The organism is Frankia sp. AiPa1 (assembly GCF_023243075.1).
Lineage (GTDB): Bacteria > Actinomycetota > Actinomycetes > Frankiales > Frankiaceae > Frankia.
The window spans coordinates 1-57,671 of record NZ_JALKFZ020000183.1 but is presented as its reverse complement, the minus strand read 5'-3'; the positions used below and the strand labels follow the sequence as shown (position 1 = coordinate 57,671).

Here is a 57,671-nt window from a genome sequence, read left to right as displayed (position 1 = left end):
GCCGGGTGGCACGCGCCTCGGTCCGGTTCGCGGGCTTCTTCGCCGTCGCGGTGGTCTGCGTCCGGGCCGCCCGGGCGTCGGAGCGCTTCGGTGTCGGCCGGCCTTTGCCGGCGGTGCGGCGCGGGCCGTCGTCCGGCACCAACTCGCCCGTCAGCTCGACGGCGGTTTCGGCGGATCCCGTGGCCGTGCCGGCAGCATCGGACACGTCCGGATCGGCGCCGCCGCGGCGCTTGAGCAGGGCCATCAGGGCAGTGCCAACATCTGATCGAGTGCCTTCCGAGCAGGGGTGGCCACGTCCGGGTCGACCGTGATCTGGTTCGGCGTCTCCCCGCGGACGAGGGACTCCAGCGCCCAGACGAGGTGCGGCATGTCGATCCGGTTCATGGTGGAACAGAAACACACCGTACGGTCCAGGAAGACAATCGTCTTGTCGGGGTGGCGGGTGGCCAGCCGGCGCACGAGGTTCAGCTCGGTGCCGATGGCGAACGCGGAACCGGGCGGAGCCGCGTCGACGGCGGCGATGATGTATTCCGTCGAGCCGACCAGGTCCGCCGCGGTGACCACCTCCCGGCGACACTCCGGGTGGACGAGCACGGTCACGCCGGGGACGCGGGAGCGCACCTCGTCCACGCTGGCCCGGGTGAACCGACCGTGCACCGAGCAGTGGCCGCGCCAGAGGATCATCTTCGCGGTGCGCAGCTGCTGCTCGGTGAGCCCGCCGCGGGGCCGGCGCGGGTCGTAGACGACACAGTCGGACTCGGTCATGCCGAGCTCGTTGATCGCGGTGTTGCGGCCCAGGTGCTGGTCGGGAAGAAACAGCACCCGCTCGCCGCCCCGGGGGCCGAACGCCCATTCCAGCGCTCGGCGGGCGTTCGACGACGTGCAGATCGTGCCGTCGTGGCGCCCGGTGAACGCCTTGATGGCGGCAGAGGAGTTCATGTAGCTGACCGGCACGGTGGCGTCGGCCACCCCCACGTCAGCCAGGTCGTCCCAGGCCTGCTCGACCTGCTCGGCGGTGGCCATGTCGGCCATCGAGCAGCCCGCGGCGAGGTCCGGCAGGATGACGCGCTGGTGCGCTCCGGTGAGGATGTCGGCGCTTTCGGCCATGAAGTGCACGCCGCAGAAGACGATCGCCTCGGCCTCGGGACGGGCCGCGGCAAGCTGGGCGAGCTTGAACGAGTCACCGGTGACGTCCGCGAACGCGATGACCTCGTCGCGCTGGTAGTGGTGCCCGAGGACGAACACTCTGTCGCCGAGCGTGGCCTTCGCGGCGGCGGCCCGGGCGGCGAGCCGCGGGTCGGCGGCGGGCGGCAGATCACCCGGGCAGTCGACGCCACGCTCGCTGGCCGGGTCCGCCTCGCGGCCGAGCAGCAGCAGAGCCAGCGGCGACGGGACGGCCCCCACCAGCGTCAGAGACGGGTCCGGATCGTGCCCGAGGGCCGGGTTGGTGGTCATGGCGCTCCTCCGGTCGACCGGCCTGTGGGCCTGGCCGCCTGTCCTGTGCGCCGGCCGGCCGGTGAGCCCGCCGGGGCCGTCTGCGGATGGTCCACTTACGAACGGTCTACTTTCGAATGGTCGATGAGACGAATGGTCGATGAGACTCTAACTCCCCCTGACAGCATCGTATGCGCGGATGTGCCGGCGTGGGGCCGACTCGTCGTCGGGGTCACCGGGTCATCACCGGTGACGCCTGAACCCCGAAATGTCGGGACTCCCAGGCCTTGGCCTCGTGTGCCCTGGCGGTGTCCGGCCCGGCACCGTTCCAGGTCAGGAGGTCAAGGCGTCACCTGGCCTGCCGTCGTGGGCCGGCGGTCCCGGGCGCTGGGGCCGGACGGGGACATGGCCGGTACGTAACGCGAGGTGACGGGGGTCTCGCGGTCGACGCGGTCGCGCCGTGGTCGGGTACCCGAGGTCTCGCTACGATGGGAAGCGGATCCCGTCCGATGGTGTTGGCATGGATGAAGTGTTGGGCATGGATGAAGTCGTCGGGCATGGATGTTGTTGCCGGGCACGGAGTCCGGCGCAGTGGCCGTCTGATGCCTGGGGCGTCTGCCGGGAAGCCGGTGGCGTCGCGGGCAGTACCGGAAGCGACACCCGACCGCAGTGCGACTGAACCGCAGTGCGACCGATCCGAAGCGCAGTACCCGACCGGAACCAATGAGCCTGGCCCCGCCAGGCACGTCACAGCAAGGGCAGGAGTAGTCCCTATGACCGTTCAGGACACGACGGAGACCGCGACGCAGTCCTCGAGCGTCCTCCTCACCGACACGGCTGCCGGCAAGGTGAAGACCCTGCTGGAGCAGGAAGGTCGGGATGACCTCAAGCTGCGCATCGCGGTGCAGCCCGGTGGCTGCTCGGGCATGCGGTACCAGCTCTTCTTCGACGAGCGGTCCCTCGACGGCGATGTCGTTCTGGACTTCTCGGGCGTCAAGGTCGCCGTCGACCGGATGAGCGCCCCCTACCTGGGCGGCGCGACGATCGACTTCGTCGACACGATCGAGAAGCAGGGCTTCACGATCGACAACCCCAACGCGCAGGGCTCCTGCGCCTGCGGCGACTCGTTCCACTGAGCCGACCGCCGGTCGAGCCGGCCGTCTGCGATTCCGGGGTGATCCCTCTGGCCGGAATCTGACGGGGGTTGGGCCGCCGCATCGAACGTCGGAGCCCGTCATGGCCAGTCCTGGTCGTGACGGGCTCCGTTCGTTCTGGCCGCCTGAGCCGCCGAGACGGCGGCACTGGGCCGACGACGGCGACGCAGGCGGCTCCGAGGCCACACCGAGGCACCCGGTAGGCTGCACCATCGTGGATATCGCCGTCACGGGTTCCGTTGCCACCGATCACCTGATGCGCTTCCCAGGGCGGTTTGCCGAGCAGTTGCTCGCCGACCAGCTCGAGAAGGTCTCCCTGTCGTTCCTCGTCGACGAGCTCGTGGTCCGTCGCGGCGGGGCGGCTGCCAACATCGCGATCGGCCTCGGGCGTCTCGGACTGCGCCCGATCCTCGTCGGCGCGGTCGGCAACGACTTCGGGGACTACCGCACCTGGCTCGACGACCATGGAGTGGACACCAGCGCCCTGCGGGTCAGCCAGACCGCGCACACCGCCCGGTTCAGCTGCACCACCGACCTGGACCTCAACCAGATCGCCTCGTTCTACCCAGGGGCGATGGACGAGGCCGCCGAGATCGAGCTCGCGCCCATCGCCGAGCGGGCCGGCGGGCTCGACCTGGTCATCATCAGCCCGAACAACCCCGCGGCGATGCTGCGCCACGCCCAGGAGAGCCGCGAGCGCGGCTACGCGTTCGCCGCCGACCCGTCTCAGCAGCTCGCCCTGCTCGACGGCTCGCAGATCCGCGAATTCGTCGCCGGTGCGGCCTACCTGTTCTGCAACGAGTACGAGAAGGCCCTGCTTGCCAGCAAGACCGGCTGGTCGGACGCGGACATCCTGGCGACGGTCGGCGTGCGGGTCACCACCCATGGCAAGGACGGCGTGGTGATCGAGGCCCCGGGCAGCGACATCATCCGGGTTCCTGTCGTTCCCGCCCGGGACACCCCGGATCCCACCGGCGTCGGCGACGGCTTCCGCGCCGGGTTTCTCGCCGGATTGTCCTGGGAACTGCCGCTGGAGCGCGCCGCCCAGCTAGGCACGCTCATCGCGACCCTGGTGCTGGAGACGGTCGGTCCGCAGGACTACGAGATCGACCCGACCGACGCGCTCAAGCGGCTTGCCGAGGCCTACGGGGATGCGGCCGCCGCCGAGATCGCCGAGCACCTTCCCGCGTCCTGACCCCCGGCCGGGAGCCGCTGGCTCAGGGATTCGGTCAGCTCCGGCGGCGCACGACGAACTCCTCGCCGTCCGGCGGCAATGCCCCAGTCGACACCAGTTCGTGGTTCCGCAGTCGGCACCATGCGGCAACGTCCGGTCCGGCCGCGGGATCGTTCGCCCACAGGGTGACCGTCTCGCCGGGGGCGACCGTGACGATGGCCCGGGCCAGGTCGATGATCGGTAGCGGGCAGCGCCGGCCGCGCGCGTCCACCACCGTGCTGCCGTCGGTCATGCCGCCGTCGGTCATGCCGCCGTCGGTCATGCCGCCGTCGGTCATGCGGATGGGTCCAGGTCGCCGGCGCCGAACCGGGCACGGATCTCGCGCACGACGCCGGGCAGCACGTCCACCAGAGCGTCGACGTCGGTCTGGGTGGAGTTCCGGCCGAAGGAGATCCGCAGGTTGCCGTGGGTGAGCGCACCCATGGCGACCAGCACATGACTCGGCGTCAGAGCGTCCGAGGTGCAGCTCGACCCGGAACTGACGGCAATGCCCGCCCGGTCCAGCCCGTCGAGCAGGGCTTCTCCCGCCACGTACAGGCAGGAGAAGGCGCAGATGTGGGGCACCGACCCGGTCGGATCCGGATCGCCGAGCAGCTCGACCCCGTCGATCAGCGCCGGCAGGCGGCGACGCAGGGCCGCGACGAGGCCGGTCAGACGCGCGGACTCCGCGGCGATCTCGCCAGCACGAGCGGCGAGTGCGGCCGCGGTCGCGACGATGGACGGCACATCCGGATAGCCGGCGACCCGGCCTGCCTCCCGCTCGTCGGTGGGGCCCGGACTGCGCCAGCGGGTGCCGGTGCGGATCGCGAGGATTCCGACGCCGGCGGGTCCACCGAACTTGTGGCCGCTGGCCGTGAGCAGGTCGACGCCGAGCTCGCGCAGGTTCACCGGGACATGTCCGACGGTCACGGCCGCATCGGTGTGCAGGGGCACACCGGCGGCGCGCAGCCGCGCGGCGACCTCGGCTACCGGCTGCAGCGTGCCGACCTCGTGGTTGGCATGCTGCAGGCTGGCCACGGCGGTGCCGGCCGGAGGAATGAAGGTCTCGGGGTCGACCCGGCCGACGCCGTCGACTGCGACCTCGGTGACCCGTCCGCCCGCCTGTTCGTGGTGCGCCGCCACGTGCAGGACGCTGGAATGCTCGACCGCGCTCACCAGGATCAGATCGCCCGCGCGGCGGCGGGCCGCGGCCGCGCCGAGCAGTGCGGCGGTGGCCGCCGCGGTGCCGCTGGAGGTGAAACTGATCTCGTCCGGGCGGGCGCCAAGGGTGGTGGCGACCGTCTCGCGGGCCGCGTCGAGCAGCATCCGGGCCCGTCGACCCTCGCGGTAGAGCCGCGCCGGGTCGGCCCAGCCGTCGTCCAGCGCGACCAGCAACGCGTCGCGGGCGGCGGGGTGCAGGGGCGTGGTCGACGCATGGTCGAGATAGGCCGGCACGGGGCAAGACGCTACGCCCTGGCGAAGCGATGGGGGGCGCGCATCACAGCCCCTTGATGGGCCTGAGGCGAGAAGCTGTCGGGCCGCTGAGATACGCTGCTGCCGCACCATCTACAGCGTGTCGAAGACAGCATGTCGTCCGGAGGGATCGACCGGGGTGACATGGCGTTTGAAGGGGTTTCGCGGGATGGCGGCGGGCAGCGTTCACGTCGCCCCCGCGTGCCGCTAGTCGTGGGAGGCAGGACCTGGTGAGGAGATCCTTCGGTCGGACCCGGCCGTCGGCCGTGGATGTCCCGGTCGCGGAGGTCCCGGTCGCGGAGGTCGGAGGCACGCCGGCTGGCTCCGGTGGAGCATCCGGCGGGGCGTCCGGCAGGCGGGGCGCCATGCGCTCGCGAAGCCGCCGGACCCTGCGTCTGGTCGGGCCGCTCGCGCTCGTGGGCATCGCGGCGACTGCCTGCGAGCGGCCCAACTTCGGTTATCCCGATGGTGTGACGAATTACTCGCCGCGCCTGCTGAATCTGTGGCAGGGCTCGGCGATCGCGGCGCTCGTCGTCGGCGTCATGGTCTGGGGCATGATCCTTTATGCCGTCGTCGCGTTCCGCAAGCGCAGCGACGTGCTGCCCCGGCAGATCCGTTACAACCTGCCGGTTGAAATTCTGTACACGGTCGTGCCGGTGGTCATCGTGGTCGGCATGTTCTACTACACGGCCCGGGACGAGTCGGAGGTCACCAAGCTCTCCGCGCACCCGGACGTGACGGTCGACGTCATCGGCTTCCGCTGGAACTGGCAGTTCAAGTACCTCGACCCCGGGGTGGGTTCGGCAGGCCCGAGCCAGAACCAGATCGAGGTCACCGGCCGCCCCGGTGAGCCCGCGGTGCTGGTGCTGCCGCAGAACCGCTCGATCCGGTTCGTGGAAACCTCGCCAGACGTGATCCACTCCTTCTGGGTGCCCGAGTTCCTGTTCAAGCGGGACGTGATTCCCGGCCGGGTCAACCAGTTCGAGCTGACGGTCACCAAGACCGGCACGTTCATCGGCCGTTGCGCCGAGCTCTGCGGGACCGACCACGACCGGATGAACTTCTACGTGAAGGTCGTGCCCCAAGCCGAGTACGACAAGTTCATCACGGAGCGGCTGAACGCTCCCGTCTCGTCGACGTCCTCGGCGACGTCGACGCAGGCCGCCGCGGCGCCCACCGCGGTCACCGCCACCACCTCCGGGAGCGGACAGTGACCCTCGTGCACGAAACGGGAGTCGGCCACGCCGAACCCGAACTATCCCACCTACCCAGGCGGACGAATCTGCTCGGGTATCTGCGCACGACGTCGCACAAGGACATCGCCGTGATGTACTTCGTGACGTCGATGGGATTCTTCCTGTTCGCCGGGATTCTGGCGATCATGATGCGGGCCGAGCTCGCCCGGCCGGGGCTGCAGTACTTCTCCAACGAGCAGTACAACCAGCTGTTCACGATGCACGGCACGCTCATGCTGCTGATGTTCGCGACGCCGATCGCGTTCGCCTTCGCGAACCTGCTGGTGCCGCTGCAGATCGGCTCGCCGGACGTCGCCTTCCCGCGGCTGAACGCCCTGTCGTACTGGTTCTTCACGTTCGGCAGCCTGGCGGTGGTGGCGGGCTTCCTGACCCCGAACGGCGCCGCGTCGTTCGGCTGGTTCGCCTACGCGCCGCTGAGTAACGAGATCTACTCCCCGGGTGCCGGCTCCGACCTGTGGATCATGGGCCTGACGGTGTCGGGTCTTGGCACCATCCTCGGTGGCGTCAACATGATCACGACGATCCTGTGTCTGCGCGCTCCCGGCATGACCATGTTCCGGCTGCCGATCTTCTGCTGGAACTTCCTGGTCACCTCGATCCTCGTACTCATCGCCTTCCCGGTGCTGGCCGCGGCGCTGCTCGCGCTCGAGGCCGACCGGCGCTTCGGCGCGCACGTGTTCGATGCCGGCAACGGCGGTGCCCTGCTCTGGCAGCACCTGTTCTGGTTCTTCGGGCATCCCGAGGTGTACATCCTCGCGCTGCCGTTCTTCGGGATCGTCAGTGAGATCCTGCCCGTGTTCTCCCGCAAGCCGCTGTTCGGCTACAAGGGCCTCGTTTTTGCCACCATCGGCATCGGCGCCCTGTCGGTGGCGGTGTGGGCGCACCACATGTTCGTCACCGGCGCGGTCCTGCTGCCGTTCTTCGCGTTCCTGTCGTTCCTCATCGCGGTGCCTACCGGTATGAAGTTCTTCAACTGGATCGGCACGATGTGGCGGGGGCAGCTCACCTTCGAGACGCCGATGCTGTTCAGCATCGGCTTCCTGGTGACGTTCCTGTTCGGTGGCCTCACCGGTGTTCTGCTGGCGAGCCCGCCGATCGACTTCCACGTGTCGGACAGCTACTTCGTCGTGGCGCACTTCCACTACGTCGTGTTCGGCACGGTCGTGTTCGCGGCCTACGCCGGGACCTACTTCTGGTTCCCGAAGGTCACCGGCCGGATGATGAACGACAGGCTCGGCAAGGTCCACTTCTGGACGGTGTTCCTCGGCTTCCATGCCACGTTCCTCGTCCAGCACTGGCTGGGCCTGAAGGGCATGCCGCGGCGGTACGCCGACTACAGCGCCACCGACGGGTTCACCACACTGAACACGTTCTCCAGCGCCGGATCGTTCCTGCTGGCGTTGTCGACGCTGCCGTTCCTGTACAACCTGTGGTACTCGTACCGCAAGGGCCAGCTCGCCGTCGTCGACGACCCATGGGGCTACGGGAACTCGCTGGAATGGGCGACGTCCTGCCCGCCGCCGCGGCACAACTTCACCTCGCTGCCGCGGATCCGGTCCGAGCGGCCCGCGTTCGACCTGCATTTCCCGGCCACGGTCGGTCGGGTCGACTACCACGCCACACCCGAGATCAGTTAGGAGGGTGGCGACCTCATGAAGGTGGAAGGCATCGTCTTCAGCTTCTTCGGCCTGTTCGCCGGAGTGACGGCGCTGGTGTACTGGTTCTGGGCCAAGGACCCGACCGGTACCGCGGCCCTCACCCTCACCACGGGCCTGGGCTTTCTCGTCGGCGGCTATCTCATGTTCACCGGCCGGCGCATCGGCATGCGCCCGCAGGACCTGCCGGACGCCGAGGTCGCGGACGGCGCCGGCGAGCTCGGCCACTTCACCCCGGGCAGCTACTACCCGTTCTTCATCGGCGCCAGCGCCGTGACCGCGGCGATGGGCTTCGTCTTCGGGGTGTGGCTGATCGTCCTCGGCGGCGCCATGGTGGTCGCGTTCGTGACCTGCCTGGTGTTCGAGAACTTCTGGCACCTGCCCGTGCCCGAGGACTGAACCGAAACCCAGCCTTAACCGCACCACAGCCTTAACCGCACTGTGCAACCGTGGGGGCCGGTAACCATCTCGGTGGTTACCGGCCCCCACGTCACGTCGCCAGCGGCAACACTAGTGCGCCGGCAATCTACCTTGGCGGTGGTGAAACGACCGACGTCACCGTCGGTGCTCACCTTCGGCTCCGTTGATCACATCGCGGGTCGCCGATGGGTCCTTTTGGTAGGGCAAATCGGACACGAAACCGGTAACTCCGACCACGTGGTCCTTCTGTCGCGCAGGCATCCGACAAATCAGACATCAAGGACGGTCGCTCTGGGTAATCATGGCGACCATTACGGATCGTGGACCACCCACTCGGGCGCTGACGACCCTCCCGGTAGCTGACGACCCTCCTGGTAGCTGACGGCCCTCTCGGTAGCCGCATCGGCCATCGATCCCGACGCCGCACCGGAAACCCCCACGATCCCCAGCACCCCGCCTGCCAGGTTCCCACGACCCGGGAACGTTCGCCGTCAGCGCGCTAGCTGCCTGATGTGGCCGCGGCGGCCTGGCTGGCGGTGACCCAGCGGTCCAGGACGGTGCGGGCGGCGCCCGAGTCGACGGCGGCAGCGGCGCGGGGGAGGACCGAGCCGATCTGCTCGGCGATCGGTGCCGGGCCTGGTCCGTCGGCGGCGACGAGCGCCGCCGCGGCGGCGAGCAGGACCGCGTCCCGGATGGGACCCGGCTCGCCGGCCAGCACGGCCCGGGTGACGGCGGCGTTGTGCGGCGCGTCGGCCCCGCGCAGAGCCGCACCGTCGGCGACGTGAATGCCCACCTCGCGCGGGTCGAAGCGCTCGCGGCGTAGCGACCCGGGGTCCGCCTCGCCGCCGGGGATCACCCAGACGGTGGACGTGGTCACCGGGCTGAGCTCGTCCAGGCCGTCGTCGCCGCGGAAGACCAGCGCGCGGGTGCCGCGGTCGGCCAGCACCTGGGCGACGACGGGGGCCAGGCGAGGGTCGGCGACCCCGATGGCCTGCGCTCCCGGCCGACCTGGATTCGTCAGCGGGCCGAGGATGTTGAACGCCGTCGGCACCCCGAGCTCGGCCCGGGTGGGGCCGGCGTGGCGCATCGCCGGGTGGAAGATCCGGGCGAAGCAGAAGGCGATGTTCGCGACCGGCAGCGACTGCGCGACGCCCGCTGGCGGCAGGTCGATGACCACCCCGAGCTCGGCAAGCAGGTCGGCGGACCCGCAGGACGACGAGGCGGCCCGGTTGCCGTGCTTGATCACCGGGGTGCCGGCCCCGGCGACGACGAGCGCGGCCATCGTGGAGATGTTGACCGTGTTCGACCGGTCTCCGCCGGTGCCGCAGGTGTCCACGGCCCGCGCCCGCAGCTCGTCGGCCACCCGCAGATGCTCGGCGTGGACGAGCATCCCCTCGACCAGGCCACCGATCTCGTCGGCGGTCTCACCCTTGGCGCGCAACGCCACCATGAAGCCGGCGATCTGTGCCGGTGACGCCGCTCCGGCCATGATCTGGTCCATGGCCCAGGCCGCGCCGCCACGATCCAGCCGCTCACCCGCCAGCAGCGCGCCGAGGAGATCCGGCCAGCTCGGCACCCGACCCGTGCCCACGGCGGCCCGCGCGGTCGCCGGCGTCGTGGTCGATACGTGCGCGGCGTTGGCAGCACCCGGGGGAACGGCAGCACCCGGGGGAACGGCAGCACCTGGGGAATCGGCAGCGCCTGGGGGAACGGCGGGGCCTGGGGAATCGGCAGCAGCTGGGGGAACGGCAGCGCCTGGGGGAACGGGCGCGCTGGGGGGAGCGGCCGCTTCGAGGGCCATCGGTCCGGCTCAGCCCGCGAGTTGGGCGCCGGTGAGTGGCCGCCGGGCCACCGCCCCGCCCGCCCGCGCGCGCAACAGGGTCACGACCGCTTCGGTGAGCCGGGCGGGGTCGAGCGGATGGGCGACGACGGCGTCAGCCTGCGACCAGGTGGCGAGCCAGCGATCGTCCGGACGGGCGACGATCAGGACCGTCGGCGGGCAGTCCGCGACCTCGTTCTTCAGCTGCCGGCACAGGCCCATGCCCCCGCTGGGGGTGGCTTCGGCGTCGAAGACGCACAGGTCGGCCTCGTGGTGGTCGACGACACCGATCGCCTCGGCGGCGTCGGCGGCCTCGACGAACTCCAGCGGGCCAAGGTCCGCCACCGGCCGGCGGCCGACGGCCGCGATGATGCGGGCGCGCACCTCGGCATGGCTTGCGTACACGAGAATGGTCTTCGGGGCGGCCGAGTCTGTGCCAGCCGGGTGCGAGCCGGCCGGGGGCGAGCCAGCGGGGTGCGAGCCAGTCGGGTGTGGGTCAGCCTGGTGTGGGTCAGCCTGGTGTGTCTCGGCGCCGTGGCCGGCAGTCCCATGCCCGGCGCTCCCGTGCCCCGCTCCCACCTGCATGGCGTGCCGCCTTCCCGTGTGGTGACCGCCGCCGGCCGGCGGCCTGGGCGGACCGCCGCCCCCTGGGCCGGCCGCTGGCGACGCCGGCCGGCCACATGGCCGGGGCTGGCATCGTCCGCGGGACCGGGTTGGCGTCGCCCTTCGCCGGACGACGGGGCGACCGGGTGACCGGCGCGATCCGTCCCGAAGATTACCCGGTCGGGCCCGCTCGCGGCCCCGGGTGGCGCGAGCGGCGCGGGTTTGCCCCGAGCGGCATCCACCTGTGATACTGAGAGTCGTTCTCAACCGGTGCGGTACCCCCGGCCGGTGCTGCCCTCGGTGGGCGGGCGTGTCGGTACGGCGCGTCGATGCGGCGGGTCGAGTCGGCCCGTGCGGGTTGACCGTCCGGACCGGCGATCCGACCGACCGGATCGCCGGGACCGTCCGCGCGGGCAGTGGCGGTGCCGGGGGCGGCGCGCCGCGGACCGACGGGCGTGATCCATGACCGACCAGACCGATCTTCGACTGACTCCCCAGCGGATGGCCGTCCTCGATGTGCTGCGCGCCGCACACGACCATCCGACCGCGGCCGAGGTGTACGAGCGGGTGCGCCGCAGCTCGCCGCGGATCGGCAGCGCTACGGTGTACCGCACCCTGGCGCTGTTGGTGTCGACCGGTCAGGCGTTGGAACTCAACCTCGGGGGCGGCGCGGCGGCTCGGTATGACGCCAACGTCGGTCGCCACGACCACGCGGTCTGCGAAGGCTGCGGCCGCGCGGTCGACCTCGATCACCCCGTCCCCGACGGAATGATGGCGGAGATCGCGCGGCGCTCGGGCTTCGCCATCACCGGGTACGACCTGCAGTTCCGGGGAATCTGTCCGGACTGTCAGGCCCACGGCGCAGGTCCGGCCCGTCTCGAGGGACCGGCGCGCCCACAGTGATCATCCCGGCTGGGAGCACCTCAGCGGGAGCCACTCATCGCGAAGGAGCGTGACATGCCGAAGCTTGACGGCACCAAGACCCACGAGAATCTCAAGGAGGCGTTCGCCGGGGAGAGCCAGGCCAACCGGCGCTACCTCTACTTCGCCCGCCGCGCCGACATCGAGGGCCTCACCGACGCGTCGTCGCTTTTCCGCGACACCGCCGAGGGCGAGACCGGGCATGCCTTCGGGCACCTGGACTTCCTCGCCGAGGTCGGCGACCCGGCCACCGGCGAGCCGCTCGGTACCACGGCCAAGAACCTGGCCAGCGCCGTGGCCGGCGAGACCTACGAGTTCACCGCGATGTACCCCGGCTTCGCGAAGACCGCCCGTGAGGAGGGCTTCGAGGAGATCGCGGACTGGTTCGCGACGCTCGCCCGCGCGGAGAAGACCCACGCCGGTCGGTTCAAGCGGGCCCTCGACGCCCTCAACGCCGAGGAGACCGCCGACGCCTGATCGGGCCAAGCCCGCAGGCCACGCAGCACAGCCGGCGACCGGTCCCGCGCACAGCGCATCCAGGACCGGTCGCCGGTGCCGTTCCCCCATGCCCGTCGTCCGGACCCTCTCCGCACCCAGGCAGCTCGTCGCTCAGGTCCTTCCGTCACCCCGGGCATTCTCGTCCCTCGGGCACTCTTGTCCCCCGGGTCCTCCCGTCCCTGGGGCCCTCTCGTGACTCGGGCCCTCTCGTGATCCGGGCCCACCCGTCACTCAGGTCTTCCTGTCATCGGGGCGTTCCGGCGCCCCCAGACACTCCGTTAGCCAAACATCCCGTCACCTGGACACTCGGAGGCTGCGCCATGGCGCTGACCGTCGCCGACATCACCACCGACCATCAGGCGTATGCGCAGCGACGGCCCGAGCTGCGCCAACGGATGATCCCGGTGCGCGCGGAACGCCGCGTCCGGGTCGGGGACCTCGTCGTCGCCGAGTTCGAGAACGAGCAGACCCTGCGCTACCAGGTGCAGGAGATGGTCTACACCGAGCGGCTCACGGCGCCGGCCGACGTCGCCCATGAGATCGAGGCCTACTCCCGCCTCCTGCCGGGCAGCCATGTCCTGGCAGCGACGATCTTCATCGAGCTCGACGTGCTCGCCTCGGTGCGCGACGAGCTGCGCCGGCTCGCGGGCCTGCAGCACAGCGTGTTCCTCGAGATCGGCGGGACCCGGGTGGCGGGGGAGGACATCCCCGGCCTCGACGAGGACCCGGACGTGCCGTCCGAGACCGTCTCCGTGCACATGGTGCGGTTCGTGCTCGGTGAGGCGGCGCGGGACGCCTTCCGGGACCCGCAGGTCCCCGCGGAGCTCGTCATCGACCATCCCGCCTACAACGACGGGACGCCGCTGACCGGCGCGACCCGCCGCGCGCTGATCGCCGACCTCGCCCTGCGTGGCTGATCTCGTCCTGCGTGGCTGACCTCGTCCTGCGCGGCTGGCCGGGGCTGAGCGGGCCGGCGGGGCTGAGCGCAGGCGCCAGAGCCTGCAACACCACACAATTTGTCGGCGCGCAGCTGTTCGGTGGCGTCGTGGCCGGGTACGCGAAGGGCTTACGGCACGACACGTCAGCACGTTCATCCACGTCAAGGGAGAGTCACCCATGACCGATGACCAGCTACGTCACGATGTCCCCGTCGCGGATCGGGTCCCTGGCCCGGCGCAGGACACCGCCCCGGCGCAGGACACCGCCCCGGCGCAGGACACCGCCGCGGAGCGCAACAGCGCCGCCCGGGTCGCGCTGCGCCGGCTGGCCGACGGCGAGGACGAGCGGTCCGCGCTCGGTGATCTCGCCCTCGCCAACGTCCTGCTGCCCGACATCGGTAACGACGTCACGGACCTGTCCGACTCCCAGGGCGACGTCCTGCAGCTACCGGTCGCGCAGCGCCAGGACGGGACGCAGTTCGTCCCAACGTTCACCTCCGAGCAGCGGATGGCGGCGGCCCTGCCCGAGGTGGATCGCTACCGCACTGTCCAGATCGCCACCCTTGGCCGCATCTGGCCGTCGGACGGGCTGCTGCTCGCCGTGGATCCCGGCTCCGAGGCCGGTATCGCGCTGCCGGCGGAAGGGCTGCGAACCCTGGCCGCCATGTCCGGCTAGCGACGGGGTCATCGCGGTGGCCACGCTGTAGCGTCCGACGCCCGTTTCGTCCCTGCCAGGCGGTCACCGGTCATCGATCACTGGCTACCGGTTACCAGTCATCGGTCACCGCCTAACGAAATGTCACCGATCGTGGTGGGGAAATGGGATGGCGGGGAGTGCAAGATCCAAGTAGGTCGTCGTGGGGGTGTTCGCGCCCGATTTGCCCCCTACGGCGACCTGTTTGGCGGGATCTTGCTCGGCAGGCCACCGCAAAGCGTGACGTTCGCCTGGATGGAGTGCCGCTGCCGCTGCCGCTGCCGCTGCCGCTGCCGCTGCCGCTGCCGCTGCCGCTGCCGGAGCCGGAGCCGGAGCCGCTGTCGGTGTCGGTGTCGGTGGCGGTGCGGGTGTCGGTGTCGGTGTCGGTGGCGGTGCGGGTGTCGGTGTCGGTGTCGGAGTCGGTGTCGGTGGCGGTGCGGGAGTCGGTGTCGGAGTGCAGTCTCTCTGTTGCGTGATGACTGCGTGGCGTATTTGGGGCTGGTCGCGGTGGGTGTGGCGCACGGTGCCGTGCCACCTGGCCCGGCGCTGGCATGCCGCCCGACCCGGCTCCTGCGGAGGACCTGCGGCGGGTGAGGCACGCAACATCCGTCAGGATGCTCCCGCTCGGCCCATGGGTGCGGGCGGCTTCGCGGGCAGTCGCCCGAGCTGCGGTTTTCCCTGTGGCACAGGCATTTGCATGCGGCGTGCGGGGTCTTGATCCGAGCTGCGGGCCGGTCATCGACGAGTCGTAGTCCTACCGAACGTCGAACCTACGGTGGCGCCTGGCGCGGCGCGTGCCAGAATGACCGACGTGGCCTCAGCCCCCGTCCTCGAGAAGGCTCCACCACCACACCCGACGGCCAACCGTCCCTCGATGGTCTCGGTCGGCACGGTCGTGTGGCTGTCGTCGGAGCTGATGTTCTTCGCGTCCCTGTTCGCGATGTACTTCACGATCCGTTCGGTCAACAGCGGCAACTGGCCGCCGGTGACGGGTGATCCCGCCGGTTCCGAACACGGCCCCGTGGAGCTGCACGTCGGGTACGCGCTTTTCTTCACCGTGATCCTCGTGCTGTCGAGTGTCACCTGTCAGCTCGGCGTGTTCGCCGCCGAGCGTGGTGACGTGTTCGGACTGCGCCGCTGGTACCTGATCTCGCTGATCATGGGCGCGATCTTCGTCGGCGGCCAGGCGAACGAGTACTTCGGCGAGAACAAGTTCACGATGGCGTCGCATGCCTACGGGTCGGTGTACTACCTGACGACCGGCTTCCACGGCCTGCATGTGATCGGTGGTCTGGTCGCCTTCGTCATGGTGCTGGGCCGGTCGACGTACGGGCGCTTCACGCCGGAGAAGGCGACATCGGCGATCGTCGTGTCGTACTACTGGCACTTCGTCGACGTCGTCTGGATCGCCCTTTTTGCGACCATCTACCTCCTCCAGTGAGCGACATGACTGACACTTCAGGCACATCGTCGGACGCGCCGCCGGATCCCGCACCGGCCGCGGCCACATCGTCGCGCGATACCGGCCGTGACGCCGGCCGTGCTGCCGGCACCGCGCCGCGCGACGCCGTCACCTCGCCGGAGCCGACCAGGAGCACACCTGCGGTCGCGGCCGACGCGGACAGCGCGGTCGATGCCCACAGCGTGACCGACGTCGAGAACGCGGTCGCTTCTGACCGCGTCACGGACGTCGAGAGCGCGACCGACGCGGACAACGAGGCCGGCTCGGACCCTGCGATCGACGCGGACAGCGCGGCCGACGCGGTGACGGCGGGCTCGGGGGCGACGCCGGACGCCGGCCGTCCCGGCCTGCTCGGCCGCCGCCGTGCGCGCCGTCGGGTGTCGACCGCGCGGCGGCGACGACGCTCGTCCGCCCTGGTGATGGCACTCGGGCTGCTCGCCACCGGCGTGCTGTGGTCGGTGCTCGCGCCCGGCGGCAACGCCGCGTCGACGGCCGATTCCAACGAGGCGGTCCGTCAGGGCCGCGCCCTGTACCTGCAGGGCTGCTCGACCTGCCACGGGCTCGGCGCTCAGGGCTCGAACACGGGACCGAGCCTGATCGGCGTGGGTTCCGCCGCGGTCGACTTCCAGGTCTCCACGGGCCGCATGCCGCTGGCCGCTCCGGCCGCGCAGGCCGACCGCAAGGCGCCGATCTACTCGGACACGCAGATCGCGCAGCTCGCCGCGTACATCGACAGCCTGGGCGGCGGTCCGGCGAAGCCCGAGGTCAACGACAAGCAGATCAGCGATGCCGACCTGGCCAAGGGCGGCGAGCTCTACCGGGCGAACTGTGCACAGTGCCACCAGGCGGTCGCCCAGGGCGCTCCGCTGACCTACGGTAAGTATGCTCCCGCGCTGACTGAGTCGACCGCGACGCAGATCATCGAGGCCATGCGCACGGGGCCGGAGTCCATGCCGGTCTTCGGTGACCGCCAGATCGACGAGAAGGACGCGGTCGCGGTCGCGGCCTACGTCAAGCACCTGAACAAGGCCAAGAGCCCCGGCGGCTTCAGCCTCGGCAAGTACGGTCCGGTGCCGGAGGGCCTGCTGGCCATGCTGGTCGGCATCGGTGGGCTGCTCGCCGTGTGCCTGTGGATCGGAGCGAGGCAGAAGGTATGAGCGACCAGACGGGCCCGGGGTCGCCGGGACCGGGCGGATCGGGCGGAGAAGACCGGCCGGCCGACTCCGCCGCCGAGCGCCGGGCCGACGAACAAGGCGCCGGCGAGCGCATGCACTACGCGGGGTATCAGGGCGAGCCGGCGGACAAGGCTGACCAGGATTCGATGAGTAGCATTTTCCGGCGGTCCAAGCACCCGGTCGACACCTCGGGTGCTCCCGCCAAGGGATCAGGCATCTCGGCGGGGGGGCCGGAGATCGTGGCCGGCAGCCACGACGGCCCGGAGACGCTGGGCACCCCGCCGCACCAGACCGACTCCCGGCGCAACCCGCAGCACACGGTGATGCGGGGCGGCGCGGGTGGTGGCGGGGTCACCACCCGCCGGCCGCGGGCCGAGGACCATGACCGCCGCGCGGAGCGGCGGGCCGAGCGGATCATCGCCCTCTGGTTCATGGTCTCGGTGGTCGGCACGGTCGGCTTCGTCATCACGAACTTCGTCGGGGACAAGCACAAGCAGTACTACACGCCCTGTCTCGGCTCGGCTCTCGGCCTGGCCGTCGGTGGGCTCGGCATCGGCATGATCCTCTGGGCCAAGCGGCTCATGCCGCATGAGCACGCCGTCCAGGAGCGCCACGAGTTCACCTCCGCCAAGGAGGAGATCGCGGCCACCGAGGCGGAGGTGGCCGGCGGGTTCGCCGACACCGGCCTCACCCGCTTCCCGCTGCTGCGCCGCACGCTGCTCGGCGCTGGCACGGTGCTCGGCGGCCTGGTCGTGGTGCCGCTGCTGAACCTGACCAACTCGAAGCCGGGCAAGAAGCTTGACCACACCTCCTGGGTGAAGGGCGCCCGCCTGGTCACCGAGGAGGGCCGCTACGTCAAGCTGGGTGATGTGTCCATCGGTGGGATCGAGACCGTCTTTCCGGCCGTTCCGGTCACCGGCGCGGACGGGAAGGTCTCCTACGAGCCGAAGACCGACCTGCACGCCAAGGCGGACAGCACCACGCTGTTGATCCGTCTTCCACCGGGGGTCGACCGGCCGCGCAAGGGCCGGGAGACGTGGTCGGTCGACGGCCACGTCGCCTACTCCAAGATCTGCACCCACGCCGGCTGCCCGGTGAGCCTCTACGAGCAGCAGACCCATCACCTGCTCTGCCCGTGCCATCAGTCGGTGTTCAACGTGCTGGACGGCTGCCGGGCGATCTTCGGTCCGGCGAGCCGATCGCTGCCGCAGCTGGCCATCGCCGCCGATGCGGACGGTTATCTGTACGCCCGTGACGGTGACTATGATGAGCCCGTCGGTGCCGCCTTCTGGGAGCGCTCATGACATCCGCAGCCCCGCCGGACTTCGTCAAGCGGCCCGGGCCGGTCCGCAAGCTGAACCGGGCGGCCGACGAGCGGTTCGGCACGCAGGCCGGGCTGCGGCGCAACCTGAACAAGGTCTTCCCCGACCACTGGTCATTCATGATCGGGGAGATCGCGCTCTACAGCTTCGTCGTCCTGTTGCTGACCGGTATCTACCTCACGCTGTTCTTCGACCCGTCGAACACCGAGGTCATCTACAACGGCCCGTACGTGCCCCTCAAGGGCGTGGAGATGAGCCGGGCCTACGCGTCGACCCTGGACATCAGTTTCGATGTCCGGGCCGGGCTGGTCTTCCGCCAGATTCACCACTGGGCGGCGCTGATCTTCGTCGGGTCGATCATCGTCCACCTGATGCGGGTGTTCTTCACCGGTGCCTACCGCAAGCCGCGTGAGATCAACTGGGTGATCGGCGTCGGTCTGCTCATCCTCGGCATCCTCGAGGGCTTCGCCGGCTACTCACTGCCGGACGACCTGCTCTCCGGCACCGGCCTGCGGATCGCGGCGTCCATCGCCCAGTCCATCCCGATCATCGGGACCTGGGCGTCGTTCCTGCTGTTCAACGGCGAGTTCCCCGGCAACAACTTCCTGCCCCGGCTGTACGTGGTGCACATCCTGCTCGTACCGGGCGTGCTGCTCGCGCTGATCGGCGCGCACATGGCGATCCTGTGGCAGCAGAAGCACACCGACTTCCCCGGGCCGGGCAAGACCGAGGACAACGTCGTCGGCCACCGGGTGTTCCCGATCTTCGCCGTGAAGTCCGGCGGGTTCTTCATGATGGTCTTCGCCATGCTGGCGCTGCTCGGCGGGCTGGCGCAGATCAACCCGATCTGGATGTTCGGCCCGTACGACCCCTCCAAGGTGTCCTCGGCCTCCCAGCCCGACTGGTACATCGGCTTCCTGGACGGGTCGACCCGACTGATGCCGCCATGGGAGTTCCGCGGCCTCGGCCACACCGTTCCCGCGGTGTTCTGGCCGACGGCGGTGCTGCCCGGCATCCTGTTCACGCTCCTGGCGATCTGGCCGTTCCTCGAGGCCAGGTTCACCGGCGACACGAAGTCGCACAACCTGCTGCAGCGGCCGCGGGAAGCGCCGACCAGGACCGCGCTGGGCGCGATGGCGATCAGCTTCTACCTGGTCCTGTGGATCTCCGGTGGTAACGACGTCATCGCCAAGACCTTCAGCATCTCGCTGAACGCGATGACCTGGGCCGGTCGGATCGGGCTCATCATCGTCCCGCCGATCGCCTACGCGATGACCAAGAAGCTGTGCCTGAACCTGCAGGAGAAGGACGCCGAGATCGCGCATCACGGCATCGAGACCGGGATCATCCGGCAGCTGCCCAGTGGTGAGTTCGTCGAGGACCATCGGCCCAAGCCTGACCCGGTCCCCGACTACCCGCATGTGCCCAACGACCGGTATGTCCTTCCGGCGGCGAATGGGCACGGCGACGGCCACGGCAAGGGACTCGCCCGGCGGGCCGGCAAGGCGGTCAGCGGATTCTTCGTGGAGGAGAAGGAAAAGGAGCCCGGGGGCAGCCCCGACCGGCACTGACGGGGCAGTCCCGGCAAGCCAGTCCCAGCAAGCACTGCGTTACGCATCGCACCCGGGCCGGTGCCGACAGCGGATCTCCGTTGTCAGCGCCGGCCCGTGGCAGGTGGCGAGCCGGCAGGATGCTGTTCGGCGGCGGCTGCCGCCGCGAGCGTGGCGTAGTGCTCCGCGGCCCGCGCGGCACCATTGGCTGGCCAGCTCCACTCGCCGTCGAGCCGGACTAGGCGCACCCCGGGCCCGGCGAGCCAGCGGGCGATCCGCTCGCTCTCGGCGACCGACGCGCACGGCGCGGGCCCAGGCCGAGGGAGCACCGTCTCGGCGCTGGCGACCGCGGCATCCACCCAGGGACGCGGATCGATGCCGCGGGCAACGGTCACGGCGGACACCAGGCGACCGCGGCGGATCACCACCAGATCCCAACCGGCCTGCGCGGTCGGCGCGGCGGCGACGAGCTCGGTGATCCGGGTCAGCGCCGCCAGCCGCTGCCCGCGTGCGGCGGCGCGGACGAAACTCACCATCCGATCGCGTTCGTGGGCGGCTTCCTCGTAACGCCCCTCGTCGGCCAGCCGGCTCATGCGCCGGGTGGCGGCATCGACCACCGGTGCCGGATCGCCGGTGATGGCGGCCCGGGCGAGCTCCACGTGCCGGGCATAGGTGGCCACGTCCTCCCGACCGTCACACGGCGCGCCACAACGGCCCAGGTCGGCCAGCGCGCAGGCGGGCCGGTGCACCCGGGGGCTCAGCCGCCCCGAGCACTGGCGCAGGGGCACGACCGCGAGCAGCGCGTCCGTGGCGTCCTGCGCGTCGCGGACGCTCGCGAACGGGCCGAGGCAGGTCGCGTCGTCACGCAGGTCGCGCACCCGGGACAGCCGTGGGAACGGCTCGTCGGTCAGCCGCAGGTAGATGGCCCGCTCGGGATGGCGCGAGCGGCGGTTGTACGGCGGTTTGTGATCGGCGATCAGCCGTAGTTCGCGGACCTCAGCCTCCAGCGCGTGCGCGCATTCGATCGCGTCGACCCGCTCGGCAAGCGCGACCATCTCGGCCATCCGGGTCCGCGGCTCGCTGGCGGTGAAATAGGTGCGCACCCGCGAGCGCACCGACCGGGAGGTGCCGACATACAGCGCTCGACCGTGAGCGTCGCGGAAGACGTAGACGCCGGGACCGGTCGGCAGCTCGTCGGCGAGGTGGCGTTTGCGGCGCTGCGCGGGCGACACCCGGGAAGTGAACTCGTGCACCTCCTCCAGCGTGCGCACGCCGAGGTTGCCGAGGCGCTCGAACAGGCCGTGCAGCACATCCACCGTGGCCCGCGCGTCGGCGAGCGCGCGGTGCGAGGGCTCGGTGGTGCTGCGGAACAGCCGGGCGAGCGAGCCGAGCCGGCAGTCGGGCGACTCGTCGCGAGTGATGATCCGCCGGGCGATGCGCAACGTGTCCAGATGCTCCCAGGCCGGCGGTGGATAGCCACAGCGTTCCAGCGCCGCCCGCAGGAAGCCCAGATCGAACGGGGCGTTGTGCGCGACGAGCACCGCCCCGCGCGCGAATTCGAGGAACGTCGGGATGACCTCGGCCTCGCGCGGCGCCTCGACGACCATCGCGTCGGTGATGCCGGTGAGCACGGACACCATCGCCGGGATCGGCCCGCTTGGCCGTACCAGGGTCGACATCTCGGCGAGCACCGCGCCGCCGCGCACGCGTACCGCGCCGATCTCGGTGATCTCCGAGGTGGCCGCGGCGGTGCCGGTCGTCTCGAGGTCGACGATGACGAACGTCAGCTCCGACAGCGGACGCCCCAGCTCCTCCAGGCTGGCCTGCCTGGGGGCGCCGACTGGTCGGGTCGAAGCGTCCTGACCGAGGGGCCGGCCAGCGGAAGCGGGGTCTGGGCGCACGCGGTCACGCTATGCCCGACCACTGACAGATTCGTCGCGCCGGTTGGCGCGGGGGCGCGGCCGGCCGAGTGCCCGTGCGGCCGGCTGGCCGCACCAGACAGTCAGGGGATAGTCCGTTCGGTATCCATTGACTGTCTCTGGTGCGCCAGTGGAATGCCCGATGCACCCACGACACGCGCACGCGATACCCACTCGGCAGGCCAACGAGTCGGGAATGCGGAATCATGCCCGGGTGGCGTGGTTTGAGACCAACGGGATCCGGGTGGGGCGTGTGGCAGTGGACTGTGCGGATGTGGATGTCATGGTGCGCTTCTGGTCCGCCGCACTGGGTTACGAGGTGCTGTGGCGAGACGGGGACGCGGCAGTGCTGCGTCACCCCGCCGGCGCCGGCCCGAAACTGCTGCTCCGGCCCGGTGCTCGCGACGGCGGCGGCTCGAGCCGGCTGCATCTGGATCTGTACGCGGTCGACGCCGAGCGGGTGCTCGGCTGGCTGTTCACCCTGGGCGCCCGCCGGGTGGGCCGCTACGACGACGGCGACGGCGAGCGTGGATACGTTCTGTCCGACCCGGAGGGCAACGAGTTCCGTGTGATGACCGCCGGCCAGGCCGGATTCTCCCGGCCGTTCGTCTAGAGGCGGGGGCGGTGGTAGGACGACGCGTCGGCGGCGAACGCCGACGGTGAACGTCGGTGATGAACGTCGGTGATGAACACGGCGAGGGGAGAGTGCCTGACAGGGCATTGAGCCGATGCCCGGTGCGCCGGGCGGCCGATAGGGTCGTGGGCCATGCCTAGCGTCTTCACCCGGATCATCGACGGCGAGCTACCGGGGCGGATCGTGTACTCCGACGAGCACACCGTCGCCCTGCTCACGATCGCGCCGGTCCGTCCAGGGCACACCCTGGTGATCCCGCGGGTCGAGATCGACCGGTGGACAGACCTGCCCGACGATATTCAGGGGCAACTGTGGGCGGCGACCGCGACCGTCGGGCGGGCCATCGCCCGCGCATACCAGCCCCAGCGGGTGGCCGTGATCATTGCCGGGCTCGAGGTGCCGCACGCGCACGTCCATCTGCTGGCGATCGAGAGCGAGTCACAGCTCAGCTTCAGCAACGCCGATCCCAACCCCGACCCCGCCGATCTCGACGCCGCGGCCGACCGGATCCGCGCGGCCCTCGCCTGACGACTGTCTTCCCCTGCCAGCTTGCCCTCGCCGAGAGCCGTCCTCGAGCGACGGTGGCCGGCGCCGGTCGTCGATGTGCGACCAGCGCCGGCACCGTCCCCAGGCCTGCGCGGTCCCCAGGTCTGCGCGGTCCCCAGGTCTACGCGGTCCCCAGGTCCGCGCGGTACTCAGAACCGCGCGGTACTCAGAGCTGGAACTTCGCCGGGGTCACGGCGAACAACGGCTCCCAGTTGAGCATGCCGTGGCCGGGCGGCGCGTCAATGACGATGTTGCCGCGAACCTTCTGACCGGCCTTCACGGTCGACGCGGACAGCCGCGGCTCGACGTTGTCGTAGCTGCCGTCGTAGCGCGTCCCGTCCGGGGTCTGGATGTAGAAGTCCGACGGTGAGGCGGACGTGTCCCCGCGGCTTACCTCGACCGTCACGTTCAGGATGTAATAGGCGCCCTGGGTCGGCGGGTCACCGTAGCTGGTCACGGTGCCGCTGGTCGAGCAGACGCTGTTCAGCGTCACTTTTGCCTCGAAGTCGCTGACCGAGGAGTTCGCCTCGCCGACCACCGTGCCCGCGCCGCCGACGCCAGCGGTCCCCGCCGCGGGTGCCTGCGGGGTGACCGGCGTGCAGTTCGAGACGCCGGCGGGACCCGTCGCGGCCGGAGTCGGCGCGGGCACCGAGGGCAACGTCGCCGTCCCGGGCACCGCGGGCAGGCTGAGCGACGGGGTGGGGAACGGCGAGGTGACGTCGTCCTTGTTGTCGTCTCCGCCCACCGCGAGCGCGATCACCACGCCGAGCACGATCGCGGCGACCACGATGAGCGGCACGATGATGACCAGCGGGTTGCGCTTGTGTGGCGGCTGCGGTGGTTGGCCCGGCTGTGGCCAGCCACCGGGTGGCGGGTAGCCGCCCTGCTGCGCGTACTGATTCGGCGGGTACTGGTTCTGCTGGTGGTAGTCAGTCCCGCCAGGGTAACCGGCTGGCTGCTGGTAGTTACCTCCGGCCTGGTACGGCCCGCTGCCACCACCGGCGTAACCGCCGCCGCCCTGCTGCCAGCCACCAGGCTGACCGGCCTGACCGGGCTGTCCCCAGTTCTGCTGGTCCGGCGCGCCCTGCTGGTTCCAGTTCTGCTGGTCGGCGCCGGGCTGTCCCCAGTTCTGCTGGTCGGCGCCGGGCTGGTTCCAGCCCTGCTGATCGGTGCTGGGCTGTGCCGCGCCGGGCTGGCCTGCGCCGCCAGGCTGGCCCCATCCGGGACCGCTTGCCCCTGGCTGCGGCCAGCCCTGAGCCGGGCCGGACTGGGGTCCGGTGCCCCACTGCCCGGGGGCGGGCGGCGGGGACTGCGGGCCGCTGGGCACCTGCGGCGGTGACGAGCCGGAACCGGACCAGGCGAGCTGGGTCTGCTCGTCCGACTGGTCGGGCCCGCCGGCCCACGGTCCGGAGGGCGCGGATCCGGCCGGCCCTGATGCGCCGGCCGGATGCGACGCGCCGGATGGCCCGGTGCCGCCTGGTGCGTCGGGGTGTTGCGGCCAGGAGCTGTTGGGCTGCATCCACGGCTCCCGGCTCCCGTCACCACCTGAGGGCTGGTGAGGGGGGTTCTGGTCGGTCACGATGGTCCTCTCCGGCGCAGCCAGGCCGCGAATTTCGGAACAATGCCGCGTAGGGTGCGCGCCACGCCAGGCTACATAAGTCGCCAATCACATGAGACAATGCCCGCCCAGGCGGGAAGGCTCGGCCGTGATCTCGGTCGCCGGCCTCGCGACCACGTCTGGCGATGTCGATAGGCTGTGTCGTCATCGTTGTTCCTGCTGGCTCCGGAGTCCCTTGTGCCCTGCTGCCTGGCCGGTCGGGCGAGCCGCCGGAGAACGGATTCGTCGCGTCGCCGCTGCTGTCCGGGTGCGGACGGACATCGCGACGACGGATTCCGGTCGGTCCCGGTCGCGCGGTGGTCGGTACGCGCCGGAGCAGGGGCGAATGATCGTGTCCACCCTGGCCTGACGCGGACGATCCGGGGACAGATGGTCGCATTTCTTCCGTTTTCGCCACGATCGTCCGGGCCCCTGCCGCAGCCGACCGCGGGACCGGGCACACCTGCTGAACCCCAGAGACAGCGCCGGGCGCCGCTGGTGGACCAGTGAGCGAACCATTGCCCGCCCCGGTGCGCCGGCACGTCGTGGAGCTGGCCGCGCGCGCTCTCGCCGATCTGCCCGAGGCCCAGGTGCCCCCGTCCCTGGTCGCCGTGCGGCGGTTCAAGCCGTCCCGGCGGGCCCGGCTGGGGGCGCTGCCACTGGCCGCCGCCGTCGATGGTGAGGCGTTCCGCGTCCGGGTGGCCGCCTGGATCCGGCAGCATCATCCCGAGCTGGCCGAGGCGGTCGAATCGGCCGACGGGCCGCCGTCGGCGGCCCCCCCGGAGAAGGTCGCCGCGGTCGCCTATCTGCTGCGGGCTCCCGCCTGGCCGCAGCTGGTCGAGGCCGCCGCCGCCTCGAACGCGCAGGACGAGGTGCGCCTGCGCGCGGATGAGGCTGAGCGGACGATCCTGCGGCTCACCGATCAGCTCGAAGCCAGCCAGCGCAGCGCCCTGCGGGAGTGCGACCGGCTGCGCGCCGCGGTGACCGCCGCACGCGACGATGCCGAGGAGGCGCGGCGCCGGCTGCGGGCCTCCGGCGAGCGGATCCGCCGGTCCGAAGAGATCGCCTCCGCCTCGGTGAGTGCCGCCGAAGCGGCCCGAGGGGACGCTCTCTCGGCCACCCGGGAGGCCGAGGCCGAGGTGCGCCGGCTGCGCGCCCGGGTCAGCGAGTTGGAGACGGCGCTGGCCGGCGCACGTCGCGACACCCGGGAGTCCCGCAGCGTCGACGATGCCCGGCTGCGCGTCCTGCTTGACACCCTGATCGCCTCGGCGCACGGTATCCGCCGCGAGCTCGATCTGCCGACCACGGTCAGCCGCCCCGCGGACCTGCTCGCCCGCGAGCACGGCGGCCCGAGCTACGGCCCGCACTCGTTAGTCGGTGCCCGGGGGCGGCCCGACGACGATCCGACCCTCATCGACGAGGCGCTGACCGTACCCGGCGTGCATCTGATCGTCGACGGCTACAACGTGACCAAGCGCGGCTATGGCCAGCTCGCCCTGCACTCCCAGCGGGAACGGCTCCTGTCCGGGCTCAGCGCGCTGGTCGGACGGCATCCTGACAGCGAGGTCACCGTCGTGTTCGACGCCACCGCCGTGGTTGCCCGGCCGGTCGGCGTGACGATGCCCCGCGGGGTGCGGGTGCTGTTCAGCCGGCCTGGCCGGCTCGCCGACGAGGAGATCGTCCGGCTGGTGAAACTGGAACCGGAGGGCCGGCCGGTCGTGGTCGTCACCTCCGATCGCGAGGTGGCCGACAACAGCGCCGCCGCGGGTGCCCGCGCACTGCCCTCCGATGCCCTGCTCGCCCGTCTCGATCGCTGAGGCCAGTCAGACTCAGGGCCCCGACCCCACCCAGCCGGTCAGCTCCTGCCACCCGGCACCATCCACGCACCGAGTCAGCCAGCTGGCATCAGCGCGGCCGGTCCGAGCTGGTCGCCGGGCCAACGGCCGGGGCGGCCGCCGAAAACTGTCGGACCCGGGTCCTACCGTCGGTGACGTCGGGATGTCGGCGCGCGAGTGCCGTCGCTGACGGACGCGATCGGCCGGAGCTCGGGAAGGTGAAGCGATGTTGATCGACTGCGATTCCTGCGGTGCCCGTGGCGTGCGGTGCGCGGGCTGCGTCGTCACGATGATGTTCGCGGACGCCGGCGAGCGCCCGGCGCCAGGCGCCCGCCCGGTCGGGAGCGGCAGCTGGGGCGCCGATGAGCGCTGGGATGCCGATGAGCTCAGAGCGCTGCGGGTGCTGGGAGCCGCCGGCCTGCTGCCTGCGCTGGAGGAGCTCGCTGATGCGGTCCTCGAACGCGGGGCCCGCCGCGCGTCACCGCCACGCCGCGCGAGCTGATCAGGCCAGGCTCGCGGTCGCTGGCGGGGACCGGCGGGAGAGGAGGTGCGCGGGTACGGGAACATGGCGGCATGCGGGTGCTGGTCGTGACCAACGACTTTCCGCCACGGCCGGGAGGCATCCAGGCGTATGTGCACAACTTCGCCACCCGGCTTCCGGCGGGCGAGGTCGTCGTCTACGCGTCGTCCTGGCCACAGACGGCCGAGTTCGACGCGGCCCAGCCGTTCCCGGTGGTGCGCCATACCTCGTCGCTGATGCTGCCCACCCCCGCCGTCGCCCACCGCGCCCGTGACATCGCCCGCGCCGAGGGCTGCGACACGGTGTGGTTCGGGGCTGCGGCGCCGCTCGCCCTGCTGGGTGGCGCGGTCCGCCGCGGCACGCGGGTCGGGCGGGTGGTGGCCAGCACCCACGGGCATGAGGTCGGCTGGGCGGCGCTGCCGGCGGCCCGCCAGGCGCTGCGCCGGATCGGCGCGACCGCCGACGTCGTCACCTATCTCACCGACTACACCCGCGCCCGGATCGGACCGGCCCTCGGCGTAGGCCCACCCGCTCTTGTGCGGCTGCCCAGCGGGGTCGACGCGAGCGTGTTCCGCCCGGGCGTGGGGCGGGACGAGATCCGCCGGCGCTACGGGCTCACCGAACGTCGGGTGGTGGTGTGCGTCAGCCGGCTGGTGCCCCGCAAGGGGCAGGACATGCTGATTCGGGCGCTTCCGGCGCTGCGCCGAAGGGTGCCCGAGGCGGCGCTGTTGCTGGTCGGCGGCGGCCCGCACCGGGCGGGCCTCGAACGGCTCGCCCGCGAGGCGGGGATCGAGGGGCACGTCACGTTCACCGGCTCGGTTCCCTGGTCGGAGCTGCCCGCGCACCACGCGGCCGGCGACGTGTTCGCGATGCCCTGCCGGACGAGGCGGCGTGGGCTCGAGGTCGAGGGGCTCGGCATCGTCTACCTGGAGGCATCGGCCGCGGGGCTGCCCGTGGTCGCCGGACGCAGCGGGGGAGCCCCGGACGCGGTGCTCGACGGGCGCACGGGTGTCGTCGTCGACGGGACGGACCTGGCCGCGGTGACGACCGCCGTCGGCGACCTGCTCGCCGATCCGGCGCGCGCCGCCGCGATGGGCACCGCCGGGCGGTCCTGGGTCGAGCAGCACTGGCGTTGGGACATCCTCGCCGCCCGCCTGCGTGCCCTGCTTGCGGGTGAGCCGGGCAGCGGTGAGCAGGGCAGCGGTGAGCCGGGCACCATGACGCTGGGCTAGGAACGCTCGCTCATGCCGGGGCCGGGGTAGAGGGTCGAGACGGCGTCCGCGTGGCGTTCGAGGACCAGCGAGCGGCGGACCTTCAGACTGGGGGTCAGCTCGCCGCCCTCGACCGTGAAGTCGTTCGGCAGGATGACGAACCGCCGGATGCTCTCGGCGCGGGAGACGGTCGTGTTCGCCTGGTCGACGGCGCGCTGCACCTCGGCCCGCAGCGCCGCGTCGTCGGCGAGCTCGGCGAGGCTGGCGGTGGCGGGCCGGCCTGCCTCGCCGCGCCAGCGCTCGAAGGCCTCCGGCTCCAGAGTGATCATCGCGGTGATGTAGGGCAGGCCGTCACCGACGAGCATCGCCTGGCTGACCAGCGGGTGGCTGGTGATGATGTGCTCCATCGGCGCCGGCGCGACGTTCTTGCCAGCCGCGGTGACCAGGAGCTCCTTCTTGCGGCCGACGATCCGCAGGAACCCGTCGCCGTCGAGCGTGCCGAGGTCGCCGGTGTGCAGGAAGCCCTCGCCGTCCAGCGCTTCCTTCGTCGCCGTCTCGTTGTTGTGGTAGCCGCGAAACAGCAGCGGCCCACGCACGAGCACCTCGCCGTCGTCGGCGATGCGCACTGTCACGCCGGGCAGAGGCTGCCCGACGGTGCCCATCCGGATCGCTCCGGGCCGGTTCGCCGTCGCCGGTGCCGTCGTCTCGGTCAGGCCGTAGCCCTCGAGCACGATGAAGCCGATGCCGCGATAGAAGTGACCGAGCCGTGGGCTCAGCGGCGCCCCACCGCTCACCGCGATCCGGGCCCGCCCGCCGAGAGCGGCCCGCAGTTTGCCGTAGACCAGCGCGTCGAAGATCTTGTGGCGCAGCCGCAGCGCGAGACCCGGGCCGCCGGCGTCGAGGGCCTCGCTGTAGGCGACGGCGGTGCGCTCGGCCGCGTCGAAGATCCGGCCCCGCCCCTCGCTGTGGGCCTTGTTGCGGGCGCCGGCATGCACCTTCTCGAAGACCCGGGGCACCGCGAGCAGGAACGTCGGCTTCGCGAGCGCGAGGTCCGGCAGAAGCGTGCGGGTGTCGGGGGTGTAGGCCGCCTCGAACGCGCCCTGCACGATGCCGACCTGCAGCATCCGGGCGAAGACATGGGCGAGGGGGAGGAACAGGAGCGTGGACGACTCCTGCCTGAACATCCCGGGCAGCATCGCGACGGTGTCCTCGGCGATGAACAGCAACGCCCGGTGCGTGATCTCGCAGCCCTTCGGGCGGGCCGTTGTCCCGGACGTGTAGATGATGGTGGCCAGGCTGTCGGCGTTCTGGGTGGCGCGGGCGGCGGTGAGCTGCTCGTCGGTGACGTCCGCGCCAGCCGCGGCGAGGATGGCCAGGGCTCCCGGGCCGCCGTCCGCGTCGTCGATCACCAGCACGTCACGCAGCGTCGGCACCCGCTCGCGGATCTCGTCGACCCGCGCGGCGAGCTCGGCGTTCTCGACGACCAGCACCTCCACCGCCGCGTCGGCGAGGATCCACTCGATCTGGCTGGCGCTGGACGTCTCGTAGATCGGCACGGTCACGGTCCCGGCGGCCCAGATCGCGTAGTCGAGCACCGTCCACTCGTAGCGGCTGCGGCTGAGGATGCCGACCCGCCCGCCGGGTGCCACGGCGTGGGCGAGGATTCCGCGGGCGGTCTCGACCACGAGGTCCCGGAACTGCGCCTGGGTGATGGGGACGAACCCGTCGTCGGCCCGGCGGCGGAGCAGGACATGCTGCGGGTCGCGTTGCGCGTTGCGGAACACGGCATCCGTCAGCGTCGCGTCGTCGGCGATGGTGACGGCGGCGGGGGAGGTGTACTCGCGCACAGTTGCTCCTACCGTTTCGCGGGCCTGCGGTCGGGATATTTTCGGGTGCAGGTCGCAGGACGCCCCTCCCCGTGGCCGGGTCCAGCCCCTCCCAGGGCATCTGACGTTAGCCGCCAGCGCCGAAGTTGGCGACTGTCCTGGCCCTAAGCTTCGGGTATGCGGGTCCACGTGGTCAGCGACGTGCACGGGCGGGCGGACGCGCTGCCCGCGGCGGCCGAGGGTGCTGACGTGTTCATCTGCCTTGGTGACCTCGTCCTGTTCATCGACTATTCCGATCCGGGTCGGGGCATCATGGGCGACCTGTTCGGTGCCGAAGCGGTCACCCGGATGGTGCGGCTGCGTACCGAGCACCGTTTCGACGAGGCACGCGAGTGGTCGCGGTCCTTGTGGGCGGGGCTGGCGGGCGACCGGACGCGCATCGTCGAGGATGCGGTCCGCCAGCAGTACGCGCAGATGTTCGCCGCGTTCCCAACCCCCACCTATCTGACGTTTGGCAATGTTGACCTCCCTCACCTGTATCCCGACTACCTGCGTGAGGGCGTCACCCTGCTGGACGGACAGACCGTCGAGCTCGGCGGCTGGCGGTTCGGCTTCGTCGGCGGTGGCCTGCACACCCCGATGCGCACCCCGTACGAGATCGACGACGACGCGTTCGCCGCCAAGGTGGCCGCCGTCGGCGCGGTCGACGTGCTGTGCTGCCATATTCCGCCGCATCTGCCGGAGCTCGTCTACGACGTGGTCGCCGGCCGGTTCGAGCGCGGCAGCCGCGCGATCCTACAGGCCATTCACGACACCCGGCCGCGCTACGTGTTGTTCGGCCACGTCCACCAACCGCTGGCCGCCAGTATCGAGATCGGCGGTACGCAGTGCGTGAACGTGGGCCATTTCAACGCCACGGCCCGTCCGTTCGTCCTGGAGTGGTAGCCAGCCGCTCGGAGGTACCCGGTCCGGCTTCCGGTAGCCTCAGGCGATCGGTCGGGGAATCATCCGGCACCGGGAGGATGCCCGGATACGGGCGAGCCGGCGACGCCGTGCTCCTTCAGACTTGCCAGACGAATGTGGAGGTGCTACTCGCCATGGCGGACCACGCCCGATCGACGATCGTCATCAATGCCAAGCCGGCGGCGGTGATGGGGGCCATCGCCAACATCCCCGCCTACCCGACCTGGGTCGGCCAGATCGAGGAGGCGGAGGTGCTCGAGACCGGCCCGGACGGCCGGCCGCGGCGCGCCCGCTTCCGCATCAACGCTGTTGTGATCAAGGACGAGTTCGTCAACGAGTACACCTGGACGGACGACTCGCAGGTCTCCTGGTCGATGGTCAAGGGCGAGGCGATGTCGTCGCAGGACGGCAGCTACACGCTGCGAGACCTGGGCGACGGCACCACGGAGGTCACCTACGACCTTACCGCCGAGACCAAGGTCAAGATCCCTGGGATGCTGCGGCGCAAGGTGCAGAACGGCATCGTCGACGCCGCGCTCAAGGACCTCAAGAAGCACGTCGAGAGCTGAGCGCGCGTGCGGTGTGTGCTCGTCACCGGCATGGGCGGGGCCGGAACGACGACGGTGGCGGCGGCAACCGCGGTGCTCGCCGCCCAACGGGGCCATCGCACCCTGCTGCTGTCCGTCGACCCGGCCGCCAGGTTGTCCGGGGTGCTCGACCATCCGGTCGGGCCTGAGGAGACCGAGCTCGAACCGGGCCTGAGCGGGCGGCAGGTCGACCTGCGCCGTGCCGTCGCGGACCGTTGGCCAGCGGTGCGGGCGGTGCTCGCCCACACCTGGCCGACGGTCGACGTCGACCCGGTGGAGCTCGAGGAGCTCGCGTTCCTGCCGGGCGCCATCGAGACGCTCACCCTGCTCGAGCTGCGTGACAGCCTCACCGCGGGAAATCACGATGTGGTCATCGTCGATGGCGGCCCGCTCGCGGGCATGCTGCGGCTGCTGGCCTTCCCGGAGACACTTTCGTGGTATTGCCGGCGGCTGCTGCCGCCCGATGGTGCCTTTGCCCGCTGGCTGCGGCCCGGTTTCGGCCGGGCCGCTCTCGGGGGCGCGCTCGGAGGACGGTGGAGCAGCTTCGCGGCACCGGCCTACGACACCGTGTCCCGGGTCCACCGGGCCGCGATCGACCTGCGGGCCATCCTGACCGATCAGGCCGCCACCAGTGTCCGGCTCGTGCTGACCCCGCAGAGCGGGGCGTTGCAGGCTGCCCAGGGCAGCCTGACCGCGCTCGCCCTGCACGGGTTCACACTCGACAGCGTGGTCGTCAACCGCATCCTGTCGCCGGCCGGGGCCGACGCCTGGCGGGCCGGCTGGGCCGCGACGCACCGGGAGGCGCTCGCGGAGCTCACCTCCGCCTTCGCGCCCACCCCCGTCCTTCCCGTCGCCTACCGGGCCGGTGAGCCGGTGGGTCTGGAGGAGCTGGCAGCCTTCGGCGCGGCCGCCTACGGCGAACTCGACCCGGCCGGCGTCCTGGGCGCCGGGCTGGTGGACGGCGGCGACCAGCCGCGGGTGGAGCGCACCGACGAGGGGTTCGCGCTTTCGTTCGGCCTGCCGTTCGTCGATGGATCGCAGATCGATCTGGCCCGGCTGGGCGATGATCTGGTGGTGACCGTCGGTGCGTTCCGCCGGGCCGTCCCGTTGCCTGCGGCGCTGCGGCGCTGCGACGTCTCCGCCGCCCGGCTGCGTGGCGACCGGCTTGTCGTCTCCTTCGTACCCGACCCGGACCGGTGGGTGCGGGCATGACCGCTGCCCCGGAGGTGCCCGCCCAGGGCCCGGGCGGCGCCTGCGCCGGGCCGGTGGACGCCGCGGCCGACCCCTCCGGCCGGACCGCCCCCTCCGGACGGGTGACCTCGGCGGCACATCCACCCGCACCGGGGCCACTGGCCGTCGAGGCGGCTCTGCTCGCCGAGGCCCTGCGCACCCTCGCGGCATCGAAGCTGCCGTCCGAGGCACCGCGGGATGCTCCGACGAGGTCCGGCGTCGGAGCACCGGGCGGGGGCGCCGCGGACTGTCACTGCGCCTGCCACGCGCGGACAGGTCAGGAACCTGATGGCCAGGACCACCGCGCTCGGGGACACGGCACCCGGGAACGCGCCGGCCAGGGATCTGCCGGCCGAGCCCGTGCTGGCCGGGAAGATGGAGCTGGCTGGGAAGATAGAGCCGGCCGGGAAGACAGAGCCGGCCGGGAAGACAGTGGGCAGACGTGCACCGGCTGCCCACTGTGCCGGCTGCTCGCCGTGTTCACCGCCGAACGGCCCGAGATCGTCCGTCACCTCGTGGCCGCCGGAGAGTCGCTGGTCGCGGCGGTGCGGGCCACCGTCGACGCCGTCGACGACGCGCGCGCGTCCAGCACCACGAGCGCCGACCGGGCCGCACGCGACGCGACCCGCGAGACTGCCGCGGCGGATCGTGCCCAGGCCGCCGCAGCGCCCAGACCCCGCGTCCAGAGGATCGATATCACGTGAGTACTCCACCCTTCGACGGCACCGGACAGGACGACGTCCTGGGCTGGGCCGGGATTCAGAACCCCCCATCCTCGGCCCGCACCGCGGGCACGGACGCCCCGCACAGCCCGCTACCTGCGCCCGCCAACGCCGCCACGGCGGCCGCCGTCGTCGCGGGCGGGCCGGACGACCGCACCGCCGGGCTCACCATCGGCGTGGACGTCGGTGGCACGAAGGTGGCGGCCGGCGTCGTCGACGGTGCCGGCACGATCCTTGCCGCGGTGCGTCGGCCAACTCCGGGACACTCCAGCGAGGAGGTCGCCGACACCATTGCGGCGGTCGTCGCGGAGCTGTCCGCCGAGTTCGATGTCCGGGCGGTCGGGATCGGCGCGGCCGGCTGGATCGATGCCGACCGCTCACGGGTGATCTTCGCGCCGAACCTGGCCTGGCGGGATGAGCCGTTGCGGGACAGGGTGAGCGACCGGGTCGGCCTGCCCGTGGTCGTCGAGAACGACGCCAACGCGACGGCCTGGGCCGAGTACCGGTTCGGCGCCGGCCGCGGCCGGAGTGACCTGATCTGCCTCACCGTCGGCACCGGCATCGGCAGTGGTTTCGTGCTCGGCGGCGAACTGTTCCGCGGCGCGTTCGGGATCGGCGCGGAGACTGGCCACATGCGGCTGGTGTCGGGCGGGCACCTGTGCGGATGCGGCAATCACGGCTGCTGGGAGCAGTACGCGAGTGGCCGCGCGCTGGTTCGCCTCGCCCGGCAGGTCGTCGCCGACGACCCGAGTGCGGCGACCGCGATGCTGGATGCCTGCGGCGGCGACTCCGACCGGCTAACCGGTCCGGATGTCACCGAAGCAGCCCGCAAGGGCGATCCGGCCGCGCTGCACTGCCTCACCGAGGTCGGCCATTGGCTCGGTGAGGGCATGGCAAGCCTGGCCGCGGTTCTCGACCCCGACCGGTTCGTGATCGGCGGCGGCGTCTCCGATGCCGGGGATCTGCTGCTCGGCCCGGCTCGCGCCCGTTTCGCGCGGGTGTTGCCCGGCCGTGGTCACCGGCCGATGGCCGAGGTCGTGGCCGCCGAGCTCGGGGGACAGGCCGGTCTCGTCGGCGCCGCCGACCTGGCCCGTATCTGAGCCGCCCACATCCGAGCCGCCCACATCCGCCGGGCCGCCGCACCTGCGCGGACCTGTTCGTGCAGGGTCAGGCGAGCGTCCCGCCCGGTCCCGGCCGGGCGGGACGGTAGTCGGCGACCAGCTCGACGGCGAGCTGCTCGAGGAACAACCCCGCATCGGCGACCACACCGACGGCGTGCGCGCTGGTGCGTTCGGTCAGCGCGTGCACCGTCGTCGGGTTGACGTCCACGCAGGCCACCGGGATCGATGCCGGCAGGATGTTACCGGTCGCCACCGAGTGCTGCGCCGAGGCGACCATCAGGGCGTAGCCGACGCCGCGCAGCGCGGCGCGCATCGCCCGCTGGCCCTCGACGACGTCGGTGTGGACCTCCGGCAGCGGGCCGTCGTCGCGGACCGAACCGACCAGCACGAAGGTCTTGTTCGCCTTCACCATCGCGTGCATGATTCCCTCGGTCAGCAGGCCGGACTCGACCGCCGCGCGGATCGATCCCTGGCCGCGGATCGCGTTGATCGCCCGGATGTGCTGCTCGCTGCCGCGCTGCACCCGTCCACTGCGCAGCGGGCTGACGCCCAGCGGCGACCCGTACAGCGCGGCCTCGATGTCCAGCGTGGCCAGCGCGTTGCCGGTGAACAGAACATCGAGGTACCCGGCCTCGATCAGCGCGACCAGCGCCGGCGTGGCGCCCGTCGCGGCGATGGCCGGCCCCGCTACCCACAGCACCTGGCCGCCCTCGGCCTTGATCTCGCGGATCTGCCGGGCGATCGCGCGGACCAGCATCGCCTGTGGCTGCCCGGAGCTCGGCAGCGACTCGTACTCGGCGTAGATGCGGCTTGAATGGTCGGTCACCGGCAGGACGACCTTCACTCCGTCCACCCCGCAGACGATCTGGTCGCCGGCCCGAACGTCGGTGACCGGCACCGTGCGGACCCGGCCGCGCGAGACCACCAGGCCGCAGTCCATCTCCGGGTGCTCCACCGGTACCCACTGGCCGTCGAGGTGCACGACGGTCTCGAGGTTCGTGGTCGAGTAAAAGTCCGGCGGGAACACCCCGTCGCGGTCGGCCGGTTCGCACCGCGCCGTGCCCGCATGCACCTTGTTCACCCCGTGCACCTGGACGCGCATGAGAACGCGGCTGAGCCGGCGCTGCGTCTCGGCACCGACCGTGATGACGGCGTGGGACTCGTCGTCGTGGCCGCGCCCGAGGTCGATGCGGTCCACCCGGTAGTCGCCGCCGTAGTCCAGCACGTCGTCGAGGACCTTCGCCAGCACCCCGGTGTCCATGAGGTGCCCGTGCACCTCGACCTGCTCGTGGTAACGCACGCCCAACGCCCTTCTGTTCGGTGCCCCTGCCGTTCGGTGCCGTTCCCGGGAACACCTGCGGGGCGGGGTCGCCGGCCGACGGCCCGCCGTGGTCCGGGCGGGTCGCTGACCGTCGATCCGCGGTGGTCTGGTCTGGGTAGGGGACGGATACTTCCGGCAGCGGCCGCAGGTTCAGCGCGGGCGGACCGCCGGGGCGGCGCGGTGCGGCCTAGAGGACCGCGCCGTCGTCGGGCCCGTCGAGGTCGGTGGGGGGACGCTCGCCCATCCGGGCGACGAGCGTGCCCACGCCGCCGAGGACGAGCAGCACGCCGGCGACGTCCTGGGAGCGGGACTGGCTGAATCCGATCAGGGTGGGGACGACCAGGAAGACCATTCCGAGGGCGATCGAGCCGAGCGCCCAGCGGGTGACCGGCCGCATCCGTGGCAGCGGCGGCGGGGCCGGGGGGACGTAGTGCTCGTCCTCGCTCGGCTCGTGGGCGGCAGCGCCGGACCCGTCGCCGGTGGCGGCCAGATCGATGACGACGATCTCATCGGAGTCGTCGCCGCGCAGGTCGTGCGGGCGCAGGCCGGGCGGCAGGGTCGGCTCGGTGGGACCCGGATCGGTGTGATCCTCGGGCTCGGGCGCGGTACCGGGCCCGAACGGCGGCCGCAGAATGATGATCGTGGGCCGGCGAGGGCCGGCGACGTCCTCCTGCTCCGGCCAGGCGCGCGTCGCCGGCTCGTCGTCGAAGCGGGCGACGAGCTCGAGGAACGCCGCGTCGTCCGCCTCCTGGGAACGCGGCTGCGGCTCGCCCGAGGGAATGGAGGCGCCGGCGGACGCGGCTGGGCCGGGCGGCGGAGCGGCCGTGCCGGACGACGTTGATCCGGACGACGTTGATCCGGACGAGGCTGATCCGGGTGCGCCCCCTGGTGTCGACTTCTGATCCGCCGCCGGCAGTGCGGATGCGCCCGCGGGGGCGCTCTGATCCGCCGCGGGCAGTCCCTTGGCCGACGGTGGTTCGTCGCGCTGCTCCCGGCCTGTTGCCGCGGGGGAGCCCAGGCTCGCATCGGGCATCGGGTCCGCCGCCGGGTTCGCCCCGGCGCCCGTGCTCGGCGCGTCGCCCGCGTCCGGGGCCGCGCCGGCACCCGAGCAGCCGCGGGCTCCCGCGGGCGGCTCGGCCGGGCCGGGCGGTGGCGGGTGCTCAGCCATCGGAGGCCACCGGATCGGGCACGCGGACGGAAGCCGCATGCTGCCGGACGAACTCCAGACTTCCCTGGAAGATTGTTTCCTTGTCGTTGTCGAGCGTGGCCACGTGCCAGCTGTTCGGCAGCAGCCGTTCCTCGATCGGCGCGCGTACGCCGGCCAGCAGCAGGGCGCCGGAGCTTGCCTCGACGACGTGGTCGACAACGCTGCGGTAGGCCAGCACCGGCGAGACGATCCGCCCCAGGTCGGCGCGCGTGACCGCCCACAGCTTGCGCAACGACCCGAACGGGCGCAGCGGCACCCGGTTGTAGCCGACCTCCGGCACACCCGTGGCCTTGACGTCGCCGGCGACACCGGGAATCGCGGGGACGACCCGGCTCAACAGCGGCGCGAGCGCCGCCTGACGGCGTTCCGTCGCCAGGCTCGCGTTGACCGTGACCAAGCCGGCGACCTCGGCACCGTGCTCCTCGGCCAGCCGCAGGGTGAGCGTGCCGCCCATCGACAGGCCCATGACGAACACCTGCTCGCATTCACGCCGCAGGCGCAGGAACTCACCGCGCACCGTCGTGTACCAGTCGGGCCAGGTGGTGGGGACCATGTCCTGCCAGCGAGTACCGTGACCGGGCAACAACGGACAGGCGACGGTGAGACCGGCGGCCGCCAGCGCCTCGCCCCACGGGCGCATGCTGCCCGGCGAGCCGGTGAAGCCGTGGACCAGCAGCACCCCGACCGGCCCGCCCGCGAACGTGAACGGCTCCGCGCCGGGCAGCAGGGACATACCGGTGGAATCCGCCATCGCTTGTCCGCCCTTCGTGCCCTGTGCGACCCCGTGCGACCCGATGCGCGCCGTGACGCGCGGACGGCGCGGAGGAAAACGCCGGTACCCGCATGCTCGCACGGTCCGCGTGTCGAGGCCATGGTCGTCCGTGTCTCATCGATCGGAATGTCTCATCCGTGGGCATCCCGCCACAGATTTCACTACATTCCCGTGAAATTCACCGAGATGCCGAGAGGGAAGTCGTGACGCGGTCGCCCCTTGTTGCGATGATATAGACCTCGGCCCGATGGTGCCCGCCGGATACGGGGAGGAGGAGGCGGCGTGCCAGGGACATCTCCTCGGCCGCGCCTGCCGTGGCACTGTTGTGGATGATCGGGTGGACGTGATGATGTCCGGCTACCTACGCTCAGTGCGGTCTTCCGGCCAGGTCGACGAGCCCGGGGCGCGGCATGAGCTGCGCCGTCTGGGCAGGACCGAGCCGGTCGGCGGACGCCCACGGCCGCGCGCCGCCACGGCGGGTCTCCCGCCCGGTGTCATGCTCGGGTCCGTTGCGGCGTCGTCGGTGCAAGCAATGCGGGCGACCCGGTCCGGGCGCCCTGACAGGGTCGTCTCACGACGGTGACCAGCTGGGAGCTGTCCTTGTTCTACTGGGTGCTCAAGGTGATCCTCACCCCCGTGCTGCGGGTGGTGTGGCGCCCATGGGTCGAGGGTGCCGAGCACATCCCGGCAGAGGGTCCCGCGATCCTGGCCGGGAACCATCTGTCGTTCCTCGATCACTTCTTTCTGCCACTGGTCGTGCCCCGGCGGGTGACCTTCCTCGCCAAGAGCGACTACTTCACCCAGGCCGGCGTCAAAGGCTGGTTCAAGCGCGTGTTCTTCAGCGGTGCGGGTCAGATCCCGATCGACCGCAGTGGCGGCCGGGCCAGCGAGGGTGCGCTGCGTTCCGGCGTGCGGGTGCTGCGGGCGGGCCGGCTGCTCGGCATCTACCCGGAGGGCACGCGCTCGCCCGACGGCCGGCTCTACCGTGGCAAGATCGGTGTGGCCCGGATGGCGCTGGAGGCCGGAGTCCCAGTCATCCCGGTCGCCATGATCGGTACCTTCGAGGCGCAGCCGCCGGGGAAGCTGATCCCGCGGGCCTGCCGGGTCGGAATGCGGGTCGGCCCGCCGCTGGACTTCTCCCGGTATGCGGAGATGGCCGACGACCGATTTGTGTTGCGTTCGGTCACCGACCAGATCATGTACGAGCTGATGGCTCTTTCCGGCCAGGAATACGTTGATATGTACGCGAAGCGCGCAAAAGAGGAAATCACCGCGGCGCGTACGGCCGCGGCCTCGCCGCCCAGCGTGGCTCCGGCATCGGTCGGCGGTGCGACGCTCTCCCCGTCCGCGGCCTCCCAGCCCGCGGCGGGTGAGGCCGGCCCCGGCGAGCGCGCCGGCACGGGTGGGCCCCCCGCCGGCCTGCCGGGTACCGGTACGCCGCTGGCCGCGACCGCGCTGGCCGACCGGGTTGACCGGGTTGACTGGGCGGGCCGCGGCGCCGCTGGCCGGACGGCAACGGCGGCGGACGACGCCGCCGACCGCGCGGTCTGATCGGCAGCGGCCAGCCGCGGGCCGTCCGGTTCCTGTTCGCCTGGGCGGTCTGAGCGCCTTGGACGCGACACGGCAGGATGGGGATGTGCGTGGTGACTGCGCTACCGCGCCGGGAGCGGCCGATCGGGCGGATGCACGCCTGTACGGTCCAACACCGGCCCTGACCCACATCCTGCGGGCACGCGTCGTCCAAACGGACGGTGTCCACCCGGACGGATCACGACTCGACGATCTCCCTCCCGGTGATCCACAACCCGGCGCTGTCCGGCTCGGCGGCCTGCGGCCTGGCGGCGGTCAGCGGCCTGGCGCTGCTCCGCCTGGCGCATCGCGGCCGGTCCGGACCGCGCGCCGGGTCGGCCGGCGTGGCCGGGGCCCCAAGCTGCTTGTTTCCGTCGCCATCCTGGGCGTGCTGATGGCGGCCGCGGCCCCCGTCGCCTGGGCCGTTCCATCGACTGCTGGGTCCACACTGACGGCAGCGTCCGCGCCGGCGTCCGGCGCGGGAGTGCCGGCCGTCGCCGGTGGGGGAGAACCCGCGGCGACTGGCTCGACCGGAGCTGCCGGCGCGCCGGTGAACACGGTCGGACGCGTCGGTCCCTATCTGACGGACGACGCGCGGCGGGTGGTCGTCGTGCGGGGCATGTCGCTGCCCGCCGGTGTGACGCCGTCGGCGCAGGATCTCCAGACCTGGATCGGGTACGGCTATACCGGTGTCCGGCTGGCGGTTCCGGTGGCCGCCGGTGGGCGGGTCCCGACGGTCGCGGGCTGGCCGCGGCCCGGCCCGTCCACGGACGCGGCCGCCGCGGATCCCGGTCTCGACCAGGCCGCCCGGCTCACCCGGATGCTCACCGACCGCGGGCTGCGGGTCGTGCTGCGCCTGGTGCCGTCGACGCCGGGCCGGCGACTGTCCGATGCCACGGTGCGGGCCGGCCTGGCCGCACTCGCCGGGCGGTTTCGCGCCGAGCCGGGCCTGCTCGGCTACGAGGTTCCCGCCGGGACGTCCGGCGGCCAGGCACTGTCCGACATCGTCGCGGCCCTTGATCCGTACCACCTCGTGTGGCAGGAAGGCCCGGCGCCGTTCGACCCGTCCGCCGCCGTCGCCGTCAACGACCAGACCGGATATCTCACCGGCTGGAAGGACGCCGCGCCCGCCACCCTGGAGGCGCTGGCCGCGACGGCCGACAGCTTCGGCCTGAGCTGGTTCTACGACCCGCCGGACGGACGGGGCGGCACCCAGGGCGGCACCCAGGGCGGCGTGGTGGGCACTGCCGGCCCGTCGGTCCCGGCGGCATCGCCGCACCTCGTCCGGCCCTATCCCGAGGCGGTGGCCGGCATCCCCGACCTGCTGCGCTACAACGCGGCCGGCGGGCTGACCCTGGGCCTGCGGCCGATCGCCCGCTCCGGCACGACGTCGTCCGGGGGTGCGCTGGCCGCCGGAACCGCGACGGCGATCAGCGTTCCGGCCTGGTCCTACCCGAGTGGCTACCGGGTGACCGTGACGGGTGGTCGGGTGACCTCCCCGGCTGGTTCCGGCCTGCTGTGCGTGGTGGCCTCGCCCGGCGCGGCGCGGGTGGAGATCCGGGTGGTCCCGACGTCGGCCGGCCCGCACGTCCAGATGCCACGCAATGCCGGTGCCGCCGGCTGCGACACCAGCGGCGGGGCCGGTGCCGGCACGTCCGCGGCCGGCACGTCCGGCGTGAACGGGGCCTCCGCCGACGGCAACGACTACTCCGGTCCGCTGCTGTGGGCCCTGCCGCTCGCCGGGGCGGCGGGGGCGACGGCGCTGCTCGCCGCCGTCCTGCGGCCCTGGCGGCGTGGCACCCGCCGTTCGCGGGCGGACGGGCCCATGCCGTACGCGCCGGATACGTCCGCGCCGGTCGGAGGAGACTGAGCCGGTGGCGACCCGTTTCTTCTACGACACCGAGTTCATCGAGCGGCGCGAGGCCGGCTATCTCTGGCTGGACCTGGTCAGCATCGGCATCGTCAGCGAGGATGGCGAGCGGCGCTACTACGCCGTGTCGACCGAGTTCGACCCCGCCTTCGCGGTGCCCTGGGTCCGTCGCCACGTGCTCGACCAGCTTCCGCCGCCTGCGGATCCGGCCTGGCGGTCCCGGGCCCGGATCCGGGATGACCTCGTCGAGCTGCTCACCGGCGACGGCGCACCTGAGCTCTGGGCCTGGTACGGCGCGTACGACCATGTCGCCCTCTGCCAGCTCTTCGGGACGATGACGGATCTGCCGTCCCGGATGCCCCGGTTCACCCGGGACCTGCGCCAGCTGTGGGAGGAGCTTGGCCGTCCGCCGCTTCCGCCGCCGCCCGCCAACGCCCACGACGCCCTCGCCGACGCGCTGCACAACCTTGCCCGCTGGGAGGTCCTCGCCCCGCTGCGGCCGTCCACCGCCAGGTCCTCATCCCGAGCTTGAATGTAATTATCTCGCCACGCCTGGTGAATACATGGCGCTCTGTGTTTGCCCGACTGCCGTTAGGCTGCCTCCGGCGCGCGCGGGCACATCCGTGCACCGCCGGCGTGACCACAACACGATGGGCGTTGTGGCCGCGATATGAGCGAGGTGGGGAGGGCGCGATGAGGATCGGCGTTCTGACCGGCGGTGGTGACTGCCCGGGGCTCAACGCGGTGATCCGGGCGGTGGTCCGCAAGGGCGAGGGGGTGTACGGGCACCGGTTCGTCGGCTACCGGGACGGCTGGCGAGGGCCGTTGACCGGCGACACCGTGCCGCTGGACACCGCCGCGGTCCGCGGGATCCTGCCGCGGGGGGGCACGATCCTCGGATCGAGCCGGACCAATCCGTACGCCGCGGTGGACGGGCCCGACCTCATCCGGAAGAACCTGGCCGAGGCCGGCGTCGACGCGCTCATCGCCATCGGTGGCGAGGACACCCTGGGAGTTGCCGCCCAGCTGCACGCCGAGGGGGTACCGGTGGTCGGCGTCCCGAAGACGATCGACAACGACCTGTCCGCCACCGACTACACCTTCGGATTCGACACGGCGGTGAACATCGCCACCGAGGCGGTCGATCGCCTGCACACCACCGCCGAAAGCCACCACCGCGTCCTCATCGTCGAGGTGATGGGTCGGCACGCCGGCTGGATCGCCCTGCACAGCGGCATGGCCGGCGGCGCGAACGTCATCCTCATCCCCGAGCGGCCCTTCGATCTCGACAAGGTGTGCGCGCTCGTCGAGTCCCGGTTCGCCACCCACTACTCGCCGATCATCGTCGTCGCCGAGGGGGCGACCCCCATCGCGGGCACGATGGCCGCCAAGGACGCCGAGCTGGACGCGTTCGGCCACGTCCGTCTGCAGGGCATCGCCGCGGTCCTGGAAACCGAGATCCGTGGACGCACCGGCCGGGATGCCCGCGCCACGGTCCTCGGCCACCTGCAGCGGGGCGGCACGCCGAGTGCGTTCGACCGCTGGCTGGCGACCCGCTTCGGCCTGCACGCCATCGACGCGGTGCACGAGGGTGAGACAGGCGTGATGGTTGCCCTGCACGGCACCCGTATCGACCGCGTTCCGCTCGCCGAGGGCACTCGCGAGCTCAAGACCGTACCCGAGGAGCTCTACGCCGAGGCAGAGGTCTTCTTCGGCTGACCTCGCTGGTGTGGGCGGGACGGCCGGCGGCGCGGGCGGCCAGTCGCCGCGGGACAGGGGAATGTGGCGAACGGGTATGCGAGGTATGTGAAGTCGGAGGTGCGACATCCGCCAAAACATCGGGAGTGCTGGTGTGCTCACGTGTCCGCCGCCCGTACCCTGGTGACTCGTGAGCGCTTTGGACGTCTGGCGGACCCTTCCGGCCAAGCAGCAGCCGTCGTGGCCCGATCCGGTGGAGCTGCGGGCCGCCGCAAGCCAGCTTGCGGGCCTCCCGCCGCTGGTCACAGCGCCGGAGGTCCGGTCGCTGACCGACCGCCTGGCGATGGTCGCCCGGGGCGAGGCATTTCTGCTCCAGGGCGGGGACTGCGCCGAGACGTTCGCCGCGAACACGGCCAACAAGATCCGCGACAAGGTGAAGACCCTGCTGCAGATGGCGGTGGTGCTCACCTACGGCGCGAGCACGCCGGTGGTGAAGGTCGCCCGCATCGCCGGCCAGTACGCCAAGCCCCGCTCGGCGGACATCGAGTCGAGCACCGGCCTGCCGTCCTACCGGGGGGACGCCGTCAACGACATCGCGGCCACCGCCGCCGCCCGCCGGCCGGACCCGATGCGGATGGTCCAGTCGTACCACCAGAGCGCGGTCGCGCTGAACCTGGTGCGCGCGTTCGCCACCGGTGGCTTCGCCGACCTCTCGAAGGTCCACGAGTGGAACAAGGCCTTCGTGCGCGACTCGGCCGCGGGCCGCCGCTACGAGGTGATGGCCACCAACATCGACCGGGCGCTCGCGTTCATGGCCGCCTGCGGCATCGACCTGGACCGCACCGCGGCGCTCACCGGCGTGGAGCTGTTCACCAGCCACGAGGGCCTCCTGCTCGAGTACGAGCGTGCCCTGACCCGGGTGGAGGACGCCACCGGCGACCCCTACGATCTGTCCGCCCACATGATCTGGATCGGCGAGCGGACCCGCGACCTCGACGGCGCCCATGTCGATCTGCTCTCCCGGGTAGGCAACCCGATCGCCTGCAAGATCGGCCCGAAGGCCAGCCCCGACGAGGTGCTCGAGCTCGCCGTGCGGCTCAACCCGCGGCACATCCCCGGCCGCCTCACCCTGATCTCCCGGATGGGCGTCGGCCGGGTCCGCGACGCGCTGCCGCCCATCATCGAGAAGGTGAACGCCTCGGGCCCGCCGGTGGTCTGGTCCTGCGACCCGATGCACGGCAACACCCGCGACGTCGGCGGGGTGAAGACCCGCCACTTCGACGACGTGCTCGACGAGGTCTTCGGTTTCTTCGAGGTGCACAAGGCTCTGGGCACCCACCCCGGCGGCCTGCACATCGAGCTGACCGGTGAGAACGTCACCGAGTGCCTCGGCGGCGCCGAGCTGATCGGCGAGGATGACCTCGGTGGCCGGTACGAGACGGCCTGCGACCCGCGGCTCAACACCAGCCAGGCGCTGGAACTGGCCTTCCTCGTGGCCGAGATGCTGCAGCATGCCCGCGGCGAGCGGGCCGCCGCGCTCACCGGCCCGGCCGCGTCGGCACCACGCTTCGCCAGCTGAGCCGTGCCGCCGCCACGGGTGCGCCCGTGGCGGCGGCACGAAGCGCCGGATCAGCGGCCCGGCCCAGTCCCGTCGCGCTGTCCTGACTCGGGGGCGTCCGTCGGGCTGGATGTCATCGCTGCCTGAGTTCCGGTGGGCTCGGCCCCCGCGTCGGTGGCGCCGGTGATGCGGGTCGTGTCGGCTACGCCGGCCGCGAGGTTCGTGGCCGGCGGGCTCGAGGCGGCAGCCGCCTCCGTCGCGCCAGTCACAGGTGTGTCACTCGCTGCGAGTTCCGTGCTCGCTGTACGCGCCGGGTGTGCGGTGGGTGTCGGGCTCGCCGTGGGTGCGGCGCTCATGGGGGGAGCCGTCGCGGGGTCGCTACCGGGCGTGGCGGTTGATGCGGGTGCCGAACTGGTGCCGTCCGTGGCTGACGGGCCGGCGGTCGCCGCGGCGCGGGCCGGGCTGTCCGCCGCTGAGCGGGCTGTGCCGGTCGGCGGCGTCACGGTTTTGGCGGGCGTGCCGGCGGCCCGCGCCGATCCCGCCGGGGCCGATGGCCTGCCGACCGAGGACGGTCCGGTGGCCCGTGACGCATCCACGCCCGGTGCATCGCCGGTAGGCGCTCCGGCGGTGGCGGATGGCGGGGCCGTGGCGGTCTGGCTGGCCGGGGCCGACGGGTTCGCGGTGGCCGCCCCGCCGCCCGACCCCGGCACGGGTGGCCGGCTCGAAGCCGGCACGGCCAGAGCCGAGGGCGCCGCGATCGACGGAGCCGAGGCCGACGGGGCCGGGGTCGGTGGTCCGGACGGAAGGCTGTCCGCGGGCCCGCCGCGGGCGGGCGCATCGAGGTCGGGCGCATCGAGGTCGGGCGTGGTGTGGTGGCCGGGCGAGGCCGGGCCGGAGCCGAGGAGGGAATGGTCGGGGGCGCTGCGCCCGGTATGGGAGTGACCATCGTGCGTCCGCACGCTGTCCGGCGGGTTCGGCCCCAGCTCCCGGCGGAACTCGGAGATGAGACCGAGTGCCGCCCGGGCGGCACCCTTCGTGCCGGGAGGCAGCTCGATCAGGATCGAGGAGAGGCTTCTCGCCTGGCTGGCGGTGAAGGACGCCATGGTCCGCCAGGCATCGAGATTGCCGGCGTCCGCCCGGGCAAGCAGTACCTGGGAGGCCGCGTGGGCCTGCGTGCACCAGGCCCAGAGCAGGTTGTTGACCGTGGTGGCATCCGGTGGGCGCTCCGCTGATGCCCGATGCCCGGCGCCCGCGGGCAGCGCGGAGGCCGGAGATTCGGGCGCTGGCGGTGGCGCCGCCGGTGGTGGCGATGCTGATGGCGGTGGCGTGAGGGGCGCGGCCGAGATGCCCGTCGGCGACGGGAGGCGGAGCGGGCCCGGCGGGCCGGCGGTCGCCATCGCGTCGACCGGCGCCGATGGGGGTGGCGCCGAGCGACGCGGGGCCGAGGGGAACGGCACCGGCAGGAAGGGCACCGATGCAGGCGGCGCCGATCGCGGTCGCGGGCGGGCCGACAGGGCGGCCGGCAGGCCGCCGGGCGGAATCGTGCCCTCATCGGCGGCGGCCGGCCGGCCGCTCGTCGCTGATGAGCCGGGGCCTGGCGTCGGGTTCGGGCCGGCGCTTCGGGTGCGGCGGTGGCCGGGTGTGGCGCTCTGGCCGTCCGCCCGCCCTGGCGGCCCGCCGCCGGTGATCGAGCGAAGTTCGGACATCCGGACGCCCGCGACGTCCAGGCGGGTCTTGGCGCGGGCGACCGGGTCCCGTTCCAGGGACACCTGGAGGTTCTCGACTCGCCGTTTGACGCTGTAGAGCGGTTCACCCGGCAGGGCGTCGCGCGCGCTCAGCGCGAGCGCGATCACCGCGACTGTGACGCTCAGCCCGGCGGCCAGCAGCGCGCGGGCGACGCGGGGCACGGCAATCGGATGGCGCCCGGCTCGTGGGCGTCGTGACCAGTAGGAACGGGGATGCCGAACCCCGGCGTACGGCGGGCGGTCCCGCGGCCCGACGAGGCGTGGGTGAGACGTGCTGCCTGCCCCGGGAACGGGGGCCTGACCTGTCGGGATGGGGTCGGCGAGAGCCACATTGGCGAGGGCGGCGAGCAGTTGGGCGCGCATCGCCTCGCGGCTGGCCGGGTCCAACTGTGGACGGGGCAGGTCCCGGGCGGTGTCGACCAGAGCGAGGATCCGGGTCTCCTGCGGCCCGGACGCCGGGATGCTGCCGTCCAGCACGGCAGCGAGGTGATCGGCGGCTGCCCGGCCGACCGGACGGTGGCCGAGGAAGCGGCGGCCCGTGAGCTGGCGGCTGGCAAGTCGTCGGCTGGTAAGTCGCTGGACGATGAGCCTGCGGCCGGTGAGCGGGCTGGGGGCGCAGGCGTCGAGGGAGCCGCGGGCAGGGAGGCAGGCGGTGCGGGGACGGCGTGGGTACCAGCGGCGGCCGCGGGTGTCACGGTCCGCGGGCGGCATCTCCCCGTCGGGTTCCCGGTCGCGCCCACGTACTGCCCTCACGTCCTCTCCCCGGGGCCGATCAGGACGCCGGTGCTGCTGGGCTCGAGACGGCTGGCTGCCTGCGCCCGCCGTCCCGAGCCCGCCGTCCCGAGCCCGCTCGGACCTGCCGACGTCGGGTCGGCCGCGTCTCCGCAACCCGACACCCCCGCCTGGCTTTTAGTTACCCCACGACCACACAGTGTTGACCCGTACTGTACTCCCTCTTTCGATCTTGGAGCCTGCCCGGGGTGACTGGGCGACCACACGGTCGTTGTTCGAGCCGAACAGGCCGTTGCGAGCGATCTTCAGGCCCAGCTGGCTCAACGCGTTGTCCGCGTCGTGATAGCTGGCACCTACCAGGCGGGGCACCGTGACCTGCACGCCACTGCCGTCGCCGCCGTCATCGCCGCCGTCATCGCCGCCTTTGTTGGAGTCGTCGGAAGGGGTGGCGACGGTCAGGGTGACCTTGCTGTTGGGTGCGATCGGCTGCCCCACCTGCGGGTCCGAGCCGACGACGGTGTCGGGTGCGCTGCTGTCGGTCACGACCACCGCGCGCTGCACGGCGACGCCACTGATGCCGAGCGAATCGATCTCCGCCTTCGCGGCGTCGTACGGCTTTCCGATGATGTCTGCCGGCATCTGCTTGGCGTCCGGGCCGGTGGACATGACGAGCACGACGTTGCTGCGTGGCTGCACGGTCGAGTTGACCGCCGGGTTCGTGGAGATCACGTGGCCGGCCGGGATGGTGTCGTTGGCCTGGTTGCTCAGACCGCCCATGACGAGGCCCACCGCGGTCAGCCGCGCGGCGGCCTGCTCCTGGGTGAGGTTGGCCAGGTCCGGGACGTGGACGGTCGCCGGCCCCGAGCTCAGCCGCAGCGTGACCGTGTCACCCTTGCTGATCCGCGTGCCGTCCGTCGGATCCTGCGTGGCGATGCTGCCCGCCGGCACCGTAGCGCTGCTCACCGGATCGAGATAGGACCATTTCAGGCCGGCGTCCCGCAGCGTGGTCTCGGCGTCGGTCTTGCTGAGCCCGGTCAGCAGCGGGGCCTCGGGCTTGGTCCCGGACAGCGCGTGCAGGACGAGAGCGCCGAGTAGCAACAGCGCGACCGCCGCCACTCCGACGGCCCAGGGCAGGTGGCGGCGCCAGCCGGGGCTGCCCGCCGCCGCCCGCCGCCGGGTGCGCGGCACGCCCGGATGGCCCGCGGCCAGCGCCGCGTCGCTGGAGTCGCCCGGACCGCGGGTCCCCACCCCGGCCGGTGACAGAGCGGCGTGACCAAGCCGCGTACGGTCGCCGCCGCCGCCGGTATGCCCAGCACCAGAATGACCGGGCTCCGCTATCGGCCCCTCGAACCTGGTCCAGTCGTGGGCAGGATTCTCGACCCGGGTGGCGTCGTGCCCCGGGACGTCCAGCCTGGTGGCGTCGGAACCGGGGGTGTCGAAGATCAGGTTGGATGCCGCGCCGCCCTGCCGCGGAGGATTCAGCCCCTCGGCAGCGTGATCCATGGCGGCGGTGTCGGTGTTCCCCGGGGGGTATTGGTGGCTGGACCCGGCCACGCCGCGCGGATCGCCGCCGGGCCCGGCGGCGAAGGTGGGGGCTGGGGACATCAGGCCGATCCGCTGGACCTCGCCGGTGAAACCGGTGGAGTACTCCTGGTGCGCGGGCAGGAAGGGCTCGATGCGCAGCAGTTCGTCGAGCAGAGTCGCGCCGTCGGAGGGGCGGCGGTCCGGGTCGCGGGCGGTCGCCCGCAGCACGAGTGCGTCCAGCTCCGGCGGGATCCCGCGGACCACGGTGGAGGGTGCGGGCACGTCGCCGTGGACGGACTGGTAGGCCATGGACATCGGCGTTGCCCCACTGTGGGGTAGCTGGCCGGTCAGCATCTCGAACAGCATCACGCCCGCGGCGTAGACGTCGCTGCGGGTGTCGGCCGTGCCATCGGTGACCTGCTCGGGGGCGAGGTAGCCGACCGTGCCCATGACCACACCGTCGGACAGCGCCTGGGAGGGCTGGCCGAGCGGACGGGCCAGGCCGAAATCGGCGACCTTCACCTGGCCGTCGTCGCCGAGCAGGATGTTCTCGGGCTTGATGTCGCGATGGATGATCTTTGTGTCGTGCGCGAAGGCGAGGGCCTCGAACACCGGCTCGATGATCTCGACGGCCTCGGTCACGGGCAGTGGCCCGCGGGTGCCGAGGTGCTGGCGCAGCGAGCGGCCGCGCACCAGCTCCATCACCAGATAGTTGACCAACCCGGTGGGGCCGTGATCGGCGCCCTGGTCGAGCACGGATACGACCCGCGGGGTGTTCAGCCGGGCGACGGCCCGGGCCTCGCGGTGGAACCGGCTGACGAACTCGGGGTCGTGGTTGAGGTTGGGATGCATGACCTTGAGCGCGACCAGGCGGTCGAGCCGGTTGTCGTGGGCGACGTAGACCGTCGCCATTCCGCCGACGGCGATGCGCTCCTGCGCCGTGTAGCGGCCGTCGAGAAGTCGACCGATTACAGGGTCGGCGACGGTGGCATCCACGAGAGCTAGTTTACGATCGCGTCTGAACGGCGTTGCTACCGGACGCCATGAGCTGATACACCCGATTTGCCCGTGGCGGTCGCGGCATCACCAGGCGCATTTGCCGCATTACTGCTGGTGGGTCGGGCCGCCGGGAATGGCATGTGCCCCCAGAGCTGGCCGCTGTCCGCGTCCTGTGGGCGTCCGTTTTCCCCCCGATTGCGGGTGGCCAGGCGATCGACCCCGCTGTCTCGCCTGGCCTCGACTAGACTTGTGGCAGCTCCGGGGAGCCTGCGGACGTGGGCTGAGAGGCCGGCCAGGACAGCCGTCGGCGACCCGCACACCCGATCGCGGTCATGCGCGCGTGGGGAGGATGATCATTGTGCCGCAGCGTCAGGCCGGGTCGCGGACTGCCGCCGAGCCCACGGCGTCAGTCGGTGACCAGGCAGCGGACGATCTTGTGATTGCCGGTCGGTCGTTTCGTAGCCGGCTGCTGGTGGGCACCGGGAAGTTCGCCGCGCACGAGGTGATGCGCGCGAGCCTGCTCGCCTCCGGCGCGCAGATCGTCACCGTCGCGTTGCGTCGGGTCGATCTCGACCGGCTCGGCGAGGGTGACGTGCTCGACTTCGTTCCCGCGGGGATGACCCTGCTGCCCAACACCTCCGGCGCGGTGGACGCCCCTGAGGCTGTGCGCCTGGCCCGCCTCGGCCGGGCCGCCACGGGTACGGGCCTGGTCAAGCTCGAGGTCACCCCGGACCCGCGCACCCTCGCGCCCGATCCGATCGAGACGCTGCGCGCCGCCGAACTGCTCGTCGCCGAGGGATTCACCGTCCTGCCGTACTGCTCGGCGGACCCGGTGCTCGCCCGACGCCTGGAGGAGGCCGGCTGCGCCACGATCATGCCGCTGGGCAGCTGGATCGGTTCCAACCGCGGGCTGCGGACCAGGGACGCGATCGAGGCGATCGTCGCCGGTGCCGGCGTGCCGGTGGTCGTCGACGCCGGCCTCGGCGTGCCGTCGGACGCCGCCGAGGCGATGGAGCTCGGGGCGGACGCCGTTCTCGTCAACACGGCGATCGCGGTCGCGGCGGACCCGGTGGTGATGGCCCGCGCCTTCGCGCTCGCGACCGTCGCCGGCCGGCTCGGCTTCCTGGCCGGGCGCGCCGAGGCCGGGCCGTCGTCAGCGGGGACCGCGTCATCCCCGCTGACCGGTTTCCTTGGCGCCCCTGCGACACCGACACCGACACCGGCAGCAGCACCGGCACCGGCACCCGTGGCGGGCGGGTGAGCGCGCCGCCGGGCCAGTTCGCCCGCGAGCTTGCCGGTCTGGATCTCGCCGGGCTCGCCGAGCGCTCCCGGTCGACGAGCCGAGCGCAGGTCGACGCGCTGCTGCGCCGGGTGGCGCCAGCGGCGGCCGATCCCGGCCGGCCCGCACCGGCGCACAGCGTCCTGAACCTTGCGGACCTCGCCGTCGCACTGTCGCCGGTGGCGGGGGAGCGGCTCGAGGAGCTGGCCCGCGCGGCCCGGGCCACCACCCTGCGCCGGTTCGGCCGGGCGGTGCGGCTGTTCGCGCCGCTGTACGTGTCCAACGCCTGCCTGTCGTCCTGCACCTACTGCGGGTTCGCCAAGGGGCTGCCGGTCGTGCGGCGCACGCTCGACGTCGACGAGGTCGAGGCCGAGGGGCGGCTGCTGGCCGAGCGTGGTTTCCGTCACCTGCTGCTGGTGTCGGGCGAGCACCGGATCGAGGTGTCCGCCGACTATCTCGTCGCCGTCGTCGAGCGGCTGCGCCCGCTGTTCCCGTCCCTGTCGATCGAGACCCAGACCTGGTCGGACGACACCTACGCCCGGCTGGTGCGCGCGGGGCTCGAGGGGGTCGTGCATTACCAGGAGACCTACGACCGCGCCCGGTATGCGGCGGTGCACGTCTCCGGCTGGAAGCGTGACTACGACCGGCGGCTGTCGTCGTTCGAGCGGGCCGCGTCCGCCGGGGCGCGGCGGCTCGGGATCGGCGCGCTGCTCGGTCTCGGCCCGGACTGGCGGGCTGACGTGCTCGCGCTCGGCGCGCACGCCGCGTTCCTCTCCCGGCGGTACTGGCGCACCGAGGTGTCGGTGGCGCTGCCCCGGATGAAGCCGTCGGCGAGCGGTCTGGCGCCACTGGTCGAGGTCGGCGACGCCGAGTTCGTCCAGGCCTATTCCGCGCTGCGGCTGTTCGGCCCGGATCTCGCGTTGTCGCTGTCCACCCGCGAGCCGCCGCCGATGCGCGACGGGCTGGTCCGGATCGCGGTGACGACGATGAGCGCCGGGTCATCCACGGAACCCGGTGGATACGCCGCTCCGGGCACCGCCGGAGAACAGTTCTCGATCTCGGACGAGCGTTCCCCCGCCGAGATCGACGCGATGCTGGTAGCGGCCGGATATGAGCCGGTGTGGAAGGACGCCTTCCCACTCTATGGCGAGAATCTCGCAGTGCGGTCGTACTAAGCTGCGCCGATGCAACGAATCGTCATTGTCGGCGCTGGTATGGCGGGTGGCCGGGCGGCCGTGGAGCTGCGTCGGCGCGGCTTCGAGGGCGACGTCGTCCTGGTCGGCGCCGAGGCGCACCTGCCCTATGACCGCCCGCCGCTGTCAAAGGCCGTGCTGACCGGCAGGAGCGACGACACCACCCTGCCGCTGGCGCTCGACGGCGTCGAGGTGATCACCGGACGCCGGGCCACCGGCCTGCGGCCCGGCACGATCGAGACCGACGCCGGCCCGCTGGCATATGACGGGCTGGTGCTGGCCACCGGCTCCGACCCGATCCCACTGCCCGGCGACGGGCCGGTCCGCGTGCTGCGCACCATCGACGACGCCCGCGGGCTGCGTGCGGCGCTGCGTCCGGGGCTGCGTCTGGTCATCGTCGGTGCCGGCTGGATCGGCGCCGAGGTGGCGACGACGGCCGTCGCCGCCGGCGCCGAGGTCACGGTGGTGGAGGCGGCGGACACCCCGCTGCGCGCCGCGCTCGGCCCCGAGATCGGGGCCCGCACCATCGACTGGTACGCCCGCGCCGGGGTCAAGCTGCGCCTGGGCGTCTCGGTCGAGCGGACGACCGCGGCGGGTCTGGAACTGACCGGCGGGGAACTGCTGCCCGCCGACGAGATCCTCGTCGGCATCGGGGCCCGCCCGGACCTGGGCTGGCTCGAGAACAGCGGCCTCGCCCTGGACCGCGGCATCGTCGTCGACGAGTACCTCGCCGCCCGCTGGTCGGGTGCCAAGGGGGGTGCCTCCGACGGGCCGCCGGTGGTCGCGGTCGGCGACTGTGCCGCCTGGTGGTCACGTCGGTACGGTCAGCGGCTTCGGGTCGAGCACTGGGACTGTGCCCAGCACTCCCCGTCGGTGGCCGCGGTGACGCTGCTGCGCGCCGCCGGGCTCGGTGCGGACGCCACCGGGGACGGTGGACCGGACGGCCCGGCGCAGGCCCCGGTGTACGACCCGGTGCCGTACTTCTGGTCGGAGCAGTTCGGCCGGATGATCCAGTATGCCGGGCGCGGCGGCCCGGACGACGAGCTGGTCTGGCGGGGCGACCCGAGCGAGCCGCCGCTGCCCGAAGGCACCCGTCCGCCGGGCTGGTCGGCGGGCTGGTTCGCCCCGGACGGTCAGCTGCGCGCGCTGGTCACCGTCGGCCGGCCAATGGACATGGCAGCCGGCCGCCGGCTCATGCTCGCGGGCGGTGGCGTGGACCAGAAGAGATTCAGTGACCTTTCGGTGACGATGAAGGAGCTTGTTGCCGCGGGTTGATTACGCCTGATTCGTGGACCGGCCCGCGCGGAATCGACACAATCGCGCGGAGGCCGGTTCACCGATCGACCCGAATGACGACAACAACGCCTAACGCACTAGAGTGCCAAAGGTGCCCCGCATTCACCTGGTGTCGAACCTGCCCGGTGTAAACGCGCTCGGCGACCATCTGCGCGCGGCGGGCCTCGGCCCGACCTCGGCCCGGTCCGCCGACGCGTTGCTCGTCCTCATCGACCGGCCGCTCGATCATGTCGAACAGGACCTGCTCGACCGGGTCCGGCAGTCCGTGCCCGTCCTGCTCGCCGGCCCGACGGTGCGCGCGCTGCCACCGGGGAGCCCGCTGGTGGAGGCCTCCGGGCTCACCCCAGGCCGGGTTCTGCCGCCGCACGAGCTGCGTCTGCTCCCCGGACCGCACGGCGGCGCGCTGATGGCCCGCGCACCGCGGTTCGTCCCGCGGGAGACCTGGGTGATCCCGGAGAAGGTCGCCGACGACGTCGAACGGCTCATCCTGGTGCGCCATGAGCTCGCCGAGCTGCCGATCTGCACCTGGCGGCCCAGCTCGGGTCTGGGGATGTTCACGTTGGGCACCAGCGCGGCGATCCTTGGCGATCCCCTCTACCACCGGCTGGTCGGCCGGTGGCTGCGGCACTGCCTCGGCGTCCTCGACGGTCCACCGGCCGTCGTCGGCCTGCTCGGTACCCCTGACACCGCGGCCGGCCACCGTCTGGCCGCCCTGGCCACCGAGGGGCTGGCCCTGACCGTGGTGTGTGACGGTCTCTCGGCTCGGCCGCCCGGGTCGGCCGCATCCCACCTGCCGCGTCGCGTCGACGACCCGGATGACCTGGTGAACGATCCCGAGCTCGACGTCGTGGTGGTGGCCACCCCGCACCACACCCATCTCGAATGGGCCGTCCGGGCGCTCGAAGCCGACAAGCACGTCATCGTCCAGGCTCCCCTGTGCCTGGCACCCGCCGACGCCGACCAGCTCGCCGAGCTCGCCGCCGCGCGCTCCCGGCTGCTCGCGGTCGCCCCCGCCGGCCTCACCGACCCGGGGTTCGAGACGCTGGCAGCCACGTTGCGCCGCGGGGCCGTCGGCGAGCCGCTGCGGCTCGAGGCGCACCGCGGCGGCCTGCGGCGTCCCGCCGGCAGCTGGCATGACGACGCCCGGGTCAGCGGCGGCCAGCTCTTCGCCCGGGCTACCGATGCCATCGAGCAGATCCTGGCCCTCGTGGACGGGCCGGTCGAGCGGGTCGGTGCCTCGACGATCAAACGGGTCTGGCATCACGTCAGCAACGCCGACCACACCGACCTGCACCTGCGGTTCGCCAGCGGCGCGCAGGCCCAGATCACCGTCTCCGACCTCACCGTCCTGCCCCGCCCGCCGCTGGAGGTCCTCGGCACCACCGGCACGCTCGTCCTGGACGCCCGGCCCGCCCCCGGCGGTGCGTCCGGCGCCGGATTCTGGGCCGCCGGCGCGGTCCTGCCCGGGGTGGCACCGGCGGACTGGGTGGCACCGGCGGCCGAGCCCGCGCCGCGGCCGGGCTTCCTGACCGGTCCAGGCCCGGTGGCGGGGCCTGGTAGCCCGGCCGAGCTGGCGTCCGGCCATGCGCACGCGTCGGCGGCGGCCCACGGCCCCGCCGCCGCGGGCCAGGGCTGCGATCTGCCCTTCGGGCAGGCTCGCATCGACGGCCTGGACCCCGTATATCCCCTGGTGGGGGCGGGTGGCCCTGCGGGCTTCGGCGGGGTCGGCGCCGTGCCCGCCTCCGGCGGTGGTGCCGTCCTGCTCGTCACCATGGACGGGGTCCACACCCGTTTCCCGATTCCTGTCTGGGCTGGTGGATGGGCGGATCCCGCCGGCCCGTTGGCCGCGTTCTACCGCGCCGTGGCGGATCGGCTGGTGTCCGGATGGCCGATGACGCCGGACCACGGCATCGAGACTGCCCGTCCGGTCGTGGCCGTGCTGGCGGCGGCCGCACGGTCGGTGGCCTCCGGCGGGGAGCTGGTCACGCCGGACTGACTCCACTGACCTCGGACTCGGACTTCGGTACCCTCGGTCGCCGCGTCTGCGAGCCACCGGGCCAAACCCGCCGAGGTCAGGGCGCTTGCGGCGAATGCGGGATGGGACGTCGCCGGGGCTTGGGTGTTTACTGTTGACCATGGATTGGCTGACCCTGCCCGACGCCGCGGAACTGCTGCGGATCCCCGTGACCAGAGTCCGGCAGATGGTGCGTGAGCGGACGTTGCTGGCCCGCCGGGAGGACGGTGTCCTGCGGATACCGGCGGAGTTCATCCAGGACGGCGCGGTGGTCAAAGGTCTGCCAGGCCTGCTCGTCGTGTTGGCCGACGCTGGCTTCACCGATGACGAGGCACTGGAATGGATCTTCCGGGAGGACCCGACCCTGCCGGGCACCCCGGCCCAGGCGCTGGCTGAGAACCGCGGCAAGGAGGTCAAGCGTCGGGCGCAGGCGCTCGCGTTCTGAGCTGAGCGCGTCGCAGCCAGGGGGGCGCCAGGGCGTTCTGGGCTTCCCGAGCATGCTGGGCTTTCCCAGGTGTGCGGAGCTGGCCGTGCCAGGTGGGCTGGCGGGAAGGGCTCCCGCGGGTGTGGTGACTCCCGTAGGGTCGGTGTATGGCCGATCGTCCGCCACGTGAGTCGGTGCGCACTGGTGAGTCGGTGCGCGCTGCTCAGTCGGCGCGCCCTGCTCAGTCCGTATCGGGGTTGCCATCGAGGCCGCCGTCCGTGGCCGTGCGGGGCTCGCACTCACCGTCCGTGCCCACGGGTGGGCCGGCGTCCGGCGTGGTCGTCGTCAATGGCGTGCGTCGGGCTGTTCGGGCCGGGCAGGCGCTCAGCGAGCTGCTGATCGAGCTCGGGCTGCGGCCGGGGTCGGTCGTGGTCGAGCGCAACGGCGCCGCTCTCACTCCCACCGAGGCCGCCACGACCCGGCTGGCCGATGGCGACGTACTGGAGATCGTCCGTGCCGTCGCCGGAGGATGACCCGCGGGCCGACCGGCGCCGTCGGCTGGCTGAAGCGCGGCTCTATCTGTGCACGCCCCGGCGGGCTGAGCTTCGGCCCTTCCTCGACGCCGTGATCGGCCCGCCGCGGCGCGGTGGTGTCGATCTCATCCAGCTGCGGGAGAAGGCGCTGGAGTGGTCCGACGAGCTGCACGCGCTGCGGGAGATCCAGGCGGCCGGTGCCGGGCGGAGCACGCTGGTCAGCGTGAACGACCGGGCTGATCTCGCCGCGTTCGCCGGGGTCGATGTGCTGCACGTGGGGCAGGATGACGTGCCGCCGGCGTTCGCCCGGCGGATCGTCGGGCCGGACGTGCTCATCGGTCAGTCCACGCACAGCCCGCAGGAGTTCCTCGTCGCGCTGGCCGATCCGGAGGTCGACTACGTATGCGTCGGCCCGGTGCACGCGACCCCGACGAAACAGGGCCGGCCCCCGGTCGGGCTCGGTCTGCCTCGGCTGGCGGCCCGGCACGCGCCGCCGTTCGAGGAGGGGGCCAAACCATGGTTCGTCACCGGTGGCGTCGCACTGGACACGTTGGATGACATTCTGGCGACCGGGGCGCGTCGGGTCGTGGTGGTGCGCGCCCTGACCGCCGCTTTCGACCCCGGCGCGGTCGCCGCCCAGCTCGCCAGCCGGCTGCGTGCAGTCTGAGGCCTGCCTGCCTGCCTGCCCGCCGCCTGCCCGCCCGCTTCGGCCGACCGCGCCGCGGCCAGCTGAGTTCCGGCAGCCGTACCGTCGCCGGTTCGCGCCGGCCGGCCGAGGCCTGGAGGTCCGATGCGCCACCTTGCCTACCTGGCGGTGCTGGCCGGCTGCCTGCTGGGCACGGCACCGTTGGAACTGCTGCTCGGTACCCGGGTGTACTCCCGGCCGCGCCGCCTGATCCTCACCCTGCTGCCGGTCCTGGTCGTCTTCGTCGGCTGGGATGTCTACGCGATCTCCGCCGGGCAGTGGACGTTCGATCCCCGTCACGTCACCGGTATCCGGCTGCCCGGCCGGCTGCCCCTGGACGAGGTCCTGTTCTTCATCGTCGTCCCGGTCTGCGCGATCCTGACCCTCGAGGCGGTGCGGGTCGTGCGTGGCTGGACCGTCGGCGACGAGTCGCCGGACGAGTGCGCCGACCCGACTGACGGACCGGGTGGGACGGGTAGTTCCGGTGGTGCGAACGTAGCTGGTGCTGGTGCTGGTGCTGGTGCTGGTGCTGGTGGCGGGGCGGGTGAGGTGGGGTGAGTTACACGGCCCTGGCGGTGGTGGGCGTTGTGGCGGCGGTGGTCGCGGATCTGTGGGTCCTGCGCACGCGGCTGGTGCGCCGACGGATCTTCTGGGTGTCGTACGCGATCGTCATCTGCGGGCAGCTTGCGGCGAACGGCCTGCTGACGGGGTTGCGCATCGTCCGGTACGACCCGGGGACCATCCTCGGGCCGAGGGTCGTCTTCGCCCCGGTCGAGGACCTGCTGTTCGGCTTCGCCCTGATCACCTGGACGCTCACCTGGTGGGTCTGGTGGGGCCGCCGGCTGAGCCGTGGGGGGGGGGGGGGGGGGCGGGCGGGGGGGGGGGGGGGGGCGGGGGGGCGGGGGGCCCGGGGGGGGGGGGGGGGGGGGGGGTTTGTTTTTAAAAAAAAAAAAC

52 protein-coding genes (1 of these 52 running past the window's edge) are annotated in these 57,671 nt (G+C 72.1%); 38 read left to right on the top strand and 14 right to left on the bottom strand.

The window, feature by feature from the left end; all coding sequences use genetic code 11:
• On the bottom strand, positions 1-244 hold the start of the coding sequence (locus MXD95_RS24630; protein WP_250643107.1) for a DUF3043 domain-containing protein. Its footprint begins 398 nt before the window's first position; only the first 244 of its 642 coding nucleotides appear in the window; the start codon lies at positions 242-244; the stop codon falls past the left edge of the window.
• A complete protein-coding gene (gene nadA / locus MXD95_RS24625) occupies positions 244-1,455 on the bottom strand; it encodes a quinolinate synthase NadA (RefSeq protein WP_250643106.1) in 1,212 nt (403 codons plus the stop codon). Before nadA ends, MXD95_RS24630 begins: the two co-directional genes overlap by 1 nt.
• A 752-nt stretch (positions 1,456-2,207) precedes the next feature.
• On the opposite strand from nadA, the gene erpA reads away from it, so the two are divergent.
• Positions 2,208-2,570, top strand: a complete 363-nt coding sequence (erpA, locus tag MXD95_RS24620) for an iron-sulfur cluster insertion protein ErpA (protein WP_250643105.1) — start codon at positions 2,208-2,210, stop codon at positions 2,568-2,570.
• 232 nt (positions 2,571-2,802) lie between these two features.
• The gene (locus MXD95_RS24615; protein ID WP_250643104.1) at positions 2,803-3,783 is read left to right on the top strand and encodes a carbohydrate kinase family protein; all 981 of its coding nucleotides are present in this window, start codon (positions 2,803-2,805) and stop codon (positions 3,781-3,783) included.
• A gap of 34 nt (positions 3,784-3,817) precedes the next feature.
• On the opposite strand, the gene MXD95_RS24610 is transcribed toward MXD95_RS24615, so the two are convergent.
• Positions 3,818-4,099, bottom strand: coding sequence for a sulfurtransferase TusA family protein (locus tag MXD95_RS24610; protein ID WP_250643103.1), 282 nt, complete (start codon positions 4,097-4,099; stop codon positions 3,818-3,820).
• The gene (locus MXD95_RS24605) at positions 4,096-5,256 is read right to left on the bottom strand and encodes a cysteine desulfurase family protein (RefSeq protein ID WP_250643102.1); all 1,161 of its coding nucleotides are present in this window, start codon (positions 5,254-5,256) and stop codon (positions 4,096-4,098) included. Before MXD95_RS24605 ends, MXD95_RS24610 begins: the two co-directional genes overlap by 4 nt.
• Before the next feature lie 248 nt (positions 5,257-5,504).
• On the opposite strand from MXD95_RS24605, the gene ctaC reads away from it, so the two are divergent.
• From ctaC to ctaF, 3 genes are read left to right on the top strand one after another with little or no spacing between them, the layout of a single operon-like run.
• Positions 5,505-6,488 (top strand): aa3-type cytochrome oxidase subunit II, encoded by a 984-nt coding sequence (ctaC, locus tag MXD95_RS24600; RefSeq protein ID WP_374122129.1) that lies wholly within the window; start codon positions 5,505-5,507, stop codon positions 6,486-6,488.
• The gene (gene ctaD / locus MXD95_RS24595; protein WP_374122128.1) at positions 6,485-8,167 is read left to right on the top strand and encodes an aa3-type cytochrome oxidase subunit I; all 1,683 of its coding nucleotides are present in this window, start codon (positions 6,485-6,487) and stop codon (positions 8,165-8,167) included. The genes ctaC and ctaD overlap by 4 nt, the downstream gene beginning before the upstream one ends.
• Positions 8,168-8,182: 15 nt before the next feature.
• Positions 8,183-8,584 (top strand): aa3-type cytochrome oxidase subunit IV, encoded by a 402-nt coding sequence (ctaF, locus tag MXD95_RS24590; protein ID WP_250643100.1) that lies wholly within the window; start codon positions 8,183-8,185, stop codon positions 8,582-8,584.
• A gap of 520 nt (positions 8,585-9,104) precedes the next feature.
• Here ctaF and trpD read toward each other — a convergent pair.
• Both trpD and MXD95_RS24580 read right to left on the bottom strand, forming a co-directional pair.
• Positions 9,105-10,181, bottom strand: a complete 1,077-nt coding sequence (trpD, locus tag MXD95_RS24585; protein WP_250643099.1) for an anthranilate phosphoribosyltransferase — start codon at positions 10,179-10,181, stop codon at positions 9,105-9,107.
• A gap of 234 nt (positions 10,182-10,415) precedes the next feature.
• The gene (locus MXD95_RS24580; RefSeq protein WP_250643098.1) at positions 10,416-10,829 is read right to left on the bottom strand and encodes a response regulator transcription factor; all 414 of its coding nucleotides are present in this window, start codon (positions 10,827-10,829) and stop codon (positions 10,416-10,418) included.
• 660 nt (positions 10,830-11,489) lie between these two features.
• Here MXD95_RS24580 and MXD95_RS24575 point away from each other — a divergent pair.
• From MXD95_RS24575 to qcrB, 9 genes are all read left to right on the top strand, one after another.
• On the top strand, positions 11,490-11,930 hold the full coding sequence (locus MXD95_RS24575) for a Fur family transcriptional regulator (protein WP_250643097.1): 441 nt from the start codon (positions 11,490-11,492) through the stop codon (positions 11,928-11,930).
• A gap of 54 nt (positions 11,931-11,984) precedes the next feature.
• Entirely contained in the window at positions 11,985-12,425 is a 441-nt protein-coding gene (locus tag MXD95_RS24570) for a rubrerythrin family protein (RefSeq protein ID WP_250643096.1), read from the top strand.
• 341 nt (positions 12,426-12,766) lie between these two features.
• Positions 12,767-13,363, top strand: coding sequence for a DUF3501 family protein (locus MXD95_RS24565; RefSeq protein ID WP_250643095.1), 597 nt, complete (start codon positions 12,767-12,769; stop codon positions 13,361-13,363).
• Positions 13,364-13,562: 199 nt separating this feature from the next.
• Positions 13,563-14,060 (top strand): SseB family protein, encoded by a 498-nt coding sequence (locus MXD95_RS24560; RefSeq protein WP_250643094.1) that lies wholly within the window; start codon positions 13,563-13,565, stop codon positions 14,058-14,060.
• Positions 14,061-14,338: 278 nt separating this feature from the next.
• The gene (locus MXD95_RS24555; RefSeq protein ID WP_250643093.1) at positions 14,339-14,554 is read left to right on the top strand and encodes a hypothetical protein; all 216 of its coding nucleotides are present in this window, start codon (positions 14,339-14,341) and stop codon (positions 14,552-14,554) included.
• A gap of 326 nt (positions 14,555-14,880) precedes the next feature.
• On the top strand, positions 14,881-15,519 hold the full coding sequence (gene ctaE / locus MXD95_RS24550; protein ID WP_250643092.1) for an aa3-type cytochrome oxidase subunit III: 639 nt from the start codon (positions 14,881-14,883) through the stop codon (positions 15,517-15,519).
• A 323-nt stretch (positions 15,520-15,842) separates the two neighbouring features.
• Positions 15,843-16,697, top strand: a complete 855-nt coding sequence (gene qcrC, locus MXD95_RS24545; RefSeq protein ID WP_462166483.1) for a cytochrome bc1 complex diheme cytochrome c subunit — start codon at positions 15,843-15,845, stop codon at positions 16,695-16,697.
• Entirely contained in the window at positions 16,694-18,019 is a 1,326-nt protein-coding gene (gene qcrA, locus MXD95_RS24540) for a cytochrome bc1 complex Rieske iron-sulfur subunit (RefSeq protein ID WP_250643091.1), read from the top strand. Before qcrC ends, qcrA begins: the two co-directional genes overlap by 4 nt.
• Complete coding sequence (gene qcrB / locus MXD95_RS24535) at positions 18,016-19,608, top strand: cytochrome bc1 complex cytochrome b subunit (RefSeq protein WP_250643090.1); 1,593 nt, start codon at positions 18,016-18,018, stop codon at positions 19,606-19,608. Before qcrA ends, qcrB begins: the two co-directional genes overlap by 4 nt.
• Before the next feature lie 83 nt (positions 19,609-19,691).
• Here qcrB and MXD95_RS24530 read toward each other — a convergent pair whose 3' ends face one another.
• Entirely contained in the window at positions 19,692-21,488 is a 1,797-nt protein-coding gene (locus MXD95_RS24530) for a DEDD exonuclease domain-containing protein (RefSeq protein WP_308301576.1), read from the bottom strand.
• Positions 21,489-21,702: 214 nt separating this feature from the next.
• On the opposite strand from MXD95_RS24530, the gene MXD95_RS24525 reads away from it, so the two are divergent.
• Both MXD95_RS24525 and MXD95_RS24520 read left to right on the top strand, forming a co-directional pair.
• Positions 21,703-22,119, top strand: a complete 417-nt coding sequence (locus MXD95_RS24525; protein WP_250643089.1) for a VOC family protein — start codon at positions 21,703-21,705, stop codon at positions 22,117-22,119.
• A gap of 153 nt (positions 22,120-22,272) precedes the next feature.
• Positions 22,273-22,668 carry an HIT family protein gene (locus tag MXD95_RS24520; protein WP_250643088.1) on the top strand — a complete coding sequence of 132 codons (396 nt, stop codon included), beginning with the start codon at positions 22,273-22,275 and terminating at the stop codon, positions 22,666-22,668.
• A gap of 184 nt (positions 22,669-22,852) precedes the next feature.
• On the opposite strand, the gene MXD95_RS24515 is transcribed toward MXD95_RS24520, so the two are convergent.
• Positions 22,853-24,265 (bottom strand): DUF4352 domain-containing protein, encoded by a 1,413-nt coding sequence (locus MXD95_RS24515; protein WP_250643087.1) that lies wholly within the window; start codon positions 24,263-24,265, stop codon positions 22,853-22,855.
• Positions 24,266-24,789: 524 nt separating this feature from the next.
• On the opposite strand from MXD95_RS24515, the gene MXD95_RS24510 reads away from it, so the two are divergent.
• The 3 genes from MXD95_RS24510 to MXD95_RS24500 all read left to right on the top strand — a co-directional run bounded on the left by MXD95_RS24510 (position 24,790) and on the right by MXD95_RS24500 (position 27,870).
• Positions 24,790-26,100: an NYN domain-containing protein gene (locus tag MXD95_RS24510; protein ID WP_250643086.1), complete on the top strand. Its 1,311-nt coding sequence runs from the start codon at positions 24,790-24,792 to the stop codon at positions 26,098-26,100.
• Between the two features lie 244 nt (positions 26,101-26,344).
• Positions 26,345-26,620 (top strand): hypothetical protein, encoded by a 276-nt coding sequence (locus MXD95_RS24505; protein WP_250643085.1) that lies wholly within the window; start codon positions 26,345-26,347, stop codon positions 26,618-26,620.
• 71 nt (positions 26,621-26,691) lie between these two features.
• Complete coding sequence (locus MXD95_RS24500) at positions 26,692-27,870, top strand: glycosyltransferase family 4 protein (protein WP_250643084.1); 1,179 nt, start codon at positions 26,692-26,694, stop codon at positions 27,868-27,870.
• Here the strand turns inward: MXD95_RS24500 and MXD95_RS24495 are convergent.
• Positions 27,867-29,696, bottom strand: a complete 1,830-nt coding sequence (locus MXD95_RS24495) for an AMP-dependent synthetase/ligase (RefSeq protein ID WP_250643083.1) — start codon at positions 29,694-29,696, stop codon at positions 27,867-27,869. The two genes, MXD95_RS24500 and MXD95_RS24495, sit on opposite strands and share 4 nt — an antisense overlap.
• A 156-nt stretch (positions 29,697-29,852) precedes the next feature.
• Here MXD95_RS24495 and MXD95_RS24490 point away from each other — a divergent pair, with 156 nt between their 5' ends.
• From MXD95_RS24490 to MXD95_RS24470, 5 genes are all read left to right on the top strand, one after another.
• Positions 29,853-30,620 carry a metallophosphoesterase family protein gene (locus MXD95_RS24490; protein WP_250643082.1) on the top strand — a complete coding sequence of 256 codons (768 nt, stop codon included), beginning with the start codon at positions 29,853-29,855 and terminating at the stop codon, positions 30,618-30,620.
• Positions 30,621-30,772: 152 nt separating this feature from the next.
• Positions 30,773-31,207 carry an SRPBCC family protein gene (locus MXD95_RS24485; RefSeq protein WP_250643081.1) on the top strand — a complete coding sequence of 145 codons (435 nt, stop codon included), beginning with the start codon at positions 30,773-30,775 and terminating at the stop codon, positions 31,205-31,207.
• A gap of 6 nt (positions 31,208-31,213) precedes the next feature.
• Complete coding sequence (locus MXD95_RS24480; RefSeq protein ID WP_250643080.1) at positions 31,214-32,437, top strand: ArsA family ATPase; 1,224 nt, start codon at positions 31,214-31,216, stop codon at positions 32,435-32,437.
• Positions 32,434-33,159 carry a hypothetical protein gene (locus tag MXD95_RS24475; RefSeq protein WP_250643079.1) on the top strand — a complete coding sequence of 242 codons (726 nt, stop codon included), beginning with the start codon at positions 32,434-32,436 and terminating at the stop codon, positions 33,157-33,159. The genes MXD95_RS24480 and MXD95_RS24475 overlap by 4 nt, the downstream gene beginning before the upstream one ends.
• A gap of 188 nt (positions 33,160-33,347) precedes the next feature.
• A complete protein-coding gene (locus tag MXD95_RS24470) occupies positions 33,348-34,277 on the top strand; it encodes an ROK family glucokinase (protein WP_250643122.1) in 930 nt (309 codons plus the stop codon).
• A gap of 67 nt (positions 34,278-34,344) precedes the next feature.
• Here the strand turns inward: MXD95_RS24470 and MXD95_RS24465 are convergent, their stop codons facing one another.
• The 3 genes from MXD95_RS24465 to MXD95_RS24455 all read right to left on the bottom strand — a co-directional run bounded on the left by MXD95_RS24465 (position 34,345) and on the right by MXD95_RS24455 (position 37,577).
• Positions 34,345-35,598: an ornithine cyclodeaminase family domain gene (locus MXD95_RS24465; RefSeq protein WP_250643078.1), complete on the bottom strand. Its 1,254-nt coding sequence runs from the start codon at positions 35,596-35,598 to the stop codon at positions 34,345-34,347.
• A gap of 208 nt (positions 35,599-35,806) precedes the next feature.
• The gene (locus MXD95_RS24460) at positions 35,807-36,787 is read right to left on the bottom strand and encodes a hypothetical protein (protein ID WP_250643077.1); all 981 of its coding nucleotides are present in this window, start codon (positions 36,785-36,787) and stop codon (positions 35,807-35,809) included.
• Positions 36,780-37,577, bottom strand: a complete 798-nt coding sequence (locus MXD95_RS24455; protein WP_250643076.1) for an alpha/beta hydrolase — start codon at positions 37,575-37,577, stop codon at positions 36,780-36,782. The genes MXD95_RS24460 and MXD95_RS24455 overlap by 8 nt, the downstream gene beginning before the upstream one ends.
• A gap of 621 nt (positions 37,578-38,198) precedes the next feature.
• On the opposite strand from MXD95_RS24455, the gene MXD95_RS24450 reads away from it, so the two are divergent.
• The 5 genes from MXD95_RS24450 (at position 38,199) to MXD95_RS24430 (ending at position 44,314) form a co-directional block, all read left to right on the top strand.
• Positions 38,199-39,149 carry a lysophospholipid acyltransferase family protein gene (locus tag MXD95_RS24450; protein WP_250643121.1) on the top strand — a complete coding sequence of 317 codons (951 nt, stop codon included), beginning with the start codon at positions 38,199-38,201 and terminating at the stop codon, positions 39,147-39,149.
• Between the two features lie 568 nt (positions 39,150-39,717).
• A complete protein-coding gene (locus MXD95_RS24445) occupies positions 39,718-41,037 on the top strand; it encodes a hypothetical protein (RefSeq protein ID WP_250643075.1) in 1,320 nt (439 codons plus the stop codon).
• A 4-nt stretch (positions 41,038-41,041) separates the two neighbouring features.
• Entirely contained in the window at positions 41,042-41,569 is a 528-nt protein-coding gene (locus MXD95_RS24440; protein WP_250643074.1) for a polyadenylate-specific 3'-exoribonuclease AS, read from the top strand.
• 161 nt (positions 41,570-41,730) lie between these two features.
• Entirely contained in the window at positions 41,731-42,756 is a 1,026-nt protein-coding gene (locus tag MXD95_RS24435) for a 6-phosphofructokinase (protein ID WP_250643073.1), read from the top strand.
• 169 nt (positions 42,757-42,925) lie between these two features.
• A complete protein-coding gene (locus MXD95_RS24430) occupies positions 42,926-44,314 on the top strand; it encodes a class II 3-deoxy-7-phosphoheptulonate synthase (protein WP_250643072.1) in 1,389 nt (462 codons plus the stop codon).
• A 50-nt stretch (positions 44,315-44,364) separates the two neighbouring features.
• On the opposite strand, the gene MXD95_RS24425 is transcribed toward MXD95_RS24430, so the two are convergent.
• Together MXD95_RS24425 and MXD95_RS24420 are read right to left on the bottom strand one after the other, a co-directional pair.
• A complete protein-coding gene (locus MXD95_RS24425; RefSeq protein WP_250643071.1) occupies positions 44,365-46,791 on the bottom strand; it encodes a DUF5667 domain-containing protein in 2,427 nt (808 codons plus the stop codon).
• Between the two features lie 156 nt (positions 46,792-46,947).
• Entirely contained in the window at positions 46,948-49,290 is a 2,343-nt protein-coding gene (locus tag MXD95_RS24420) for a PASTA domain-containing protein (RefSeq protein WP_250643070.1), read from the bottom strand.
• 439 nt (positions 49,291-49,729) lie between these two features.
• Here MXD95_RS24420 and MXD95_RS24415 point away from each other — a divergent pair, with 439 nt between their 5' ends.
• The 9 genes from MXD95_RS24415 to MXD95_RS24375 all read left to right on the top strand — a co-directional run.
• Positions 49,730-50,554 (top strand): thiazole synthase, encoded by an 825-nt coding sequence (locus MXD95_RS24415; protein WP_374122130.1) that lies wholly within the window; start codon positions 49,730-49,732, stop codon positions 50,552-50,554.
• Entirely contained in the window at positions 50,551-51,747 is a 1,197-nt protein-coding gene (thiH, locus tag MXD95_RS24410; protein ID WP_250643068.1) for a 2-iminoacetate synthase ThiH, read from the top strand. Before MXD95_RS24415 ends, thiH begins: the two co-directional genes overlap by 4 nt.
• Positions 51,748-51,756: 9 nt before the next feature.
• Positions 51,757-53,040, top strand: coding sequence for an NAD(P)/FAD-dependent oxidoreductase (locus MXD95_RS24405; RefSeq protein WP_250643067.1), 1,284 nt, complete (start codon positions 51,757-51,759; stop codon positions 53,038-53,040).
• Between the two features lie 112 nt (positions 53,041-53,152).
• The gene (locus MXD95_RS24400) at positions 53,153-55,057 is read left to right on the top strand and encodes a Gfo/Idh/MocA family protein (RefSeq protein ID WP_250643066.1); all 1,905 of its coding nucleotides are present in this window, start codon (positions 53,153-53,155) and stop codon (positions 55,055-55,057) included.
• Between the two features lie 139 nt (positions 55,058-55,196).
• The gene (locus MXD95_RS24395) at positions 55,197-55,520 is read left to right on the top strand and encodes an Rv2175c family DNA-binding protein (RefSeq protein ID WP_250643120.1); all 324 of its coding nucleotides are present in this window, start codon (positions 55,197-55,199) and stop codon (positions 55,518-55,520) included.
• Between the two features lie 257 nt (positions 55,521-55,777).
• Positions 55,778-56,032, top strand: a complete 255-nt coding sequence (gene thiS / locus MXD95_RS24390) for a sulfur carrier protein ThiS (protein ID WP_250643065.1) — start codon at positions 55,778-55,780, stop codon at positions 56,030-56,032.
• Entirely contained in the window at positions 55,989-56,699 is a 711-nt protein-coding gene (locus tag MXD95_RS24385; protein ID WP_250643064.1) for a thiamine phosphate synthase, read from the top strand. The genes thiS and MXD95_RS24385 overlap by 44 nt, the downstream gene beginning before the upstream one ends.
• A 123-nt stretch (positions 56,700-56,822) precedes the next feature.
• On the top strand, positions 56,823-57,275 hold the full coding sequence (locus tag MXD95_RS24380; protein ID WP_250643063.1) for a lycopene cyclase domain-containing protein: 453 nt from the start codon (positions 56,823-56,825) through the stop codon (positions 57,273-57,275).
• The coding region (locus tag MXD95_RS24375) for a lycopene cyclase domain-containing protein (RefSeq protein ID WP_250643062.1) at positions 57,272-57,671 on the top strand (400 nt) is incomplete at its 3' end. The genes MXD95_RS24380 and MXD95_RS24375, both read left to right, overlap by 4 nt.

Excerpts from the sequence above, each read along its gene's own strand:
- MXD95_RS24560 (WP_250643094.1), top strand. The coding sequence starts at position 13,563 with ATGACCGATGACCAGCTACGTCACGATGTCCCCGTCGCGGATCGGGTC.
- MXD95_RS24610 (WP_250643103.1), bottom strand. The coding sequence starts at position 4,099 with ATGACCGACGGCGGCATGACCGACGGCGGCATGACCGACGGCGGCATG.
- MXD95_RS24490 (WP_250643082.1), top strand. The coding sequence starts at position 29,853 with ATGCGGGTCCACGTGGTCAGCGACGTGCACGGGCGGGCGGACGCGCTG.
- MXD95_RS24565 (WP_250643095.1), top strand. The coding sequence starts at position 12,767 with ATGGCGCTGACCGTCGCCGACATCACCACCGACCATCAGGCGTATGCG.
- MXD95_RS24500 (WP_250643084.1), top strand. The coding sequence starts at position 26,692 with ATGCGGGTGCTGGTCGTGACCAACGACTTTCCGCCACGGCCGGGAGGC.
- MXD95_RS24570 (WP_250643096.1), top strand. The coding sequence starts at position 11,985 with ATGCCGAAGCTTGACGGCACCAAGACCCACGAGAATCTCAAGGAGGCG.
- MXD95_RS24380 (WP_250643063.1), top strand. The coding sequence starts at position 56,823 with ATGCGCCACCTTGCCTACCTGGCGGTGCTGGCCGGCTGCCTGCTGGGC.
- nadA (WP_250643106.1), bottom strand. The coding sequence starts at position 1,455 with ATGACCACCAACCCGGCCCTCGGGCACGATCCGGACCCGTCTCTGACG.
- ctaF (WP_250643100.1), top strand. The coding sequence starts at position 8,183 with ATGAAGGTGGAAGGCATCGTCTTCAGCTTCTTCGGCCTGTTCGCCGGA.
- MXD95_RS24460 (WP_250643077.1), bottom strand. The coding sequence starts at position 36,787 with ATGGCTGAGCACCCGCCACCGCCCGGCCCGGCCGAGCCGCCCGCGGGA.
- MXD95_RS24475 (WP_250643079.1), top strand. The coding sequence starts at position 32,434 with ATGACCGCTGCCCCGGAGGTGCCCGCCCAGGGCCCGGGCGGCGCCTGC.
- erpA (WP_250643105.1), top strand. The coding sequence starts at position 2,208 with ATGACCGTTCAGGACACGACGGAGACCGCGACGCAGTCCTCGAGCGTC.
- MXD95_RS24455 (WP_250643076.1), bottom strand. The coding sequence starts at position 37,577 with ATGGCGGATTCCACCGGTATGTCCCTGCTGCCCGGCGCGGAGCCGTTC.
- MXD95_RS24435 (WP_250643073.1), top strand. The coding sequence starts at position 41,731 with ATGAGGATCGGCGTTCTGACCGGCGGTGGTGACTGCCCGGGGCTCAAC.
- MXD95_RS24385 (WP_250643064.1), top strand. The coding sequence starts at position 55,989 with ATGGCGACGTACTGGAGATCGTCCGTGCCGTCGCCGGAGGATGACCCG.
- MXD95_RS24485 (WP_250643081.1), top strand. The coding sequence starts at position 30,773 with ATGGCGGACCACGCCCGATCGACGATCGTCATCAATGCCAAGCCGGCG.
- qcrA (WP_250643091.1), top strand. The coding sequence starts at position 16,694 with ATGAGCGACCAGACGGGCCCGGGGTCGCCGGGACCGGGCGGATCGGGC.
- ctaE (WP_250643092.1), top strand. The coding sequence starts at position 14,881 with ATGACCGACGTGGCCTCAGCCCCCGTCCTCGAGAAGGCTCCACCACCA.
- MXD95_RS24575 (WP_250643097.1), top strand. The coding sequence starts at position 11,490 with ATGACCGACCAGACCGATCTTCGACTGACTCCCCAGCGGATGGCCGTC.
- MXD95_RS24395 (WP_250643120.1), top strand. The coding sequence starts at position 55,197 with ATGGATTGGCTGACCCTGCCCGACGCCGCGGAACTGCTGCGGATCCCC.
- MXD95_RS24520 (WP_250643088.1), top strand. The coding sequence starts at position 22,273 with ATGCCTAGCGTCTTCACCCGGATCATCGACGGCGAGCTACCGGGGCGG.
- MXD95_RS24405 (WP_250643067.1), top strand. The coding sequence starts at position 51,757 with ATGCAACGAATCGTCATTGTCGGCGCTGGTATGGCGGGTGGCCGGGCG.
- qcrB (WP_250643090.1), top strand. The coding sequence starts at position 18,016 with ATGACATCCGCAGCCCCGCCGGACTTCGTCAAGCGGCCCGGGCCGGTC.
- MXD95_RS24525 (WP_250643089.1), top strand. The coding sequence starts at position 21,703 with ATGCGGAATCATGCCCGGGTGGCGTGGTTTGAGACCAACGGGATCCGG.
- MXD95_RS24505 (WP_250643085.1), top strand. The coding sequence starts at position 26,345 with ATGTTGATCGACTGCGATTCCTGCGGTGCCCGTGGCGTGCGGTGCGCG.